General features: G+C 54.7%; 54 protein-coding genes (1 of these 54 cut by a window edge). 24 read left to right on the top strand and 30 right to left on the bottom strand.

What is annotated here, in order from left to right; translation table 11 throughout:
* The 6 genes from B2T33_RS01175 to B2T33_RS01150 all read left to right on the top strand — a co-directional run.
* Window positions 1-539: the 3' portion of a zf-HC2 domain-containing protein gene (locus B2T33_RS01175; RefSeq protein ID WP_197146919.1), read on the top strand. It extends 247 nt beyond the left edge of the window; 539 of the gene's 786 nt are visible here — the last part of the coding sequence; its start codon lies beyond the left edge, outside the window; its stop codon occupies window positions 537-539.
* A 119-nt stretch (window positions 540-658) separates the two neighbouring features.
* The gene (locus tag B2T33_RS01170) at window positions 659-1,648 is read left to right on the top strand and encodes a hypothetical protein (protein WP_286790945.1); all 990 of its coding nucleotides are present in this window, start codon (window positions 659-661) and stop codon (window positions 1,646-1,648) included.
* A 265-nt stretch (window positions 1,649-1,913) separates the two neighbouring features.
* Window positions 1,914-2,894 carry a helix-turn-helix transcriptional regulator gene (locus B2T33_RS01165; RefSeq protein WP_286790944.1) on the top strand — a complete coding sequence of 327 codons (981 nt, stop codon included), beginning with the start codon at window positions 1,914-1,916 and terminating at the stop codon, window positions 2,892-2,894.
* Between the two features lie 426 nt (window positions 2,895-3,320).
* Window positions 3,321-5,873: a tectonin domain-containing protein gene (locus B2T33_RS01160; protein WP_197146916.1), complete on the top strand. Its 2,553-nt coding sequence runs from the start codon at window positions 3,321-3,323 to the stop codon at window positions 5,871-5,873.
* A gap of 107 nt (window positions 5,874-5,980) precedes the next feature.
* Window positions 5,981-7,897: a hypothetical protein gene (locus B2T33_RS01155; RefSeq protein ID WP_286790943.1), complete on the top strand. Its 1,917-nt coding sequence runs from the start codon at window positions 5,981-5,983 to the stop codon at window positions 7,895-7,897.
* A gap of 37 nt (window positions 7,898-7,934) precedes the next feature.
* Window positions 7,935-10,535, top strand: a complete 2,601-nt coding sequence (locus B2T33_RS01150; RefSeq protein ID WP_286790942.1) for a tectonin domain-containing protein — start codon at window positions 7,935-7,937, stop codon at window positions 10,533-10,535.
* A 113-nt stretch (window positions 10,536-10,648) separates the two neighbouring features.
* Here B2T33_RS01150 and B2T33_RS01145 read toward each other — a convergent pair whose 3' ends face one another.
* The 7 genes from B2T33_RS01145 to B2T33_RS01115 all read right to left on the bottom strand — a co-directional run bounded on the left by B2T33_RS01145 (window position 10,649) and on the right by B2T33_RS01115 (window position 17,573).
* Window positions 10,649-11,512, bottom strand: coding sequence for a pirin family protein (locus B2T33_RS01145; RefSeq protein WP_286790941.1), 864 nt, complete (start codon window positions 11,510-11,512; stop codon window positions 10,649-10,651).
* A 176-nt stretch (window positions 11,513-11,688) separates the two neighbouring features.
* On the bottom strand, window positions 11,689-12,291 hold the full coding sequence (gene wrbA, locus B2T33_RS01140) for an NAD(P)H:quinone oxidoreductase (RefSeq protein ID WP_064782315.1): 603 nt from the start codon (window positions 12,289-12,291) through the stop codon (window positions 11,689-11,691).
* 133 nt (window positions 12,292-12,424) lie between these two features.
* Complete coding sequence (glpQ, locus tag B2T33_RS01135; protein ID WP_286790940.1) at window positions 12,425-13,495, bottom strand: glycerophosphodiester phosphodiesterase; 1,071 nt, start codon at window positions 13,493-13,495, stop codon at window positions 12,425-12,427.
* A gap of 125 nt (window positions 13,496-13,620) precedes the next feature.
* Window positions 13,621-14,808, bottom strand: coding sequence for a vWA domain-containing protein (locus B2T33_RS01130; protein WP_286790939.1), 1,188 nt, complete (start codon window positions 14,806-14,808; stop codon window positions 13,621-13,623).
* A gap of 5 nt (window positions 14,809-14,813) precedes the next feature.
* Window positions 14,814-15,662, bottom strand: a complete 849-nt coding sequence (locus tag B2T33_RS01125) for an AAA family ATPase (RefSeq protein ID WP_286790938.1) — start codon at window positions 15,660-15,662, stop codon at window positions 14,814-14,816.
* Between the two features lie 82 nt (window positions 15,663-15,744).
* On the bottom strand, window positions 15,745-16,740 hold the full coding sequence (locus B2T33_RS01120; protein ID WP_286790937.1) for a helix-turn-helix transcriptional regulator: 996 nt from the start codon (window positions 16,738-16,740) through the stop codon (window positions 15,745-15,747).
* A gap of 209 nt (window positions 16,741-16,949) precedes the next feature.
* Window positions 16,950-17,573: a TetR/AcrR family transcriptional regulator gene (locus B2T33_RS01115; protein WP_286790936.1), complete on the bottom strand. Its 624-nt coding sequence runs from the start codon at window positions 17,571-17,573 to the stop codon at window positions 16,950-16,952.
* Window positions 17,574-17,714: 141 nt separating this feature from the next.
* Between B2T33_RS01115 and B2T33_RS01110 the strand changes: the two genes are divergently transcribed.
* The 8 genes from B2T33_RS01110 to B2T33_RS01070 all read left to right on the top strand — a co-directional run bounded on the left by B2T33_RS01110 (window position 17,715) and on the right by B2T33_RS01070 (window position 26,556).
* On the top strand, window positions 17,715-18,803 hold the full coding sequence (locus tag B2T33_RS01110) for an ABC transporter substrate-binding protein (RefSeq protein WP_286790935.1): 1,089 nt from the start codon (window positions 17,715-17,717) through the stop codon (window positions 18,801-18,803).
* Window positions 18,804-18,964: 161 nt separating this feature from the next.
* A complete protein-coding gene (locus B2T33_RS01105; RefSeq protein ID WP_286790934.1) occupies window positions 18,965-19,828 on the top strand; it encodes an ABC transporter permease in 864 nt (287 codons plus the stop codon).
* Between the two features lies 1 nt (window position 19,829).
* Entirely contained in the window at window positions 19,830-20,621 is a 792-nt protein-coding gene (locus B2T33_RS01100) for an ABC transporter permease (protein ID WP_062955517.1), read from the top strand.
* Entirely contained in the window at window positions 20,618-21,730 is a 1,113-nt protein-coding gene (locus B2T33_RS20360) for an ABC transporter ATP-binding protein (protein ID WP_349678217.1), read from the top strand. The genes B2T33_RS01100 and B2T33_RS20360 overlap by 4 nt, the downstream gene beginning before the upstream one ends.
* Complete coding sequence (locus B2T33_RS01085) at window positions 21,727-22,458, top strand: MBL fold metallo-hydrolase (protein ID WP_286790933.1); 732 nt, start codon at window positions 21,727-21,729, stop codon at window positions 22,456-22,458. The genes B2T33_RS20360 and B2T33_RS01085 overlap by 4 nt, the downstream gene beginning before the upstream one ends.
* 65 nt (window positions 22,459-22,523) lie before the next feature.
* On the top strand, window positions 22,524-23,948 hold the full coding sequence (locus tag B2T33_RS01080) for an aldehyde dehydrogenase family protein (protein ID WP_286790932.1): 1,425 nt from the start codon (window positions 22,524-22,526) through the stop codon (window positions 23,946-23,948).
* Window positions 23,949-24,151: 203 nt separating this feature from the next.
* The gene (locus B2T33_RS01075) at window positions 24,152-24,994 is read left to right on the top strand and encodes a tetratricopeptide repeat protein (protein ID WP_286790931.1); all 843 of its coding nucleotides are present in this window, start codon (window positions 24,152-24,154) and stop codon (window positions 24,992-24,994) included.
* Window positions 24,995-25,182: 188 nt separating this feature from the next.
* Complete coding sequence (locus B2T33_RS01070; protein WP_286790930.1) at window positions 25,183-26,556, top strand: DUF2254 domain-containing protein; 1,374 nt, start codon at window positions 25,183-25,185, stop codon at window positions 26,554-26,556.
* An 85-nt stretch (window positions 26,557-26,641) separates the two neighbouring features.
* Here B2T33_RS01070 and alaS read toward each other — a convergent pair whose 3' ends face one another.
* The 6 genes from alaS to B2T33_RS01040 all read right to left on the bottom strand — a co-directional run bounded on the left by alaS (window position 26,642) and on the right by B2T33_RS01040 (window position 31,992).
* Window positions 26,642-29,296, bottom strand: a complete 2,655-nt coding sequence (gene alaS / locus B2T33_RS01065; RefSeq protein WP_197146900.1) for an alanine--tRNA ligase — start codon at window positions 29,294-29,296, stop codon at window positions 26,642-26,644.
* Window positions 29,297-29,476: 180 nt separating this feature from the next.
* Window positions 29,477-30,016: a GNAT family N-acetyltransferase gene (locus tag B2T33_RS01060; RefSeq protein ID WP_197146899.1), complete on the bottom strand. Its 540-nt coding sequence runs from the start codon at window positions 30,014-30,016 to the stop codon at window positions 29,477-29,479.
* Entirely contained in the window at window positions 30,003-30,137 is a 135-nt protein-coding gene (locus B2T33_RS01055) for an entericidin A/B family lipoprotein (RefSeq protein ID WP_286790929.1), read from the bottom strand. The genes B2T33_RS01060 and B2T33_RS01055 overlap by 14 nt, the downstream gene beginning before the upstream one ends.
* A gap of 215 nt (window positions 30,138-30,352) precedes the next feature.
* Window positions 30,353-30,529, bottom strand: a complete 177-nt coding sequence (locus B2T33_RS01050; RefSeq protein ID WP_008890359.1) for a DUF1328 domain-containing protein — start codon at window positions 30,527-30,529, stop codon at window positions 30,353-30,355.
* A gap of 53 nt (window positions 30,530-30,582) precedes the next feature.
* Window positions 30,583-30,723 (bottom strand): entericidin A/B family lipoprotein, encoded by a 141-nt coding sequence (locus B2T33_RS01045; RefSeq protein WP_008890360.1) that lies wholly within the window; start codon window positions 30,721-30,723, stop codon window positions 30,583-30,585.
* A 216-nt stretch (window positions 30,724-30,939) separates the two neighbouring features.
* The gene (locus B2T33_RS01040; RefSeq protein WP_286790928.1) at window positions 30,940-31,992 is read right to left on the bottom strand and encodes an alpha/beta hydrolase family protein; all 1,053 of its coding nucleotides are present in this window, start codon (window positions 31,990-31,992) and stop codon (window positions 30,940-30,942) included.
* A gap of 133 nt (window positions 31,993-32,125) precedes the next feature.
* Here B2T33_RS01040 and B2T33_RS01035 point away from each other — a divergent pair, with 133 nt between their 5' ends.
* Window positions 32,126-33,127 carry a helix-turn-helix domain-containing protein gene (locus B2T33_RS01035; RefSeq protein WP_197146897.1) on the top strand — a complete coding sequence of 334 codons (1,002 nt, stop codon included), beginning with the start codon at window positions 32,126-32,128 and terminating at the stop codon, window positions 33,125-33,127.
* 103 nt (window positions 33,128-33,230) lie between these two features.
* Here the strand turns inward: B2T33_RS01035 and recA are convergent, their stop codons facing one another.
* Window positions 33,231-34,304 carry a recombinase RecA gene (recA, locus tag B2T33_RS01030; protein WP_040823385.1) on the bottom strand — a complete coding sequence of 358 codons (1,074 nt, stop codon included), beginning with the start codon at window positions 34,302-34,304 and terminating at the stop codon, window positions 33,231-33,233.
* A gap of 285 nt (window positions 34,305-34,589) precedes the next feature.
* A complete protein-coding gene (nikR, locus tag B2T33_RS01025) occupies window positions 34,590-35,069 on the bottom strand; it encodes a nickel-responsive transcriptional regulator NikR (RefSeq protein WP_197146896.1) in 480 nt (159 codons plus the stop codon).
* Between the two features lie 105 nt (window positions 35,070-35,174).
* Between nikR and B2T33_RS01020 the strand changes: the two genes are divergently transcribed.
* Window positions 35,175-35,963, top strand: a complete 789-nt coding sequence (locus B2T33_RS01020; RefSeq protein ID WP_197146895.1) for a DUF4198 domain-containing protein — start codon at window positions 35,175-35,177, stop codon at window positions 35,961-35,963.
* A gap of 2 nt (window positions 35,964-35,965) precedes the next feature.
* The gene (locus tag B2T33_RS01015; RefSeq protein ID WP_286790927.1) at window positions 35,966-36,514 is read left to right on the top strand and encodes a hypothetical protein; all 549 of its coding nucleotides are present in this window, start codon (window positions 35,966-35,968) and stop codon (window positions 36,512-36,514) included.
* On the opposite strand, the gene B2T33_RS01010 is transcribed toward B2T33_RS01015, so the two are convergent.
* From B2T33_RS01010 to B2T33_RS00990, 5 genes are all read right to left on the bottom strand, one after another.
* Window positions 36,515-37,414: a DMT family transporter gene (locus B2T33_RS01010; protein WP_197146893.1), complete on the bottom strand. Its 900-nt coding sequence runs from the start codon at window positions 37,412-37,414 to the stop codon at window positions 36,515-36,517.
* A 201-nt stretch (window positions 37,415-37,615) separates the two neighbouring features.
* Window positions 37,616-38,341 carry a substrate-binding periplasmic protein gene (locus tag B2T33_RS01005; protein ID WP_197146892.1) on the bottom strand — a complete coding sequence of 242 codons (726 nt, stop codon included), beginning with the start codon at window positions 38,339-38,341 and terminating at the stop codon, window positions 37,616-37,618.
* Window positions 38,342-38,667: 326 nt separating this feature from the next.
* Window positions 38,668-39,348: a substrate-binding periplasmic protein gene (locus B2T33_RS01000; protein ID WP_286790926.1), complete on the bottom strand. Its 681-nt coding sequence runs from the start codon at window positions 39,346-39,348 to the stop codon at window positions 38,668-38,670.
* A gap of 264 nt (window positions 39,349-39,612) precedes the next feature.
* Window positions 39,613-40,152, bottom strand: coding sequence for a hypothetical protein (locus B2T33_RS00995; protein WP_286790925.1), 540 nt, complete (start codon window positions 40,150-40,152; stop codon window positions 39,613-39,615).
* A 347-nt stretch (window positions 40,153-40,499) separates the two neighbouring features.
* Window positions 40,500-41,093, bottom strand: a complete 594-nt coding sequence (locus tag B2T33_RS00990; protein WP_286790924.1) for a hypothetical protein — start codon at window positions 41,091-41,093, stop codon at window positions 40,500-40,502.
* A 526-nt stretch (window positions 41,094-41,619) separates the two neighbouring features.
* On the opposite strand from B2T33_RS00990, the gene B2T33_RS00985 reads away from it, so the two are divergent.
* Window positions 41,620-42,519 carry a DMT family transporter gene (locus B2T33_RS00985; protein ID WP_197146888.1) on the top strand — a complete coding sequence of 300 codons (900 nt, stop codon included), beginning with the start codon at window positions 41,620-41,622 and terminating at the stop codon, window positions 42,517-42,519.
* Window positions 42,520-42,604: 85 nt separating this feature from the next.
* Complete coding sequence (locus B2T33_RS00980; protein WP_286790923.1) at window positions 42,605-43,642, top strand: sodium:calcium antiporter; 1,038 nt, start codon at window positions 42,605-42,607, stop codon at window positions 43,640-43,642.
* Between the two features lie 36 nt (window positions 43,643-43,678).
* Here the strand turns inward: B2T33_RS00980 and B2T33_RS00975 are convergent, their stop codons facing one another.
* From B2T33_RS00975 to flgB, 8 genes are all read right to left on the bottom strand, one after another.
* Window positions 43,679-46,297 carry a hybrid sensor histidine kinase/response regulator gene (locus B2T33_RS00975; protein ID WP_286790922.1) on the bottom strand — a complete coding sequence of 873 codons (2,619 nt, stop codon included), beginning with the start codon at window positions 46,295-46,297 and terminating at the stop codon, window positions 43,679-43,681.
* Between the two features lie 225 nt (window positions 46,298-46,522).
* Entirely contained in the window at window positions 46,523-48,526 is a 2,004-nt protein-coding gene (locus B2T33_RS00970; protein ID WP_286790921.1) for a methyl-accepting chemotaxis protein, read from the bottom strand.
* A gap of 211 nt (window positions 48,527-48,737) precedes the next feature.
* Window positions 48,738-49,808 (bottom strand): flagellar biosynthesis protein FlhB, encoded by a 1,071-nt coding sequence (gene flhB / locus B2T33_RS00965; RefSeq protein WP_286790920.1) that lies wholly within the window; start codon window positions 49,806-49,808, stop codon window positions 48,738-48,740.
* A gap of 50 nt (window positions 49,809-49,858) precedes the next feature.
* Complete coding sequence (gene fliR, locus B2T33_RS00960; protein WP_008890378.1) at window positions 49,859-50,623, bottom strand: flagellar biosynthetic protein FliR; 765 nt, start codon at window positions 50,621-50,623, stop codon at window positions 49,859-49,861.
* Between the two features lie 51 nt (window positions 50,624-50,674).
* Entirely contained in the window at window positions 50,675-50,944 is a 270-nt protein-coding gene (gene fliQ, locus B2T33_RS00955; RefSeq protein ID WP_063087530.1) for a flagellar biosynthesis protein FliQ, read from the bottom strand.
* 184 nt (window positions 50,945-51,128) lie between these two features.
* Window positions 51,129-51,455, bottom strand: a complete 327-nt coding sequence (gene fliE / locus B2T33_RS00950) for a flagellar hook-basal body complex protein FliE (protein WP_008890380.1) — start codon at window positions 51,453-51,455, stop codon at window positions 51,129-51,131.
* Window positions 51,456-51,500: 45 nt separating this feature from the next.
* Window positions 51,501-51,908 (bottom strand): flagellar basal body rod protein FlgC, encoded by a 408-nt coding sequence (gene flgC, locus B2T33_RS00945; protein ID WP_008890381.1) that lies wholly within the window; start codon window positions 51,906-51,908, stop codon window positions 51,501-51,503.
* Between the two features lie 23 nt (window positions 51,909-51,931).
* The gene (flgB, locus tag B2T33_RS00940; RefSeq protein ID WP_008890382.1) at window positions 51,932-52,333 is read right to left on the bottom strand and encodes a flagellar basal body rod protein FlgB; all 402 of its coding nucleotides are present in this window, start codon (window positions 52,331-52,333) and stop codon (window positions 51,932-51,934) included.
* A 285-nt stretch (window positions 52,334-52,618) separates the two neighbouring features.
* Between flgB and csrA the strand changes: the two genes are divergently transcribed.
* The 5 genes from csrA (at window position 52,619) to fliP (ending at window position 55,258) form a co-directional block, all read left to right on the top strand.
* Complete coding sequence (csrA, locus tag B2T33_RS00935) at window positions 52,619-52,885, top strand: carbon storage regulator CsrA (RefSeq protein WP_286790919.1); 267 nt, start codon at window positions 52,619-52,621, stop codon at window positions 52,883-52,885.
* 232 nt (window positions 52,886-53,117) lie between these two features.
* Window positions 53,118-53,534 carry an EscU/YscU/HrcU family type III secretion system export apparatus switch protein gene (locus tag B2T33_RS00930; RefSeq protein ID WP_197146883.1) on the top strand — a complete coding sequence of 139 codons (417 nt, stop codon included), beginning with the start codon at window positions 53,118-53,120 and terminating at the stop codon, window positions 53,532-53,534.
* On the top strand, window positions 53,531-53,866 hold the full coding sequence (locus tag B2T33_RS00925) for a flagellar protein FliT (RefSeq protein WP_008890385.1): 336 nt from the start codon (window positions 53,531-53,533) through the stop codon (window positions 53,864-53,866). The genes B2T33_RS00930 and B2T33_RS00925 overlap by 4 nt, the downstream gene beginning before the upstream one ends.
* 184 nt (window positions 53,867-54,050) lie before the next feature.
* Window positions 54,051-54,437: a FliO/MopB family protein gene (locus B2T33_RS00920; RefSeq protein WP_197146882.1), complete on the top strand. Its 387-nt coding sequence runs from the start codon at window positions 54,051-54,053 to the stop codon at window positions 54,435-54,437.
* The gene (gene fliP / locus B2T33_RS00915) at window positions 54,434-55,258 is read left to right on the top strand and encodes a flagellar type III secretion system pore protein FliP (RefSeq protein ID WP_197146881.1); all 825 of its coding nucleotides are present in this window, start codon (window positions 54,434-54,436) and stop codon (window positions 55,256-55,258) included. The genes B2T33_RS00920 and fliP overlap by 4 nt, the downstream gene beginning before the upstream one ends.
* 50 nt (window positions 55,259-55,308) lie before the next feature.
* Here the strand turns inward: fliP and B2T33_RS00910 are convergent, their stop codons facing one another.
* Together B2T33_RS00910 and B2T33_RS00905 are read right to left on the bottom strand one after the other, a co-directional pair.
* Window positions 55,309-56,577: an NAD(P)/FAD-dependent oxidoreductase gene (locus tag B2T33_RS00910; protein ID WP_197146880.1), complete on the bottom strand. Its 1,269-nt coding sequence runs from the start codon at window positions 56,575-56,577 to the stop codon at window positions 55,309-55,311.
* Window positions 56,578-56,825: 248 nt separating this feature from the next.
* Window positions 56,826-57,671, bottom strand: an 846-nt coding sequence (locus B2T33_RS00905) for a tetratricopeptide repeat protein (protein ID WP_286790918.1), incomplete at its 5' end; no start/stop codon positions are given.

Raw genomic sequence — 57,671 nt, 5'->3', positions numbered from 1 at the left:
CGGCAAAACACTTCGTTAGCAAAAGCGACGTCGATGCGCGCCCGCGCACCGTTGCAAACAACAATACGCCGATCTGGACCGGTATTGGTGCGGCGGCCGCGGTCCTGCTGGCGTTTGTTGGCGGCAACTGGTTTAACGAAAACACCCGTGATGCGGCTGTTGGCACCCTGGTATCTAACGATGCACAAATGTTTTCCTATTCGCCCGTCAACAACCCTTTGCTTGATGAACAAATCAGCAAGACGCTGGAAGAAACGCTGAGCGGCGATATTCGCCAGGTCTCGCTGGGGGCAACGGAAAACAGTGGCGGCACCATCAAGATCGAACCGCTCAGAACCTTCCGTCAGGGGACGCGTTTCTGCCGGGAATATCACGTCACGTTCCCGACAGACCGCGTTGAAAGTGGCCCCGACGGGTTCTTTGGTCGGGCTTGCCGCACAGAGGATGGCCAGTGGGAAACAGTTTACCGACTGATCCCGGGCGTCGACCTGCCAGACCTTGGCAGCTCTGACGACACACTGCCCAAACAAAAGCTTTGAGTAAATCGACAGCGATGAGGGGCTCCTCGTCGCTGTCGGTGTTTTTTCAACCGTAACAACCAAGCAATAAGAACCAGGACGTTAACGACCTGACAAAATGAATAAGCAGGATCAGAACAATGAATTTGCCGAACTACCAGCGCCCGTTTTTGGCGCTTTCTTGCGTTTTAAGCCTTTCATTGCTCGGAGCGTGCCAAACGCTTGAAAGTTTCGAAGATTCATTAAACAGCCTCAATGACGGTCTGGGCGAATATGCCGAAAAGACCGAGAATACCGGCCCGGCCCTTCCGCCCGCATCCTTGCCTGAATTTGGCATTGGCGATGCCTTTGTCTATGACGGTGGACGCGCCATTTATGTCGCCGATATCAAGGGGGATCGGATCGTCTGGAATGGTGGCGGTGACTATCTTTTCGAAATGACCCGCGATTTCACCGGCCCGATCCTTGACTGGTCCTACACCGATGAAGAGGATCAGAAACGATCCGGTTCTACGACGCTCAAGGCTGGCTCGGAAGATATCTGGCCGTTGGAATATGGCGACCACGTTCGTATTTCAACCCGGTCATCCAATACCGATCCCGTCACCGGGAAAGTAAACGAATATGACCAGTGGCTGACCTGCACGGTACCCGCAACTGAAACGGTCGAGGTGCCCGCAGGTACGTTTGACACCTATGTTATCGAGTGTTCACGCTATTACAAACAGTGGTGGATGCAGACGACCAAATGGTGGTACGCGCCGGAGATCGGCTTTTATGTCAAACGTGACCGTTCATGGAATTCCGGCGAAGATCACAGCGAAGAACTGGTGACATATGGCCCTGCCCCGGCAAAAATTGCAAAATCCGCACAGGACCTTTTGGCAAAAACAGTTCAGCAGTCGCTTGAAACCAATAATTCCGGCGATGCGAAGACAGCATCCATCGGTGCGCTTGATATCGCGGTGACCCCGCTCAAAACCGTGCAGACGGACAAAGGCATCTGGTGCAGGACCTATCGCCAGGAACTCACCGCACGCAACCGCACCAGCAGCCAAATCAAATCAGCCTGTCGCACGAATGATGGCTGGGTACTTGAAGATGATGTACCGGATCTGGCCACGCAATGACCTGAACAGGCTGGCTGGATAAAAGTCAAAACTGCGAACCCGGAATTCCCCCGCCCATATTTTGGCGGGGGATTTTTTTACTTGCTGATTTTTTTCCCGAACGATCGCCAAGGCCCACTGCCCCCGATATCTCAATCAGCAATAGATTATCCTACGACGAGCGCGTATCATCTGTTTGTCTTCATTTGCCGGGAACAGACGCCCACAGGGCTCCATGATCCGCCGAATGGACAATTTTCCGGGTATGCACGTCGGGGGGACGGCAATGACCTATCTGCAAAATCACACGATACTATCTTCGGGCGACCTTGATGAGGTCCGGGAGTCGATCAAAAACCTTGCGTCACGACACGATCTGGATGTCAAAGGGCACAACGCAGAGTTTAACGCCCGCGTCGCCGCCGTGGAGTGTGATGACATCAGTCTGATGCATGTCGCATTCGGAAATTCAAGACTGACGGTCGAATCCTCCGAAGAGGATGACGATGGCCTGCTGTTATATATTGTCACGTCTGGTGCGGGTGTTGCGCAGCATTGCGGGCAAGAACTGGAATTCTTCCCCAATGCCGGGTTCATGCGCGATTTGGCCGCACCGGTCAGCGCCACAGAAGATAACTTTAGCGCCTTTGTCCTTCGTTTATCGAAAGACAAACTCAAAAACTACACACGTTCGGTGGTTGGCGAAGATGTTGAATTAAATGGATTGCGGTTCGACCCTGTGATTGATCCCACCACACCAGGCTGGAACGTTTTCTGCAATACAGTCCACTATGTCGCCGAGGAGCTCGACGGGCCTTTGCGTGAATTGCATAACCCGATCGTCACGACCCAGATGAAAGACATCCTGGTCGCACAATGTCTGAGCCTGTTGCCCAACAGTTATCAGGACATTGTGAATGGCCGCACCGTCACCGAAGTTGTGCCCTATTACATTAAACGTGCACGTGATTACATTCACGCCCATGCCTACAAGAAACTGGGACTTGCCGATATTTCGGCTGCGGCCGGATGCGGCTATCGCGGGCTGCAAAAAGGTTTCATGGACGCCTTTGGCATCACGCCGATGGCTTATTTACGTGTTGTGCGTTTGAAACGCGTCCGGGCCATTTTGATGGCGGAACCATACGGAAAAACGGTCTCTGAAATCGCAAGGCAATGGGGCTTCACCCATATGGGCCGATTTGCGCAGGACTATCATCGGGAATTCGGCGAACTTCCATCTGAGACAATCCGCAAACACGGCTGATATTCGCCTCCGGTATCCGAAAAGCGCCCTCAGTATCCAGTAAGCGCAGCAAACGTACCACACCATCCAATTACATGTATCCTTATCGTCGTCGCTGCTCAATTCTCCGTGCGGGGAATGGGCCGTCATGCCTTTGTTTTCAGACATGATGGAGAGTGGGGGAACACTCTGATAACAGGACAGTCCTGAAATTGGTCAGGACTGTCCACCCAACGACAATCAAAGCGTTGGCCTTGCTCTAAAGAGACTTGGTGTGTCGCTGATTGATCGGCTGCAAGGCAAGCGGTTACGATTTTTATACTTCTTCTCATCCCCAACGCAGTCCACGCGGCACACCTCGTGGGATGTGCGCAGTGAACCTGCCTGCTGAATGGCAGGTGGGCGGAAAATTTACATAACAAGCGTTGTTTGGTTGAGGAAAGATCGATGGGAAGCCGTATTAAGTCTGGCTACATACTCTGGCGGGCGTTGATCGTCCTGATTGCAGGGTTCATCAGTATTCTGGCAAGCACTTCAGAGGTAAAGGCGCAGCAGACGCAAGCTGCCTTCACAGAAGGTGGCCATGCCATTTGTGGCGCAATGGATTTGCGCACAAACACCCTTTTGGGGGCTTGCGGCTTTGCATCGGCAACCAAAACAGGCAAGGCGGTTGGTGAATGCCCACGGGGGTCCTTCTTCGACATCGGCACCTGGTCCTGTTTCTCATGTCCAAGCGGTTACAACCGAACCGGTTTTGCGGTGGACACGCAAAAGGCATGTTCAAAGCAGATTTCAGCAGAATATAAACGCGCAACCCGCGTCGGCGCACACAAATCCTGCCCTTCTGGCTCGTTCAAAGATCTTCGTAATGGCGGTGAATGTTGGTCATGCCCAGCCGGATTTGACCGCACCTTGTCAGCCGTGAATGAATGGGATGCTTGCGGTAAAATCTTTGAATCGGCACGTCGGGCAGAATTCATTGATCGGGTTTGCCCAGAAGGTTCGTTCCCGGATCTGAATGGCAGTTGTTATACCTGTCCTGACGGATATCGCCGTACGGCGGCTGCGGTCAGCGCGCACAATGCCTGTTTCCGCAATGAAAGCCTGGTGGCTGCAGAAAAAATAACTGCGCTGACCTGTAAAGCTGGCGAATATTTCGACTTCATCGACGGCGGGACATGCTGGTCATGCCCGGTGAATTCGGTCCGGTCGGTTTATGGCGTTAAGACCAGTCAGGCTTGTGAATACCTTACCATGCGTTGGGAACCCGCAAGACGTACACCCAATGGGTTGTTCGGTCTGCCTGGCGCCCATGAGATCGTTGCCGAGGTAATTAAGGACCGTACGCTTATCGATGAAAGCATCAGCAATTACATCGCAGCTGCCGGACTCAATAAAGCCAAAGCAGACGAGCTAAAAACCGAAGCTTGGAACCTGATCCTGACGGAACCCGAGGAATCGGCGATCCTGAAGGCGGCCGTTTATATGCATGTTTTCAACGTGATCAAAAGAGGGGCAAAGACCAAAGCTGAACGCGATTTATTGAATTATTTGGCTGTATACGTTCAGCAGTCCCGGCTTTTGGTCGCGAAAGAAATGCAAGGCGTCTGGCAAAGCTGGGAACGCGGCTTGAAGGTAGCGCGTCCGGGCAGGTCAACCGGCTTGAATCCCAATGATATTGGTGTTCGTCCGCCACAAATGGAAGACCAGGTAGGCGATATCATGTTGCTTGCGCCGGGCGCTGCGGTTGTCGTCGCATATGTAGGGCTTGGGAGCGCAACGCTTGTATCAACGTCCGTCGCCAAAGCGGTGGGAACGGTTGGCCAAGCAATTTTTCCCCACTTGGTGCAGGGGATGAAAGAAACAATGAGAATAACGGTAACGACGACTAGTATTGGCACCACCTCTATGGCCTTTATGGCGCCGACAATGATTATTTTGTCCGCAAGCTCGATTGTAGCCAGCATCGGAACCGATATCGCTCTGGATCAGATCAAACAAGAGTCCATCATCACTGACGCCCTCGCGAACTCAAAAAAGCCCGTAAACTTATCCCGCCTTCTACTGACTGATAACGGGCGGACCGAGGTGTTGATGAACTGGGGGCTCATGACCCAGGAGACCATCAAGCCGAACACACAGACCTGGGCACAATTGATGCCGGCTGAGAAGGCAACGGGTGCCGGCGATCACAGCGTGACGTTGGACAACGGCAATGTTGTTGTCGGCAACTTCGAAATCGATACTGTCATTGATGGCGGCCAAAATAACACTAGAAATGACACGATCACGTTAAGCCAGATTGAATCGACCGGTACAGTCGGCGCTGCTGGTCGTGCAACGAATTGGGACTTGATCCCGGGAGACGCCACCGATGTTGCGATCGGCACGGATGGAACCACCTATGTCATCGGTGTAAGCAAAGCTGGCGGTGGCTATGAAATCTTCAAGCGCGCCAAGACAGCAAAAAGATGGATCAAAATGGCCGGTGCGGCAGTCCGTATCGCTGTTTCAGATAAAGACGCATGGGTCGTCAATGATGCGGGCCTGATATTTGCCCAATCAGGAACAAAATGGCGGCAAATCCCCGGCCCGGCGGCACAAGATATTGGCGCCAGTGCCAACGGGGTTTGGATTACCGCCGTTGACAACACCATCCATGTCCGGAATGGGAACCGCTGGCAAAAACTTCCGGGAACGGCAAAACGTATCGACATTGATCAGAATGGTCGACCGTGGGTCGTAAACAAAAATGGCGATATCTTTGTCCATGACAACAACAAGAAGTGGCAAAAGCTTCCGGGCGCGGCCGTTGATATCGCGGTCGATATCCCGGGTGCGGCGTTGATCATTGGCACGGACGGCAAAACCTACCTGTTTAATGGCGCCAAGCAAGACTGGGATCCGATTGCAGACGAGCCGGACTCTAGTGCGATTGGTGCTGGCGATGGTCAGGTATGGCGGCTGACCAAAAACAATAAAATCTATCAAATGCAGTAGCCCGTCACGGGTTGGGGCTCATCGGGGCCCCAACCCGCCCGCACGCCGAATTTATGCACCTAGCGTGCACAAGGAACATCAGGAATAGGTATTTGATGCGGTTGTTTATGACGTCTCTTCGCAGCACGGTTGCGGTTTATGCCTTGGTAACTTTGGCAGGGTGCCAAACACTGTCTTTGAACAACACACCAACCAAAACGGACAATCAGTTTGTTGTTAATTCCGGGGTCGAGGCGGATGCTGTTTCGGAACTGGTGAACGCAAGTAATCTGGCCCTCGAAGCCCAGGAAATGGATGAAGCATCACGCTTGATCAATCTGGCCTTGAAGCTTGATGTTACCAATCCGGATTTGCAGTTTCTCAATGGCTTGACCTACCACCTGATGGGGGTGCAGGGCGACGCCAGCAAGTTTGATCTGGCAGAGCAAGGCTACAAACAGGCGCTTAAATTCGATCCGGGCAACCTGTCGGCCAGTTACCAGTTGGGCCTTTTGTATATGGACCAACGGCGCTATGGCCTTGCGCAGGCCTATTTTGCCGCGGTCGCCCTTCATCGCGGCGACGACCCGGCGGTACTGTATAGTCTGGCTTCGGCGTCATACTACGCGCGTGATCCCCTAACGGCGGAAGCCGCGTTAAAACGTTTGATGGATGTGGCACCCGAGGCCAAACAACAGCCCGAAGTGCTCAAAGCTGCGGCATTGTCTTTGGCAGCAATGGATGACCGTACAGGCGCGTCGGCATTTTTGGCAGCCTATCGCAAGGCGGTTCTGGGACCGGAAAACATCGAATATCTCGAACGCCGTGTCCAAGGGTGGCAGTCGTTTTATGACAGCGACGCCAAGGTCATGCTGGCGCAATATGGAAATGATCCCTATGGCAGCAGTGATCCTTATGGCTCGGCAAATCCATACGGCGCCCAAGATCCTTACGGTTCCAGCAATCCTTACGGCGCAGCCGCAGCCCCGGATCCCTATGCCGCTCAGCAGCAGGATCCATATGGTGCGGCAAACCCTGCACAACAGGGCTTTGCAGATACCGGCATGGTGGTCGTGGATGTGGTCCTGATCGGCACACAGGAAGATGTCCGTAATTCGCGCGGCATCAACCTGTTGAACGGATTGCAGTTGCAGTTTGGGGATCCGCTCAGCGGAACGTCCGGATTTGGCTATGAGTCCACACGGACCAAGGATTATCTGAACACCGGGCTTGAACAAAGTACGCAAACAATTACCCGCGCAATCAGTATTCCTGCGGTGACGTACTCGCTCAATATTGCCAACTCCGCCGATGCCGACAATCAGGTCCTGGCCAAACCGAGCTTGGTGGCCCAGACCGGGCAGACGTCGGAATTCTTTTCGGGTACTGAAATTTTGGCTGCTGCCGTTTCCGGCGGCAATGGCGACAGCGTTTCGGTACAAAAAGAGGTTGGCGTCAAACTGGCTGTCACGCCGGAAATACTGCCAGACGACATGATCCGCTTGCACGTGGTTGCAGAACGTACCTTCCTGACCGACCCGTCCAATTCGGTTGTGTTTGAATTTCGTCTCGATACCACCAAAACCAATGTCAATTCGACGGTCACCATGAAGTTTGGCGAGACGCTTGTTTTGGGTGGCCTCAGCGAACGCGAAACATCCAAATCAGCCGATGGCGTACCGGGTTTGATGGATATACCGATTGTCAATTTGTTGTTCTCACAGCGCATTGAACGCCAGTTCGAACGATCTGTATTGATCCTGATGACCCCACGCCGTCCGCTTTATGCCCGTCGGGCTCAGGAAGACCGTGACGTCATGATCGAAGAAATGTCGGATCTTGAACGAGACATTGAACGCTTGGAAAACCGTCACAAGGATTGGTTTACGCCGCGCGCAACCTTCAGCGAAGTCATTGAAAAGCTTCAGGGGCGCGAATTCTTCGAAGAGTTCAGGAATGGAGATGTGAAAATTCAGTCTTGGCAGAACGACGAAAATGGCCAGCAACATATCGCGATGGTGCGTGACCGGTTGCTTGGTCTATAGCTTTTTGTATTCGGAGACTGCGATGCGAAGTCGTCCAATGACACCGCTCATCATGCGGTTCTGTCTGGTTTTGTACTGTGTTGCCTTTACGACAGTTCATCCGATCACCCGCGCACATGCGCAAGACAGCGCCCCATCATCAAACTGGACCCGTTTGCCCGGCACGGCTGTTGACATCTCGATCAACAGTGACGGGCAGGCCTATGCCGTTGCCCCGGATGGCACACCGTGGCGCTGGGACGCGATAGAACAGCGTTGGCGCAAAATGTCGGGCAATTTTGTTCGCATTTCCGCAGCCGAGGGAAATCGCCCCTGGGCAATCAGCGCCGACGGCGTGGTCTATCGCTATAACGGGCTCTGGTGGGAAAACAAGGACACCGACGTTGCCGATGTTGCGGCCGATACGCAGGGCAATGTCTTCATTGCCAAAGTCAGTGGCGAAATCAAAAAATGGTACCCCTTGCGCAGTGAATGGCGGCCAATCGACGGCAGTGCGTATCGCATAGCACTCGACAGGACGGGAAATCCATGGGCGGTGGCGCGTGATGGTGGCATTCGGTCCTATGACGGTAAGACCTGGACCACCATGCCCGGTCGTGCCCTCGACATTGCCATTGCCGGTAACGGTACGGTTGTAATTGTCGATGCCGAAGGTCAAATCAGGACCTGGAATGAAACAGGGCGCAGTTGGCGTATTGTCGCCGGTGTCACTGGTGCGACAGCCACCGCCGCCACACCCGATGGTGGACCGTGGGCGGTTGTCGCCGGTGGTGGCATCATGGCAACGACATTGCTAGTTGCACCAGAAAAAATCAAAACCGAAGAAGGCCGTGCACCGGAAATTCGCGCGCCCGATGCCGTCGCCCCTGTTGATAGTGCGCCTGCGGCAATTGCCCCGGATGTCACAGCCCCGCCTCTGCCCCCAGCAGCAGCTGTTGCACCTCCCGCAGCACAAGCAGCACCATCAACGGCACCAGTCGCGGTAGCAACTGGCGCCTCCGCGTCACCCGTGACACCAAGTACAGATGCAAGTACGCAAGGCACCAGCCGAACCGTGGCCCCGTCAACCGGAGACGATCCCGGTCTTGATCCGACGACCGTAACGACGACCGAGGACATTACCTTTACCAACACCCGCGAAAGTGCCACGGCTCTGGCAATCGGTCGGGATGGAAGTGTGTTTGCTTTGAACGCGGCCGGAAGTGTTTTCCGCTGGTCCAACAGCCGCAAAAGCTTTGAAGATTTTCCGGGAACACTGGTGCGTTTGGCCGTTGATGCAAATGGCGACCCTTGGGGCATTTCCACCTTGGGCCGGGTATTCCGTCATACCGGAAAACTGTGGAAGCAAATACCGGGTGCAACCGGCTCAGACATTGCGATTGGCGGGGATGGATCGGTTGTCATTGCCGATGCCAGCGGAAGCCTATCCAAGATTAATGAGGCCATGACACGGTTTGATCGCATTCCCGGTCAGGGCATCTTGGTTGCAGTCGCCCCGGACGGAACCCCATGGACAATTCGGTCTGACAACCTGGTGCAGCGGTGCGAACAATCACCGTGCGAGGTTTTATCGCAAAAGGCCAAAAGCATCTCGATCGGTCCGGATGGCAGCGTTTATGTCGTTTCCGCCAATCAATTCCTGATGCGTTTGGGTGCGGATGGCAAAACCTTTGAAGTCGTTCAAACGCCGGGTCATAGCCCGGAAAGCGTCGCGGTCGGCCCCAATGGCTTTCCCTGGGTTGTTACAACTGACACTGTTGTGCTTGCATCAAAGTTCTTTGAGCGTGACGAACAGAATGACCGTCTTGTTGCGGCCTCAACCGTCGGAGATACCACCGGCAGTGGTGATACCGCGGCTGTTGTGGATGTTGCATCCCCAAGCGCCTTTAAGTTTTCAAAGAACATAACTTTTGAAACATTCACCGCGGACCTCAACACGATTGATGAAATCGCCGTCGGACAAGATGATGGTTTCTACCTGTATGGCGCACCCTTAAATCAGGGAGCAAACCAGTTCCAGAAGTTCAACACCAAGACCAAGAAGCTCGAACAAATCTCTCTGTCCTTTAACCAGAATGTCGAGAAGTTTGATGTTGCGACTGATGGCAGCATCTGGACAAACGGAAACAGTTCGAACTCGATCTATAAGCTGTCATCAACGGGCACGATCCAGCGGACCTATTCGGTAACGTCGGGCAACATTCAAAATATATCGATTGGTCCGGATGGCAAGGTTTATGCCGTCATCAGCGGCAAGCTTTATCACCTTAAACCCGGAACCAATGCCTTTGCCAAGTTCAGCAATGATGACGTGCGCAAGGTGGCTATTGGCCGTGCAGGTGATTTGTGGATCGCGGACAACAATAACATTGTTCAGCAATACACCGGCACAAGGTTTGAAAACCGTCCGTTGGGTCAAAGTGTAACCGTCGAAGACATAGGTGCCGGGACGGATGGCAGTGTCTATGTCACCGTATTCGAAAACAGTGCATACGCTTTGAAAAAATGGAATGCGACAAACGGTTCGTTTGACAAGGTTAACAACGTAACTGCCAACTTGGTCGATGTGTTGTCAGATGGCCGTCCCTGGATCACGAATACCAGTTCCGGTACCGACGTTAAACGCGCCAAGGACTAGGTTTCATTCGCTTCACATTCATCACGAAATGAAATGAAAAACGCCCTGACCATTCATGTGGCTCAGGGCGTTTTGACAGATCGTCCAGATCATATTGTGTCAGGTCTCTGGCGTCAGGACGCAGCCTTGCGGACAAAATTGCCACGCTGGTAATCGTCAAACGCCTGCATCAGTTCCTGTTTGCTGCTCATGACAAACGGGCCATAGCGCACCACCTGTTCGTGGATCGGACGTGCGGCAATCACCAGCATCCGGCCACCCTCGGCACCGCCTATAAGGGTCACACCATCACCGTCTTTCAAGATCGCCAGATGATGGGTCGGGACATCTTTGCCGCCAACAACCGCATCGCCGATAAAGACATACACCACCGCTGTGTGCCCTTCGGGCAGCGGGACGGTGATTTCCGCACCGGCATCAAGTTTGGCATCAACAAAGACCGGGTCGGTCGAAATCCCGTTGATCGGGCCGGTTGCGCCATGCATCGATCCGGCCAGGAGGCGCAACTGCGCCCCATCCACCGGGGAAATTTCCGGCAGTTCATCGGGCTCCATATTCTGGTAGCGCGGATCGATCATCTTGTCCTTGGCCGGCAGGTTGATCCAAAGCTGGAAACCCTGCAAAAGACCGTTTTCCTGCTCTGGCGTTTCGGAATGCACAATCCCGCTACCAGCGGTCATCCACTGTCCACCGCCCGAACGTAAAATGCCCTCGTTGCCCATGCTGTCCTGATGGCGCATCGCCCCTTCGACCATATAGGTCACGGTTTCAAAGCCGCGATGGGGATGTTCCGGGAAGCCTGCGATATATTCGTCCGGGTTATCGGTCGAAAGTGAATCAAGCATCAGGAACGGGTCAAGCATATCAAGCTGCGGCGTCCCAATGGACCGTCGCAGCGACACGCCCGCACCATCGGATGTATCCATCGCGCGCAAGACACGTTCAACACCGCGTGCATTTTTCACAGACTCAGACATTTCAAAACTCCTCTGCCTGTCGGCATTCTTGCCAGACAACATTTCATACCCCGCATGGTCGCACAAAACTGTCGCCAAACAAGGCCCAATCAGGCACCTGTTTGTTTATCAAATCGCAACAAAAAAGGCAGCGCAGGAACCCTGCACTGCCTTGATCAGATCAGACGACTTGAAAATCAGCCTGCAAGTTTGGCGGCAAGTTCTGCCACGTGCTTGCCCTGGAATTTGGCGATATCAAGCTCGTTCTGGGAGGGTGTACGCGAACCATCGGCACCCGCAAGCGTACCGGCACCATAAGGCGAACCACCGGTGATTTCGTCCATATTGGTCAGGCCAGCACAGCTGTAAGGCACACCGACAATCACCATACCCTGGTGAAGCAAGGTGGTATGGGTCGAGGTGATGGTGGTTTCATGGCCACCATGTTGGGTGCCGGTCGAGGTGAAGACAGAACCGATCTTGCCGATCAATTTGCCTTCGGCCCAAAGACCACCGGTCTGGTCAAGGAAGGTGCGCATCTGGCCTGGCATGTTGCCAAAGCGGGTCGGCACACCAAAGATGATCGCGTCATATTCCGGAAGATCGGAAACCTCGGCAACCGGGGCCGCCTGATCAAGCTTGGCACCCGCGCCCTTTGCGACGTCTTCGGGCATGGTTTCAGGAACACGTTTGACATCAACATGTGTCCCGGAAACACCGCGTGCGCCTTCTGCAACGGCGTTGGCCATGGTTTCGATATGACCATACATCGAATAATAAAGTACCAGTACTTTCGCCACGTCATCCTCCTTGGTTGAATTTCGTCGGCTTGCATAGTGACTTAAGAATGCACCCCTGATAACGGCCAGCTTGGAAACAGTCTGTTCATTATCGGATGCGAACCCGATCAGGCATCAGGACTAAGCATCGGGATTAAGCATCGGGATTCCGGGCCAGATACTGCACGACCTGATCGGGGAAATCGGTGAAAATGCCATCAATTCCGGCATCATCAAAAATCGCCTTCAGCGCGATCTGCATATCCCCCGCCCATTTCGGCAACTGATCGGCGCGCAGGGTATAGGGATGAACCTTCAATTGCGCGCGCTGGGCGGCAATCAGGGTTGGTGTCATGATCGCCGTGCCGTTTTCGCTCAGCCCTTCAATAACTTGCGGCAACCACGGCCCGATACCATCAACAACACTGGCCATCTCGGTGATGCCGTCGTCAGATTTCAGATAATCGTAATCGGTTCCCTCTGGCGCGCCCCAGCGGTTTTCACCGATAAGCTGCACCAGCTTGCCCTGATAGTTAAGCTCTTGGCGGATACGCTTGGTTTCAGACCAGTCAAAGCATTGCACAAAGGCATTTGAGTCAGGATTGTTATACCCCCACTTCTCCATTACCGCGATCACGGTTTTGGCAATGTCCTGGCCTTCAGCACGATGAAACGCCGGATCCTTGATTTCCGGATAGATACCAACATTGCGCCCGGTGGAGTGGTTCAGTCCACGGATCAGTTTAATTTCTTCTTCAAGGGTCGGGATCTTGAAGATGGCAAACTCAGCCGGAAAGCGATCCGCATAGACCTGTTTGCCGGTATCGGCCTTGAACCGTTCGGTGACATTAAGTGTTTTAAGTTCGGCAAGGGTGAAATCAATCGCGTAATACCGTCCATCTTCGCGTTTACGATCCGGGAATTTTTCCGTAACGTCGGTGGTGGTATCAATGTGGATATCGTGCAGGACGACCGGAACGCCGTCCTTGGACAGAACAACATCCTGTTCGATGAAATCCGCCCCCATGCCATAGGCCAATGCCTTGGCTGGCAGGGTATGTTCAGGCAAATATCCCGATGCCCCGCGATGGGCAATCACCACCATTTCCTGATCAAGTGCCTGCGCATCGGCCGAATTGATCGCACCTGTAACAGGCATCAATGTGGCTGCGGCAAGCCCGCCAATCGCCAGCAAGGTCGACTTGATCATTTTGCGTATCAGCATCCCGGGTATCCTTATCCAGTGTCCTTTTGTGATCAAGGACTATAGGCGCGGATTGGCAGCACAAAAACGCGTCACCGCGTCTTGGGTGCAATCTTCATGAAACTGTTACACCAAAGAACGCGGGCCTAGCGGTTAAGTTCCCCGGTCATGCGATCAAGCCCGTCAAGGGTCAGCGGAAACATCCGACCTTCCATCAGCTTGTGCATGATCTGGATCGATTGATGGTGACGCCACCAGTTTTCCGGTTGCGGATTGATCCATGCGGCATGTTCAAAATGATCGAGCAATCGCTGCATCCACACAGCCCCCGCCTCGGCATTCCAGTATTCCACCGCCCCGCCCGGATAGGTGATTTCATAGGGGCTCATGGTTGCATCGCCGACAATCACCAGCTTGTAATCCGCGCCATAGGTATTGATCACATCCCACGTCGATACCTGTTCGTTCCAGCGCCGCGCATTATCTTTCCAAAGCCCTTCATAGGGGCAATTGTGGAAGTAGTAATATTCAAGATGCTTGAATTCGGTTTTCACCGCCGAAAACAGTTCTTCACAGACCTTGATGTGATCATCCATTGATCCACCAACATCAAACAGCATCAAAACCTTGACCGCGTTGTGGCGTTCCGGGCGCATCTGAACATCAAGCCAGCCTTGGCGCGCAGTTGAGGTAATCGTGCCCGGCAGATCAAGCTCGTCTGCCGCCCCTGTCCGCGCCCATTTACGCAAACGACGCAGCGCAACCTTGATGTTGCGCGTGCCGATTTCGACACTGTCATCAAGGTTCTTGAATTCGCGCTTGTCCCAGACCTTGACCGCCCGGCGATGACGGGATTTATCCTGCCCGATCCGCACCCCTTCGGGGTTATAGCCATAAGCGCCAAACGGCGATGTCCCGGCCGTACCGATCCATTTATTGCCGCCCTGATGACGGCCCTTTTGTTCTTCCAGACGCTGTTTTAGCGTCTCCATCAGTTTTTCCCATCCGCCAAGCGCCTCGATCTCGGCCTTTTCTTCCTCTGTCAGGAATTTCTCGGCTAGCTTTTTCAGCCACTCTTCGGGGATTTCTGTTTTCTCGACCTCGTCCATGCCCTCGGCAAGGTCAATCACACCTTTGAAGTGCTCGGAAAACACGCGATCAAACTTATCAAGATGGCGTTCATCCTTCACCAGCGCGGACCGCGCTAGATAATAGAAATCCTCCACCGAATAGCCCGCCAAGCCCTTGTCCACCGCCTCAAGCAATGTCAGGTATTCGCGCAGACTGACCGGAACGCGCGCATCTTTCAGCTTATAGAAAAAGCCGGTGAACATCGGGATTAACGCCCTTCACGCCGTGCCATGAAGGCTAGGCGTTCAAACAGATGCACGTCCTGCTCGTTTTTCAAAAGCGCCCCGTGCATCGGCGGCACGGCGGTTTTGGCGTCCTTGGCCCGAAGCGCCTCGGGCGGCAGGTCTTCGGCCATCAAAAGCTTCAACCAATCCAGAAGTTCGGAGGTTGACGGCTTTTTCTTCAAGCCTGAAACCTCGCGCATGTCATAGAAAAGGTTCAATGCCTCGGCGACCAGACGTTTCTGGATGCCGGGGTAATGCACCTCGATGATTTCGGCCATGGTGTCTGCATCGGGGAAGCGGATGTAATGGAAGAAACAACGCCGCAGGAACGCGTCTGGCAGTTCCTTTTCATTGTTTGAGGTGATGATCACAATCGGGCGGTTGGTAGCCTTGACCATCTGCTGGGTCTCGTAAACGAAGAACTCCATGCGGTCGAGTTCCTGAAGCAGGTCATTGGGAAACTCGATATCGGCCTTGTCGATCTCGTCAATCAGAAGGACGGGCGCGTCGCCATCTGCCTCAAACGCCTCCCAGAGCTTGCCCTTGACGATGTAATTGCCGATGTCGTGGACACGCTCGTCGCCCAACTGACTGTCGCGCAGGCGCGAAACCGCATCATATTCATAAAGGCCCTGCTGGGCGCGCGTTGTCGATTTGATCGACCAGGTGATCAGTTTCTTGCCAAGCGACTTGGCGATTTCTTCGGCCAACACCGTCTTGCCGGTGCCCGGCTCACCCTTGACCAGAAGCGGTCGCTGCAACGTGATCGCGGCATTGACCGCCACCATCAGATCTTCGGTCGCGACGTAATTTTCCGTACCCTGAAACTTCATTTTTGCCCTGCAACACAAGTTGACGTTTGCGTTAACCTAGGGCGTCCAAACGATTTGGGCAAGGGCACAAACCCCGCATAGCTTATGTGCCATTGCGCTTGAGTGCCTGAGCCGGACTTTCGCCATACCAGTCGCGATAGGACCGCGAAAAGTTGCTGACATGGTTAAAGCCAACCGCTGCTGCGACCTGCTTGACGGTGAAATCACGCGATGCCAGCAATTCCCGGGCCCGCTCCATCCGCCTGGAGCGGATAAAGTCCGCACAGCTTTTGCCCGTCTCGTGCTTGAACAGGCTGTTAAGGCGGCTTTCGGTCATGCCGCCCGCATCTGCCAACTGGGCAACCGAAACCGCGGCCGCCAGATCGCCAGTGATTTTGGCCATCGTGTCTTCGATCACCGTCTTTTCAAGAACGCTTGGTTCCGGCGTCTTTTCGCCATCGTGATGCAGCACGCAATAGGCATCAATCATCTCGGCCAGAAACAGGGTTGATAAACCTTCAAGCTTGAACTTGCGTCCAACACCGGTCGCTTGGGCGGAGAACATCGCACTGACGATGCTTCTGATCTTGTTGTTAAGCCCAAGCGCCCCGACTTCAATCACGCTTTGATCATCGGACAGATAGGGATCAAGTGCTGCTGGCAGATCATCGCCAAACTTGGCACGCAGCGCATCAAGCCCGATGGTAACCCCGGCATGGCGGATCACTTGTCCACCGGGCAGAAAATAGCGCGTCCCGGGCCGGTCGACGCGCATCATCAATCCAATCTCGGGCGACATGGTGTGTTTGCTGCCATCCGGGCAATCAAAATCAAGGTCGCCCAGAATATTGACAGATCCGGCAAGCCAGCCCGGCGGCAAAGCGTTTTGAACATCAAATCTGGAATCCTCGCGGACATTCAATTCCGCACGGTGCAAACAGATGCCGTTATCGAAATCGATCCGTTCCAGACGCCCTGTCACACCGGGCAATTCAAACATTTCACCATCGGCAAGCCTGAGCTCACCGATACCGTCTGCGCTGTCCCGATCCGAAAACATGTCAAACGCGTCATCCGCGCTCTGACCGGTCTCCTGCATACTCTGCCCGTTCCACTATTTTTGCCTGACTGTCGATGCGATCACCCGCCGACGCAATCAACAGCATTTTGTCTTTGATATCATGGAATCAATGGGTTGTCTGTGACAGCGAGCACCTCAAGTCGAACTTAACATGGGTCTAAAAGCGTCTTGTTAAACGAATGATCGGTGTGATCAGGACGTTGTTTTCTGAACCAGACTGGTAAGCTTCAGGCAGCTTCACCAGACATCAGCAATGCCAGCGGGGCATTCTGCCGTGCCACGCTGGCCTTCAGGCCATCGACGTCCATTTCCTCGTCTTTGACAAACTCGATGAACATCATGTTGACGTTGTTAAAGACAAGCTCGCCTGTGGCATCGCAATCGACATCCTTGCGCACGACACCGCGATCCTGCAAGGCGCGAATCAGATCGCAAACCTGTTTGGACAGGCGATGATCAAGCGCTGTATAGCGTTGGGAAAACGGTGTTTCGGGTTGCGCAATCGAGAGTGACATCGCCGTGCGCCACATCTCCTTGGACAGATATGTCAGGGAGTGGTCGTAATATTTCCCGATCAATTCAAACAAGGCCGTGGCGACATCTTCATGCTCGCGCGCGATGATGGCATCCCCTGCTGTCAGCACTTCCTCGACCTCCATCGAGACCGTGGCCATCAGCATATCGCCCTTGTTTTTGAAGTAGTTATAGAACGTCCCGACAGACACACCGGCCATGTCGGCGATGTCTTCGATGCGCGCACTGTCATATCCGACTTTGCGGAACAGGGTCGTCGCCGCCTCCAGAATACGGCGGTTTTTATCGGCTTTCTTTTGGGCGCGCAGTCCTGACATCGTCACTCCGGAAAAACTGAACGGGTTCAAAATTAACATTGACTCAAAAAATGAACGCGTTCAATATTTTTTCAACGGTGCTAGATAAGCGCCGAAAACCCAATTCAAGGGAGGCCTCAACTATGAAATCAGGGAGAGCCTATGTCTCGTCACGTCTCTACGGGGAAGACCCGCAACAAGTTTCTGAGTAGCACTGCGACCTTTATTCTGGGCGCTGTTGCCATGGCGCAAACCGCACAAGCAACCGAAGAATTGAATGCTTTGGTCTGGTGCGACCATACCGATCCGGCCTTGATCGAGCCGTTTGAGAAAGAGTACGACGTCAAAGTCAATCTCAAGGAATATGAAGGCACCGGTGCCGGTCTTTCGATCATTGAACAATCCCGTCCCGGTGACTGGGATGTGTTTGTGATCGACGGGGTTGATGTACACCGCGCGGTTGAGATGGGCGTTCTGGCCGAAATCCCCGCCGACGCCCTGCCGACATCCGATATCTTTCCCGAAGTCGTGATGGCCGAGAACAATGTCGTGGATGGCAAGACCTATGCCGTCACCGAAAAGTTCGGCTACAACACCATTTCGTTCGACAAGACCAAGGTTGATCCCAAGGACATGGAAGACATGTCGGTGATCTGGTCGGACAAATATGCCGGACGTATTGCCGTTTATGACTATTACCTGCCGGTGATCGGCCTTGTGGGGCTTGGTCTTGGTATTGATACGGCTGATCTTGGCGCGGACGATATGCCCGCGATCAAGGAAAAGCTGTTTGCGATGAAAAAGGTCTCCAAACAGGTTGGTGAAGTGGTTTCTTCCCAGACTGCGCTTGCCACCGGGGAAGTCGATATCCTTGTTGGTGGTGGTGAATGGATCACGGCCGTGTTGTCCGAAGAAAAGCCGAACCTTGACTGGATCATCCCCAAACAGGGTGGCCTGCGCTGGGCACAGTCAATCGGGGTGATGAAGGATTCTGAAAAGCCTGACCTTGCGCTTAAGTTCGTTCAATACATCATGAGCCCCGAAGGCCAGGCGCGTCTTGCGACCTCGTCTTGTTATTGGGGAATGCCAGCCAACGCCAAGGCGGGCGAAAACCTGACCGATGCCCAGAAAGCAGCCCTTCGCTGGGATGATCAGGAAGGCTACCTGAAGAACTCGCAGCTTTACCCGATCCCGGATACCGATCTCGATGCCGAGATGCAGGATGCCTGGGTCGAGATGCTCCAGCAGTAAGCAATCCCTTGTCTACTGCCACCGACCGATGTCCCGCTTTTTGCGGGGCATCGGTGCCAAACTTGCGGTAAGCTGACCCCAACGGCGCCGACCATCCCAAGCGAGTTATAAGCAACCATCCCCCCCACCCAGGCGAGCTGGTTTGCGAAAAGGATACCGTTATGGCCACTGCCAGCCTTGAAACACGCGAAATTCGCCGCGCATGGGGCTTTGTAACCCCGGCCCTGCTTTGGACCGTCGCGTTTTTCGTTATTCCATTTGTCGTCATGGCCGCGATCAGCCTTGCGACCCGCAAGGGGCGCGAAATCGTCATGGCGTGGAATTTCGACAATTACATCGAGTTCTTTGAAAAGGCCCATTTGCTTAAGGGGCTTTTTGTCTCGCTTGAAATCACCTTCACGGTCACGATCATTTCCGTGATCCTTGCCTATCCGCTGGCCTGGATCATTGCCGAACGCGTCCCGCAGAAATGGCAGCGTATGGCGCTGATCATGGCGATCCTGCCCTTCTGGACAAGCTATGTGGTGCGGTCCTATTCCTGGCTTCTGGTGCTGGCGCAAAACGGGGTGATCAATAACACTCTGGTCTATTTGGGGGTGATTTCCGAACCGCTTGAACTGGCCAGCACGCGAAGTGCGACGGTCATCGGGTTTGTGCATTTCTTTGTCATGCTGTTGACGCTCACGATCTATGCCAATCTGGTGCAGATGCCGCCCAACTATCGCAGGGCGGCGGCCGATCTTGGTGCAAACGGGTTTCAGGTGTTCTGGCATGTTGTGTTGCCGCTCACATTGCCGGGAATCATGGTCGGTGCGTTCCTGACCTTTGTGCTGTGTATCGGTGATTACATCACCCCGCAGATCTTGGGCGGCAATAACGAACTCGCCCTGCCACAAGTCATCATGCTGCAACTGGGGCGCCGGGCTGATTTCCCGATGGCTGCCACCCTTTCGATCATTCTGATGGTAGTGGTAACGATGGCCTATATTGCCTGTGCCCGCTGGCTTAAGATGGAGAGAACATAAAATGATCTCTTCACGCTTTTCCAAACTCCTGTCGTGGTCCTATCTGGCGGCACTTTATGGCTTCATCTTTTTGCCCGTGGCGGTCCTTGTGTTGTTTTCATTTCAGGATGGCCGCCTGCCGGTTCCGCCCTTTAACGGCGCGACCCTTAAATGGTATGGCGAGGTCTTTTCTGACAGTCGTCTGATGTCGGCCCTGACCAACTCCCTGATGGTTGCCATCGGCTCGGCGACGGTTGCCTGTGTTCTTGGTTTCTGTGCGGCCTATGGGCTGGCCCGATTTGTTCTACCGGCATCGCGCTTGCAACGCGGCCTTCTGATTGCACCGATGACGGTCAGTTACCTGATCATTGCGCTGGGCTTGCTGACCACCTTTAACTGGCTGGGTGTTTCGCTGTCGCTCTGGACGGTCGGCATCGGGCATGTGGTGATCAATTTGCCGCTGTGCTTTGCGATTATTTATGCCTCCATGGGGGACCATCAGAAAAACATTGAACGGGCCGCCCGCGATCTGGGTGCCGCCGAATGGCAGGTGATGACGCAGGTCTCCGCCCCGATGTTGATGCCCTCCATCCTTGCGGCCTTTTTCCTGTCAGTGACGTTTAGCTGGGATGAATTCATCATCGCATTCTTGCTGTCGCGCTTTGACGTCACCCTGCCGGTTGAAATCTGGAGCATGTTGCGTTCGGGCCTGAACCCGAAAACCAACGCGGTTGGGAGTGTTGTCTTCCTGGTATCGGTTGCGCTGCTGCTTATTCTTGAATTGATTGTCTTTAGAAGGACGGCAAAGAAATGACCGCCCCTGTCTCCATTCGCAACGCCACCAAGATTTTTGGTGACTTTACCGCCCTTGACGATATCAGCCTCGAAATCGCGGCGGGGGAATATATCGTCCTGCTGGGCCCATCGGGCTGCGGCAAGACCACCTTGCTGTCTCTGCTCGGCGGGTTCCTGTCGCCCTCCAGTGGCACGATTGAAATCAATGGCAAGGATATGGGCGATGTAGCGCCCGCCAAACGCCCGACCACCACGATGTTTCAGGATTATGCCCTGTTCCCGCATATGAGCCTGCGCGACAATGTCGCCTTTGGCCTTAAGATGCGCAAGGTCGGCAAATCCGAACGCCATGCCAAGGCCGAAGAACTGCTTGATATGGTCGGGCTAAAAACATCGGCCAACAAGAAACCTCATGAGCTTTCGGGCGGTCAGCGCCAGCGCGTTGCCCTTGCCCGCGCGCTGGCGGTTGAGCCTGATGTGCTGTTGCTGGACGAACCGTTGGGTGCGCTTGACCTCAAGCTCCGTCGTCAGATGCAGGACGAACTTAAAGCCATTCAGAAACGGGTTGGCACCACCTTTGTCCACGTTACCCACGATCAGGAAGAGGCCATGGCGATTGCTGATCGGATTGTGGTGATGAATGCCGGCCGGATCGAAGATGTCGGCAGCCCCGAAAACATCTATATGCAGCCCAAGACGATTTTCACCGCGAGCTTCATGGGCGAAGTCAATTTCATCCCTGGCACGTTTGAAAGCGCAACCGACAGCACCATTTCCGTCAAGACACCGCTTGGTACTGTTGAACTGCCTGAATTCGAATGCAGGGGCTTTGCCCCCGGCGCATCGGTCACCCTTGCCATTCGCCCGGAACACTTCCGTGCCAGCACCGGAACCGGTCCGCGCATCACGCTCGGCAAGGCCAAGGTCGAAGATGGATCGTTCTTTGGCACCCATCATCGCGCCCATCTAAGCCCGCTTGATTACCCCAACATGACGATCACCGCCCACATGCCGCAATCGGCCATCATCGAACCGGGGGCATGGGTTGAACTGACCCTTGATCCGACCTCGGTTGTGGTGTTGCATGGCCATCCGCCCCGCCCCACGCCAGAAAGTGCTGCCCTATGACGATTGACCGCGCCAAACCCGAAGACTGGTACAGCCTGAAAACCGTCGGCGATGACGTCACCTATATCGGCGAACCGTTTATCGAGGAATTTTACCGCTGCAACATCTGGCATGTGCGCGGGCGTGACGGCGACATGCTGGTCGATAGTGGCATGGGCGTTGTGTCCCTGACCGAATGGGTGCCGCTTGTCACCGAACGCAGCGTTCAGGCGGTTGCCAGCCACACCCATTTTGATCATATCGGCTGCCACCACGAATTTGAAAACCGGGTGTGCCATCGGTGCGAAGCCGATCTTCTGGCCGCGCCCACGCGCAAGAATACGCTTGCCGATCCCTATGTGACCGACGAGATTTTCACAAAGCTCCCGCCGCTTCCCTATGCCTCGACAACCTACGCGGTCATGGCCGCACCGGCGACCCGAATTGTCGAAGATGGCGATGTGATTGACCTTGGCGACCGCCATTTCGAGGTCATCCATACACCGGGTCATTCGCCGGGCGGTATTGCGCTTTGGGAAAAGGCGACCGGCATCCTGTTTTCAGGCGACATTGTTTATGATGGACCTTTGATCGAAGACACTTATCATGCAAATGCAGCTGACTATGTTCGATCAATGGAACGGCTTTATGATTTGCCGGTCCGGGTCGTGCATGGCGGGCATTTCGCCAGTTACGGGGCCGAACGCCACCGGGAAATAATAAAAAGCTGGCTGAGGGAACGAACCTGAAACCGCGCCACTCGTGCCGGGGCTATCGCCTTGGCCCAACACAGAGAAACTCAGGAAGGCTTCCAATGGATAACGCAGGCAAATTTTACATCAACGGCAAATGGGTTGATCCGATTTCCTCGGAAAAGATGGACGTGATCAACCCGGCCACCGAAGAAGTCATCACCCAAATCACCCTGGCCAGCGAAGAAGACGTCGACCTTGCCGTCGCCGCGGCCAAGCGCGCCTTTGAAAGCTATAGCCAGACGACCGTCGAACAGCGCCTTGGCTGGCTTGAAAACCTGCTTGCGATCTATAAGCGCCGCTATGGTGAAGTTGCCGATACCATCACCATGGAACTCGGCGCGCCGACCACCATGTCGCACGAACAGCAGGCTGCGGCCGGCACGGCACATCTCGAAGATTTCATTGTTGCGCTTAAAAAGCTTAAAACCGAAGAAACGCTTTATAACGGCGAACATCTTCTGCGCGAACCCATCGGGGTTTGCGGCCTGATCACGCCATGGAACTGGCCGATCAACCAGATCGTGCTCAAGGTCATCCCGGCCCTTGCCACGAGCTGCACCTGTGTGCTGAAGCCATCTGAATTTACCCCGCTCAATGCGATGCTCTATGCCGAAATGATCCACGAAGCGGGCTTCCCGGCAGGCGCGTTTAACATGGTTCAGGGGGCCGGTCCGGTCGCCGGTGCAACCCTTTCGCGTCATCCTGACATCACCATGATGTCCTTTACCGGATCGACCCGTGCGGGCAAGGCGATCACCAAGGATGCCTTGGAAAACATCAAGCGCGTCACGCTTGAGCTTGGCGGCAAATCGCCCAACATCGTGTTTGATGATGTCGATATCGAAGACCGCATCGCCTGGAGTGTGAACGCCGTTTTCAACAACTCCGGCCAGACCTGCGATGCACCGACCCGCATGCTGGTGCAACGCTCGATCTATGATGACGCGGTCAAGGTTGCCAAACGCGTTGGCGAACAGGCATCCGTCGGCGATCCGACCAAGGAAGGCAGCCATATCGGCCCGCTGGTCAGCCACATCCAGTTTGACCGGGTTCAGACCTTTATTCAGGCTGGCATTGACGAAGGTGCCACCCTTCTTGTTGGCGGTGCGGGCAAGCCCGACGACACTAACGAGGGATACTTCGTCAAACCGACCATCTTTGCCGATGTGAACAACAATATGCGCATCGCACGCGAGGAAATCTTTGGCCCGGTGGTCTCGATGATCCCGTTTGACACCGAAGAAGAAGCCATCGAGATCGCCAACGACACGCCATACGGTTTGGCCGCCTATATCCAGACCCCGGATGCCAAAAAGGCCGACCGCGTCGCCCGCAAACTGCGTGCTGGCATGGTTTTGCTGAATGGTTCTTCCCCGATGGCGGGCAGCCCGTTTGGCGGCTACAAGCAATCGGGCAATGGCCGCGAAGGTGGCCTGTTTGGCCTTGAAGACTTCATGGAAATCAAGATGATCCATAAGCTTTAAGCCACGCATATAATGATCACACAAAGGCCCCGGCACACTCCGGGGCCTTTGTCTTTTGGGGCTCACAACGGCAACAGGTCTGGCGTCATGAATTCGTTATGACATAGGGCTGGTAATGATCGGTTTGGGCATTATAATCCCATCGTTAATCGATAAATTCAGCGGTCCGGTCAACGGATTGCGATTGGATTGGGAGACCTCCTATGAATGCAATGTCCTTTTCTGATATGGGGCTTGCCGCCTTGAAGCAGCGACAGTATGACGCCGCAATCAACATGCTGCGCCAGGCACTTGGCGAAGATATGGATAATCTGGATGCCCGTTTCGGGCTGGCGCGTGCGCTTCATGAAAAAGGTTCGATCATCGAAGCAATCGGTGAGTATCGCACGGTGCTGCAATCTGATGGGGGTCATGAAGACTGCCTGCATCACATTGCACGCGCATTGCTTGAAAACGGTGACGCACGTAGCGCACTTAACCACATTGATATCGTGCTGCGCGCCAAACTGACCGATCCGGAAATGCTGACCTTGCGCGGGCAGGCATTGATCGCGCTGGAACGCTACGACGCCGCCCTTTCGGCCCTGCAAACTGCCGCCCACCACAGTCCGGGATCAGAAAGCATCCACCGGCTGATCGCAACGTGCCACCGCGCCAACGAAGATTTTGAAGGCGAACGGCGTGCGGTTGAACAGCTGCTTCGGATCAATCCGTCCTCGCTTGCTGCATCAAACGATTTGGGTGTGATCAATCTGCGTGAAGGCCATCTGATCGCAGCCTTTGAGGCGTTTGAACAAATCCTGTCCCAGGATGCCAACCATCCGCAGGCAACGCTTAATCGCGCCATCGCCCTGACCGTTATGGGCGGGATGGATCATGACGCGATCTGGAACCGGGTGATGGAAGTCTGTGACGAGATCGATGACCTTGACGACATCCGGGCGGCAGCGGATGAACTGGCCAAGCTGCCCGACACCGCGCGCAAGGGCACACCAGAGGCAGAGGCCCTGATCGGCAAAGCAGCCATCGAACAAGTCGATATCTGATACGGTTGCCCTGCCTTTCTGCGCGCGGTTCGTCATTGCTTGCGCATTTTGAATTCCCCTTTGCCGACCGCAAAACAGATCAGGCGGGAACTGCATGCGCTGATCGGCGTTTAATCATATGATGTCCATGCGTTTTCCCCGGATCCGGGTCACGCGACAATCTTTGACCCGAAAGGGGTTTTTGCATCATGGTTCAACGCCTGATCCGCGTTTGGGAATTTCTGACCTATAGCCTGTGGGTATCGCCTTTGCTTTTTGCACTGGGCGGTGCGGCCTTTGCGGTGGGCATTATGGCAGCCCCCCAGGATATCCTGCGCGACATGTTTCCCAGCCTGTTGCCCGGGTTCAATGAAATCCAGGCGGTGCGCGGGTTGCTTGAAACCCTGTTGGCCACGCTGGTCACCCTGACGACCTTTGCCCTGTCGATCACAATGGTGGTTCTGACCCTTGCCGCCGGGTCACTTGGACCACGCATGATCCGCAACTTCATGGGGGATAACAAAACCCAGAACGCACTGGGCACTTTTGTTGGCAGCATCCTGTTTTTGATCACCTCGCTTATGCTGATGGGCGAAAAACCGGACTCTGCCCCGGTGCCGCATCTGGCTGTAACGGTTGGTATCGCGCTGTTTGTCATCAGCGTTTTTGTCCTGATCCTGTTTGTCCACCACCTTGGTCGCTCGATCGTTGCCGACGAGGTCATTCAGCGTGTTGGCAAAAACCTTGAAGAAACCATTCAATCGGCCAGCAGTACCCTGACCGATCCGATCAAGGCCGCCGAACGCGCCCAGACAACCCTGCCCGACCCGCAAGACATCCCCCGCGATCAGGCCATTTGCGTTGCGTCTTCGGGATATGTGCAGGGCGTCGATTATGAAAAAATCTGTGAAATCGCCAAACAGACCGATACGCGTATCTCGCTTGTGATCCGTGCCGGGCAGCACGTGCTGATCGGTGATATCGTCGGACGCATCGTCCCCTTAAACGATGACGTCTCCAAACAGGCACAAGACAATATCGATCAATGCCATGCCGATATTCTTGAGGCAATCATGATCGGATCGCATCGCACGGCCATGCTGGATGTCGAATTTGCCTTACGCCAACTGGTGGAAGTTGCTTTGCGCGCCCTGTCACCGGGCATCAACGACCCGTTCACGGCCATTGCCGCAATCTATCGTCTTGGGGACGCCCTTCCACATGCCATGCAGTTCCGCTATCCGGTTGGCATCTGGCGCGATGATGACGATGAAGTTCGCCTCCATGCCCTGATGTCTGATTTTGGCGGCATGCTTGGGGCGGCCTATGACCAGATCCGCCAGTCTGCGACGGCAAAGCCGGATGTGTTGCTGCCGATGGCTGAAATCCTTGAAAGCCTGATGCGACTGGCCGAGACCGATCATCAACGCGAAGTGCTGCGCACCCATGCCCGCATGATCGCCAATGCCGCCGAACGCGACATCCCCGAAGAAAACGACCGTAAAACCGTCGTTCGTGCCGCCACGCGGGTTTTGCATCATCAGAAACCGGTCAAAAATTCTGCGTCCGAAGACGACGCATAACAAAAGCAACCGAAATCATCAGACAAAAGAAAAGGGCCCCGTTTGGGGCCCTTTTAATTCATCAGACTTTTTGGCGGGTGATCGCTTAGCCAGCGATATGTGCCTCGATCGCGGCCAGTGCGGCATCCGCCTGCGCAGGATCAGAACCGCCGCCCTGTGCCATATCCGGACGGCCACCGCCGCCCTTGCCACCGAGCTTTTCAACACCGATGCGCACAAGATCGACGGCGCTGTATTTATCCGTCAGGTCCGCGGTCAGGCCGACAACGATGGAGGCCTTGCCACCGTCACCCGACACAAGGGCAACGATGCCTGAACCCATCTGATCGCGGAGTTCGTCGACCATGCCTTTGAGTTCCTTGGCCGGAATGCCGTCAAGCGACCGCAGCGCCATTTTGACGCCATTGACGTCCTTGAACGCATCGCCACCAGAAGCCGCACCCGAACCAGCCGTTGCCAGCTTCTTGCGCAGGTCGGAAACTTCGCGTTCCAGACGACGACGTTCTTCCTGCAGCGCCTTGACGCGGGCCGGGACGTCTTCGGGAACGGCCTTAAGATCAGCCGCAACCGTGGTCAGAACGTTTTCACGCGCCGACATGTATTTGGCGGCATCGGCCCCGGTCAGGGCCTCGATACGGCGGACACCGCTTGAAACTGCGCCCTCGGACACGATCTTGAACATGCCGATATCACCGGTGCGCTTCACATGCGTACCGCCGCAAAGCTCAAGCGAATAGGCATGTTCATTGGCAACCGGCAGGCCCATCGACACAACGCGGACTTCATCGCCGTATTTTTCGCCAAACAGCGCCATCGCGCCCAGTTCAATCGCCTCGTCCGGGGTCATCAGACGGGTGGTGACTTCACTGTTTTCGCGGATCAGGCTGTTGACATCGGCTTCGATTACTGCGGCTTCCTCGGCCGTGACGGCCTTGGGATGCGAGATATCGAAACGCAGACGATCAGCCGCGACCAGGGATCCCTTCTGGGTCACGTGATCACCAAGATGCTTGCGCAAAACCGCATGCAGAAGGTGGGTGGCCGAGTGATTGGCACGCAAGCTTGAACGGCGGGTATGATCGACGCGGAATTCCGCGGCATCGCCCACCTTGACGTCGCCCTCGGTCACCTTGCCGAGATGCACATGCAAGCTTCCCAGCTTTTTCTGGGTGTCGGTGATTTCAATGATCGCACCATGTTCGGTTTTGATCACACCGGCATCGCCCTGCTGACCACCGGACTCACCAAAGAAGGTGGTCTGGTTGGCAAGAACGGCAACTTCGTCGCCCTTCGATGCGGATTTGACTTCGGCACCGTCCTTGATCAGCGCGGTAACCACGCCCTCGGCGGTTTCGGTTTCATACCCCAGGAATTCGGTCGCGCCATCACGGTCATTGATGTCAAACCAGACTTCCTCGGTCGCAGCTTCGCCCGAACCGGACCAGGCAGCACGTGCCTTGGCTTTCTGTTCTTCCATGGCGGTGGTAAAGCCGGCTTCATCGATGCCGATTTTGCGTTCTTTAAGCGCATCAGCCGTCAGATCAAGCGGGAAGCCATAAGTGTCATAAAGCTTGAACGCCACGTCACCCGAAAGGGTCGCACCGGCATCCATACCATCGGTCGCGTCATCAAGCATCTTGAGACCGCGATCCAGCATGGTTTTAAAGCCCTGCTCTTCTAGTTTAAGGGTTTCTTCGATCAGGGCCTGCGCACGGACCAGTTCCGGGAAGGCACCGCCCATCTTGCTTACCAGAGCGGGGACCAGCTTATACATCGTCGGGTCCTGGGTTCCGACCATATGCAGGTGGCGCATCGCGCGGCGCATGATACGGCGCAGAACGTTGCCGCGACCGGCATTGGACGGCAGAACACCATCGGCAATCAGGAAGCTGGTTGAACGCAGATGGTCGGCAACCACGCGGTGCGACACATTATGTGAACCATCCGGATCGGTGTTGGTGGCATCGGCCGATGCTTCGACCAGCGCACGCATCAAATCGATGTCATAGTTGTCGTGCTTGCCCTGAAGCACAGCGGCAATACGTTCGAGACCCATGCCGGTATCGATCGACGGTTTTGGCAGATCAACACGATCACCATTTGCCATCTGTTCGTACTGCATGAAGACGAGGTTCCAGATTTCAATGAAACGGTCGCCGTCTTCTTCCGCACTGCCAGGAGGGCCACCCCAGATGTGATCGCCATGATCAAAGAAGATTTCCGAGCACGGACCACACGGGCCGGTATCGCCCATCGACCAGAAGTTATCCGAGGTCGGGATACGGATGATGCGATCATCAGTCAGACCGGCGATCTTTTTCCAAAGACCATGTGCCTCGTCATCGGTGTGATAGACCGTGACCAGCAGCTTGTCTTTCGGAAGGCCATATTCCTTGGTGATCAGGTTCCAGGCGAATTCAATCGCGTTTTCCTTGAAATAGTCGCCGAACGAAAAGTTGCCGAGCATTTCAAAGAAGGTGTGATGGCGTGCGGTATGACCGACATTTTCAAGGTCGTTATGCTTGCCCCCGGCGCGCACGCATTTCTGCGAGGTCGCGGCACGCGAATAATCGCGGTGTTCCTGGCCGGTGAAAACGTTCTTGAACTGAACCATCCCGGCGTTGGTGAACATCAGGGTAGGGTCATTGCGCGGCACCAGCGGGCTGGACGAAACGACTTCGTGGCCGTTCTTGCGGAAGAACTCCAGAAACGTGGTGCGGATATCGTTGACGGTCTGCATATCTCTCCAACCCGGAAAACGCGGAACAACTGCGCGCGCCATACTGGCGAACGGACTGCCCTATTTAGCGGCTCGGCCCTGCCCTGTCCAGTCAGGCGAAAGGAGTCCGGGGGATTTGCCGCAAGTTTTGCCCAATTCGGCGATTTGGGGCAGGTTAATCGGGCCAAACCCAGCCAAAATTCAGCCGGTTTTCAGCAATAATGTGAATCGATCCCGGTTCATTTCCTTGACAAACCCGGCGGCCTCAAACCCAAGCCCCAGCAACAATTTGCGCGACGCCGAATTTTGCGGATGGGCAAAGGCGGTCAGACACGAAATCGGTGTCTTTCTCCGCCCATAGTCAAGCGCCGCAGTCGCCAGTTCCCGACCAATCCCCTGCCCCCAGGCGTTCGGCGCCAGGTAATAGCCAAGCTCCGGCCCCCAACCGGGATCAAACGGATCAGTATACAGCCCGCCCCATCCAATGATGTCGCCAGACGTGCGCAGCCTTACGACCCATGGTGCAAATCCATCGCGGCGCCGGAACCATTCATGGACCAGTACGCGCTTGCGACACGCCGCAAAGCTTTCATCACACTGGGTGAACCGCATGGCATCACGATCGCCAAGGAAGGCATAAAGGTCGGGGATGTCGACCAATCTGGCCGCCGAAAGGTCGAGGCGGTCTGTTTGAAGACGGTTTGTCTGAAGATGGGCCGTTCGTGGACTAGTCGTTTGCACTGTCCTGGATCGACTTGCCGAGTTTTTCCATATCGCGACCAAATCCTTCGGCGGTTTCGCAGGCACCAAGCGCAAGGCCAAAGCCAATAACCATCAGGACGGCCAGAAGACGTTTTGTCATCGTTTCCATCTTTGCAGGATGCTCCATTCAAGTCCGGATAACAGGCATGTCGCCTGTTTTGTTGTTTATCGCGATATTCTGGCCTCGGGGCATCCGCCTTGCAACCGTTATCGCGCACAAGGGCCGTTTGCCGCACTAAACGCAGAAAAGGACGCCGAAATGGCGTCCTTTCTATAGGCATGTATGCTTCGTGCAGTCTTGCAACTGTCTGGTCATCAGACCGGCGGGCGACGGCCACGCAACGCGTTGACGACGAGCGATACGACAAACAGCACGAGGAAAACAAAGAACAAGATCTTTGCGATCCCGACGAATGTCCCTGCAAGTCCGCCAAAGCCAAGAACGGCGGCGATCAGTGCCAGAACCAAACAGAATATTGCCCAACCTAGCATGGGATTCTCCCACTATTGTTGCTTTAAGATAATGAATAACGATCCGTTACAGATCAGGAAGCGCCGTCCTGGATTGCTTCACCGGCATCTTCGACGTCTTCGCCAAAGCCTTCGGCGGTTTCACAGGCAGCCAGGCCAAGGCCCATACCCGAAATCATCAGAATCGCGAGAAACTTTTTCATTGTATTCGACATGTTCATTCTCCTGGTTGATCGTGTCAAAGCTCACAGGAATTCAAACGGCAACAACTCATAATTGTTCCCGGCATTGTTCTTCCCGGTCAAATTTCCCGGCGCGAACAGCACAACAATCGATTGATTCTAAAGGATATTTCCTCAATCGTGATCATTTTGGGGCACGTCAAGTGAAGGAGATCACGGTGGACCTCCTTCACATCAATACCTGCGAAATCAGGATGCCTTTGCATCAAGCGCCAGATATTCACTGATTTCATCAATGATCTGGCGATGGATCAGGGCGCGGTCCGTGCCAGGGGGATCGGTGCAGATCGGATCGCTACCTTCTTCTTTCAGGATTTCGGCGGCGTTTGGCTGACATTCGTCAAGAAATGTCAGGTGATGTGCAGGCGCAAAATTTGCCGAAGACGCATTCTTGATGCGCGCAACAAGATTGCTGCCAGTCGGACCAAAATCGGCAGCCGCCCATTTTTCTTCTTCGCCAAGGCCAATGAAAAGCACAGGAGATTTCACCGCTGCAAGGCTTTGCTCCGTCGCGGCGAACCCCATGCCCGGTTCAATCGCAATACTACGTGTAATCCGGTCATCCCGGCTGGGAACGTCGAAATCATTGGGCATATGATCAAGATCGACGCCTCCTTTGCGCAAAAAGTCGCAATCCTGTGCGGCATCGCCAAATCGGTCGCAATATTGCGCAAAAAGCGTTTGATCAAACCTTACCCCGATAAGGTTTAGGACCGTCGTTCCGCCCAAAGAGAAGCCAATTGCAGAGATATTTTGGCGATCAATGAAGGGGGCAAAGGACGGATTTGACAAAACCTGATCAAGGGTCGCCTGAATATCAGCCGCGCGTTCGCCAATAAATGGTGTCCGGCGGGGTGAAGAGTCCCCTGATGTCGTACCGGGATGGTTTAGCGCAACAACAATTGCCCCGCGCAAGGCCAGTTGCGAAGACAACCAGCCAAGTCCATCCATATTCCCGCCCGAGCCAGGTGACAGAAGGACCAGCGGGTGCCTGCCCGGTTCAATTGCCGCACCGATATAGGCGCTTGTTCCCTTCCAGATGATATTGTTGCCGACAGGTGCCTTATAAATCACGGTGTCTGCGGGATACCAGACTGAGGCCGCGACTGGCATGGAACGATGGGCAGCGCGCACATCAAAACGATCATACCCGGCATAATCGGTTTGCTGTTCCGCCAGTACAGGCGATGTTTTCAGGCCTGCGAACAGACACAGGGCAAAGGCGAGATATATCGGTTTCATCACAAGGATCCTTGTCCTAAGTTGGAGTACAGAAGAAGTTCTGCCCAAAACAGGATGGCCTTGCGTCCTCGAACGGGTTTGTGGACGTCTCAAAACCGGTTTTGATACCCCTTAGGCGGAAAATTGCGATCAGATGCTTGTTCTACCTGTTCCGATGATTGTGGCGCTGGTTTTAGGGTTCTTGTTTGTCCGCGCCCTTGTCGGCCAGAAAACGCCCAAGATGCTGATGGCACTTCTACTGGCTGCCGCCGCGCAAAGTTTTTTGGTCGGGCTTGTTCAATATTACGGCATCGACGGGCTGAGATGGCTTCAGCCGATCACGGCTTCTGCCATTCCGGTCATAGCGTGGATGGCATTTGTTGAGGCAAGCCTTCGCGCCCGTTTACAACGCGGGGACCTGCTGCATTTTTCGATGCCGGCACTTGTCGCGCTCTGTGTCTTCTTTTTGCCTGTCGTGATTGATGCTGTCTTGTGCAGCCTTTTTGTCGGATATGGATTGGCAATTTTGGTGATGCTTCATCGCCAACGGGGTGATTTTGCACATATGCGTCTGACATCGGGACAGATCCCCGCACTGGTCTGGCGTTTTATCGCCATTGCACTGATCATATCAGCCATCAGCGACCTGCTGATATTGCTGGCCAAGATTGACGGGAACGATGAGATTGCCGGTGTAGTTCTCAGCGTCACCTCGTCAATCGCGCTACTGACAATTGGCTTTCTCAGCCTGTCGCCAGACATTGCGATTGATGTCGCATTGAAGGACCCGGTCGATGATAGCCAGGCCGCACTGAGTTCTGAGCAATGTCGGGCCATCATGAACGAACTCAACGCGTTACAGACACAGGAACGGTTGTATCTTGATCCGGATCTGACCCTTGCCCGAATTTCCCGACGCATGGGACGTCCGCTCAAACAGATTTCAATGGCGATCAACACCACGACCGGTGAAAACGTGTCGCGCTATATCAATAAATACCGGATTGAGCATGCCTGCCGCATGCTTGACGCGGGGGAAAATGTGACCAACACGATGCTTGAAAGCGGCTTTAACACCAAATCCAACTTCAATCGTGAATTCCTGCGGATTACAGGCAAAACGCCAAGCCAATGGCAACAACAAGGCTCCACCTAGCCCCCTCAGCCGGCAAAGACAACCTGGCAGCGTGAGCAGTAAAGAAAAAGGCGGCACCCATTGTGGCGCCGCCTTTTGCAATCAGTTGGAATGATCAATCAGATCAATCGTCGTTGACCGGTTCGTCTTCGCTCATATTGGTCATGGCTTCGGCGATCAGACCGGCACTCTCGCGAATGCTGTTTTCGATCTCCTTGGTCATTTCCGGATTCTCGCGCAGGAAGCTCTTGGCGTTCTCGCGGCCCTGACCGATACGGGTCGAGTTGTAGGAGAACCAGGAACCGGATTTCTCGACGATACCGGCCTTGACGCCAAGATCAAGGATTTCACCCATCTTGGAAATGCCTTCGCCATACATGATGTCGAATTCAACCTGCTTGAACGGCGGGGCCATCTTGTTTTTGACGACCTTCACACGCGTCTGGTTACCAACGACTTCGTCGCGGTCCTTGATCTGACCGATACGACGGATATCAAGGCGGACAGAGGCATAGAATTTAAGCGCGTTACCACCGGTTGTGGTTTCCGGGCTGCCGAACATCACACCAATCTTCATACGGATCTGGTTGATGAAGATGACCATGCAGTTCGAACGCGAAACAGAACTGGTCAGTTTACGCAGTGCTTGGCTCATCAGGCGGGCCTGCAGACCAACGTGCGTATCGCCCATCTCACCTTCAAGTTCGGCGCGCGGGACAAGGGCAGCAACCGAATCGACGACCAGAACATCAATCGCGCCAGAACGCACCAGCGTGTCAGCGATTTCAAGGGCCTGTTCACCGGCATCGGGCTGGGAAATCAGGAGTTCGTCGGTATTCACACCAAGCTTGCGGGCATATCCCGGGTCAAGCGCGTGTTCGGCATCGACAAACGCACAGGTCCCGCCAAGCTTCTGGGCTTCGGCAACCGTGTGCAACGCCAGCGTGGTTTTACCCGAACTTTCCGGACCATAGATTTCGACGATACGGCCACGCGGCAGACCGCCAATGCCCAGTCCGATATCAAGACCGAGCGAACCGGTTGAAATAGCTGAGATATCAACGGCGCTTTCCCGCTGACCCAGCTTCATAATCGAACCTTTGCCAAATGCCCGTTCGATCTGCCCAAGGGCGGCTTCGAGTGCCTTCTGCTTATCCATAGTATCCTTATCCACCAAATGCAGCGCGGTCTGAATCATTGCTCGAACTCTCTTATTCCACAGGGCCGGGTTGGATGCAACGCAGGCGGTTCCCCGGACCTATAATGCGGAACGCCACCGCTAGACTGTTTTGCCTGTTGCCGCAGCCTGCCACTGCGTTCTTATCGACAAAACAACTGAGAACATAATGCGAACATTCTCACAAAAATTCGGATGTTGCAAGTTTGTTCTCATGGCTTCGATTAGAACTTTCAGAGAACAGATGCTTCAACCGCCCGCCCAACAACAGCGGGGCGTGGGGTCAGTGACGGTTTGGCAATACGATCAGGTGGTGATTTTAAGATGTTCGTGCTTAGGCGCATGTCCATCGTGATCATCGCCATGATGATGGCTTTCGACATGCAATTCACCCGGCACGGTGTAAAGCTGCCCGTGGCGCACGCCCGGCTGTGCCAGAACCTTGTCGGCAAAGGCGCGGATTTCAGAAAGCCGCCCGCGCAGTGTCACACTTTCAAGGCAGGTATCATGATCAATATGGAAGTGCACCGTGGAAACCGTCAGATTGTGATGTTCGTGCTGAGTGCTCATCAGGCGTGATGCCAGCATGCGTTCCTCGTGATCATAGACATAGTTCAGAACCGCAATCCCGACCCCGTCGGCATTGTCTTCAAGCTTGGTGTTCTGAAGCTTTTCACGGATCAGATCGCGAAATCCCTCTGACCGGTTGGTATAGCCGCGGTGATCAAGAAACGCGTCAAACGCCTCCATCAGATCGTCTTCAATCGATACGGTCACGCGGGTCATTTTGACTACCTCTCACAATCAACGGCTTGACGAGTATGATCTTTTTTGAAAAGTTCATACCCGCACATGGTTCTTCCATAAAAACAATTTCCCAAAGGAACGCAAATGTTTCAACCAAAGTTCGCAGCAAGCATGGTGATTGGTGCCGCAACGCTTCTGATCGGTCTGTCGGCAAACGCGCATGAATTCATCGCAAGCCAATCGCCTGAGACGGCGAAGCCGGGCGAGAATGCGACACTTATCCTTGATTCGACCCATCAGTTTGGCCTTCCGGAAGAAGCAGAAGGCGTAAATGATGTGCGCGCCACGCTGATCACCGCCAATGGCACGAACGACATTGCGATTTCCCAAAATGACACCGCGCCCAATCTGATCGGCACGTTTGAAGTGCCCGATACGGCGGCTTGGATTTCCGGCCATCGTCTGGGTGTTGTCTGGTCGCAAACCCCCGATGGCTGGCAGGCCGGCGGTGCCGATGAACATCCCGATGCCATCGCATCGACCCGCTATGAAAAGTTTGCCAAGCTTCTGGTGGGTGTCGAAGGCTCAGCCGATTTTGTTACCAAACCACTTGGTGATGCACTTGAAATCGTGCCGCTCAGCGATCCGCGTGACACCAAGGTCGGCGAGGATGCCGAGTTCCAGATCCTTTTGAACGGTCACCCGTTGACGACATCGGTTCTGGCAACCTATGCCGGATTTACCGAAACACCGTCCTCCTGGGCCTATGCGACAGAGACACTGAGCACCGAGGCCGGCAGTGGCATTGCCAAGATCCGGGTTTCGGCCCCCGGTTTGTGGATTGTGCGTATCGCGGCCGATATGCCCGATGCCGAGGAAGGCGTTGGCAACCACAACATCCGCGCGACGCTATCATTCGCCGTAGATAAATGATGATGGCACGGACCGGCTTTTATCGCCTTTTGGTTCTGATGGCCCTGCTGATTGCGGGGCCATTGGCCGTCCCTGCCCCCGCCCATGCCCATGGTGCTGGTTGGCAGGTCGAAGATAGTGCCAATACAAAGACCTATGGTTTTCGATATACCGACGGATCCCCGATGGCCTTTGCCGAGGTGGTTGTCACAACCAAGGACGGCAAGGTCTGGCAAAAGGCGCGCACGGACCGGGTCGGTCAGTTCTCCCTTGGGCTTGGCGGCACACCAGCACCAGATGCGCCAAGTGAACTCCACATCAAGGTGGCCGATGGCATGGGGCATGTTGTGCAATTGGCCTATCAGCCGACGAACACCGCCAACGCCACAGTCACACCGGGGGGCGGCCAGACGGCAACTGCGTCGTCGACAACGGCCATCCAAGGCACGCCCGCGCTGTTTGATTTGCCGATTTGGGCAAGCATCCTGTTTGGCTGCAGCATCCTCGCGAACCTGTTTGGCGGGCTTATGCTTTGGCAGCGTCGCCAGATGGCTCGAAAACAGTCGAACTGATCAGGGCATGAACAGCAAGGTCACACCGCCAAAGGCAAGGCAGGTTCCGATTACCGCCTGAATGCCAACCGGCTTGCGCAGGATCAGGCCTTCATAAACGATCAGAATAACCGGCGGCAGCGCCATCAGGGTTGAGGCAATCCCGACATTGGCGTTTTGAACCGCCAGCATTGAAAGCCACACACCGATTGCGGGCCCGATAAGCGCGCCCAGCAACAGCCATTTGCCAACATCCGGCGCGATACAGGCCGTAACAGTCCGCCGCACCCGGCCAAGGATGATCGCCAATCCCCACATGGCGATCACGGCGACCAGTGTTCTGATCCAGGTGGCGGAAAGTGCTGAATAGCCATCAATCAGGGCATATTTCGCCGTGATCAGATTTGCGACCTGACCGACCGCGCCGCCAAAACCAAACAGAATGCCAATGGCATAATTGCGTCCCTCAAGCCCGATCGGGCGGCCCTTTTTGCCAAGAATGACAATCAACACCCCCCCCACCCCACAGGCGATCCCGGTGATTTCAATCGGGCGCAGCGTTTCATCAAACAGGACCCAGGCCAGAACCGCGCCCATGATCGGAACGGTCGACATCAACAACATCGAAAGCCGCGCACCGATCAGAACAAAAGCCTGAAATAGCATGGCATCGCCAATCACCAGGCCCAAAACCGATGAAAGCGACAACCAGCCAAGCTGTTCCCACGTCACGGCATTCGGCCATGGCTGGCCCTGAAGGATCCAATGCAAAATGGTCAGACAAAAAATCGAACAGGCCAGACGCCCGCGATTAACCGTCTGCGCCCCCGCCTTCCCGCCGATATTGGAAAAGATCATGCTGGAACTCGCCCAACAGAGCGCAGCAGTAAAGGCAGCAGCCTCGCCAAAAAGGGAAATCATGGGGGCGCGTTTCCGAAAGGGTTTGGTTATTCAACCGTGATGCCGGTTGTGTTGGCGGGTCGTAGTGGGGCAACCCTGCCTGTCATAAACCGTAAATATTCGGACGTTGGCAATTGCTTTTATTGCATGACGGTTTGACGGCTCACGCGCCGACGCCAGATGGACAGCTTCGATAGATTTTGGGCTCGCGAGGTCGGTTGATCAGGACTTGGTTTCCGGGCCTGTCAAATCAAGAGCCGCGCGGAAGATATCGGTGCCGCGATTGAATTGCGGCAACAGGGCTTCGTATTCCTTGCGCAGCCAGCTATAGGTCGTAAGGGTTTCCAGTTCGATGGTGCGATAGCCTTCCGGCACGCCTTCGGTCTGTTTAAGCGAGAAATCGTCAATCAACAGGCCATCTAGCCTCCCAAGATTGAGCATGCGCAACATCATCCCGGCACCCCCGGGTACGGTGACGATATCAGCAAGACCGAGCAGTTCCTGTTTGCCGTGGTCGTCGCCCAGCCAAACGCCGATTTCCTTGTTTTTTAGATCATTGAGTGATTTCACGGTGTCGTCAGCCGTGATCAAAAGGCTTTTGGGACGTCCAACAACCACCGCCCCGGAAACAAGCGGCACACCAGCCGATTGTCGAATGGTTTCGCCGCTGGCAAAGACACCATCGATTTCGCCCCGTTTAAGAGAGACAGCGGTGCGTTTGTTTGGCAACCAGACCGGCTGCACACATAACCCGGCCTCTGCCATCGCGGCACGGTACCGCTCGGCAGAGCGAACATGATCGGCCATTTCCGGCAAGGCGATCTTGAGACAGACTTCTTCGTCTGCCTTTGCCGAGGGCAGCAATTCAAATGACAGGAAAAGTGCTGCCAGAAAAATGACAGCGAACATACACGACCGAACGATCGCATTGGGCTTGCGAAGCGCCATAGTATCACCCCCAAGGCAACATCTTCCCGGTGATAGCGGGACATGTTGCGAGCCTACCTGATCTGCCCGCCGTCATTGATTGCGGTCGGGTCATTTTCATTGTTCTTTGGTTTCGGCTTTTGCCGTTAGGGAAAACTATACGTGCAATCCAAAAGCGCGTGCAAGCACCTGTTTGCCAATCGTCTAAGGCAAACGTATAGGTCGCAGTGCAGCATTACGCGCCAGAATCAGAGCCAAGCTGACGGGGCGCCAAAGCCGTTTTGATCGCGCATTGCAAACACACAACTGTAAAGGCGGGAGCGCCTTTGGCCCACATGTGATGCGGCTCAGGAGGGGTCCTTGCGCAAGGCCGCTATCTTTTCCCGGAAGCGGACGGTGCCATTATCAAATTTCGCCATCTGTTCGGCATGTTCGGCCCGAAGGAAGCTATAGACGGCGAGATTGGCAACAGGGATCGCAACGAACCCTTCCGGCGCACCACCCTGGCTGCGCAATGAATAGTCATTGAGCAAAATGCCATCCAGACGCCCTTTCACAAGCATCTCCATCATCAACTCCGGTCCACCGGCGACGGGCACAACATGTTCATAATGTTCAAGAAGCTTTTCTGACCAGCCTGTTCCCAACCAGACACCGATCTGCTCGGACGTAAGCTCTGACAGGGTTTTGGGCCCATCCTTTTTAACGACAAACATACCATCGGGTTTCCCCAAAATGACACTGCCGCGGATCACAGGCGTTTCGGTCGTCTTCCCGTATGTTTCAAGCATGGCAAAGACGCCATCAATCTGTTCATGGCGCATTGCCATGAACGTTCGCGCATGGGGCATCAAAACAGGTTCGACACAAAGACCGGCATCATTCATTGCCGCCTGATAAATATCGTGTCCGGTATCGCCAATTGTGGCTTCGGGGATGGCAATGCGCAGGCATGGTTGCTTTGCCTTTGCACCGGGCAACAATTCAAATGACAGGAAAAGTACTGCCAGAAAAATGATAGCAAACATGCACGACCGAACGATCGCATTGGGCTTGCGAAGCGCCATAATATCACCCCCAAAGCAACATCTTCCCAGTGATAGCGGGACATGTTGAGAGCCTACCTGATCTGCCCGCCGTCATTGTTCGCGGTCGGGTCATTTTCATTGCTCTTTGGTTTCGGCTTTTGCCGTTAGGGAAAACTATAAGTGCAATCCAAAATCAAGCGCAAGCGCCTGTTTGCCAATCGTCCAAGGCAAACGTATAAGTCGCAGTGCAGCAACAAATGGCGGTCAGGAAGGTTTTTTGGCCCAGGCAACTATTCTTTCCTGATATTTGGCCGTGCCTGAGTCAAACATAGTGATAAGCTCAGCATGCTCTGCGCGAAGCCAACTGTAAACCGCAAGCTTTTTCACGGGAATAGACACGAAACCGTTTGGCACACCACCCCGGAGATCAAGAGAAAAAGCATTCACTAGCATGCCATCAAGACGCCCTGTAACAAGCATCTTTTTCATCATTTCAGGCCCCCCCGGCACGCGAACAACGTGGTCATAGCGTTCAAGAAGTTTTTCCGACCATGACGCCCCGAGCCAAACACCGATCTCTTCGATGGTCAGTTCGGACACTGCTTTGGGTCCGTCGCGTTTGACAACCAATACACCATCGGGGTTGCCGACAAGGACGTTGCCACGCACAACCGGTGTACCGACGCTTTGTTCGAATTCTTCAAGCATCGCAAATACGCCGTCGACCTGATTGTAGCGTAAGGCCATGAATGCGCGCGCGTTCGGCATTCGTACTGGATCAACACACAGGCCGACATCGTCCATAACCGCGCGATAAACGTCCGGCCCGACCGGGCCAATGGCCGTTTCGGGCAGTGCAATACGAAGGCATGGCTGCTGTGCCTTCGCGCTTGGAAACAGGGTAAAGGAAAGGAAAAGAGCTGCAATACAAATCGTTGCAAGCACACAGGACCTGACGTACCTGTGAAATTGAAAACGCACCATTTCAGACTCCCACGGCACCGAACGGTTGTTGAGTGACCGTATCCCGGGAAATTCTCCTTGCAGTTGGCCTACAAGTGTAATTTTTTCGGAGCGTTATGGCCCACTGCTGCAGACGATATCTTCAAACCTGCCAATTGGCTAGGACAAGTTATTTGTTTTCTGTAGTTTCAATTCGGAGGCGCCGCCTTATCGCAACATGATATCGTAATACCAAGTTTTGCCAGAAAGGCGCGCGTGGCGCGGTCAAATTGCGGTTTGATATCGGCAAACTCGGCTTTCAGCCAGCTATGCACATCAAAATGATCAATCTCAATCGCCTTGTATCCTTCGGGCACACCGCCCGCAAGACCAAGCGAATAAGCATCCGCCAGCATGGCATCAATGCGCCCTTCGGCCAGCATTTCCTTTAACATCGCCGTACCGCGCGGTACCCTGATCACGTTGGCGTATTGCTCAACAAGCTTGGTGCACCAGGTCGCGCCAAGCGGTACGCCAAGGACCTCTGTGGTGAGATCTGAAATACCATTGACGGGACCGTCGCGCACAACAAGATATCCAGCCAATCGACCAAGCAGCACATCACCGGAAATCAATGGCACACTAACAAGTTCCGGCAGATCTTCACGCGATGCAAAAACCCCTTCAAGTTGCCCGGAATTCAGTGCTGCCACCGCACGTGTTTGCGGCATGGCTTCGGGATGAACGCACAGGCCAACGTCTGCCATCGCCTTGCGATAGAGCTCGATTTTTTGCTGATCCACGTAGATTTCCGGCATTGCAATACGAATACATTTCTCATCTGCACTGGCAGCGGGCAAAAGCCGGAAAGAAAGCAATAGGGCAATGAAACATATCACTGCAAAAACACAGTTTCGGGCAAACCTGTGGCTTGAATAGCGGGCCATACATACTCCCAAGAGGCTTTGGTCTATTTTCTTTTTTGTTCGCCGAGGTTCCGCAATTTTGGAATGCTCTGGAACTTGTTTGTTCTGGCGTTTGCACCGCAACAGACCAAACGATACGTCTTATTGTATGATGTGACCAGCGCCGAATGCGCATATCCTTCATAGCATCGATACATCTTGTCCCGAGTGCGACATGCTGCACCCCCCGATGTTTTGGAATTACAAGCATTCCGCGCTTGACCGATGAAAAAATGGCGCGCACCATCTGCGCGCGGCTGGCCCGAAAATCGGGAAAGCAGCGCCACCAAGCCACCAAAGTTTTTAACCGTGCCGCCCTGCATCCCCCTTGGATGCACGACGCCCCATATTCCGGACACCCTCTATGAAACCAGGGGATATCGCCCGCTACCTGTTCCTTGCCATCGTGTGGGGACTGTCATTCCTCGTTGTTGTTAAAATTGTCGAGGCTTTTGGCTGGGTCGGTGCCGTCACCTTCCGCGCCCTGATTGCCGCCGGATCGCTTTACTTTCTTGCCCGACTGTTTCGCCGCAAACTTGATTTTTCTGCTGGTTGGCGCCCCTTTGCCATTGTCGGTGCCACCACGGTTGCCGTGCAACTGATCGGCCTTTCCTATGCTGCACCGCGGATCGGGACTGCGATGGCCGCCATTTTTGTCGCAGCCATTCCATTGTTTTCCATGATCATCAGCCAACTCTGGGGCCTTGAACGCACGACGAGACAGGGCTTTGCCGGCTTGGTGCTTGGCATCAGTGGCATTGTGTTGCTGGTCGGGTTCCCCGCCGTCCCGGTCACGTTCGAATTTGCTCTTGGCTGTGTGGCATCAATCCTTGCCGCCCTGTGTGCGGCCTTTGGCAGCAATTATGCCAGCCGTCATCTGCGCAACAGTGGCAACTGGGAAACCACCATCGGCGCGTTTCTGTTTGGCGGATTGATGACCTTTCCGCTGATCTTTGCCGTGCCATTGGAACGCACACCGGTTGCCATGGATTACCTGTATCTGGTCATTGCCGCAGTTTTGATGAGTGTGTGCACCTATATCGCCTATTTCCGACTGGTCGCCTCCATTGGGCCGACCCGCGCGATCAGTGTTGAGTTTCTGGTCACCGTGATTGCCGTCTTTATCGGAGCGACAGTTTTGGGTGAAAAACTTTCCGCCATGCAGTTCATTGGCGGGGTCACAATCATGGTGGGCTGCGCGTTGGTGTTAAACCTTGTGCCTGCGTGGATGCGTCCGCGTCCGAGCGTCCCTGAAATTCCGTAAGCCACGCGCACCACATCCGCCAAGGAACAAGCTGGCCTGTGAGAAGTTAGACTAGATAGTCCTCTCTGATCACGGAAAGCAGCGCATGCCCTTTGACCTTGGCCAGCAGTCGCTCGGCATAATTGTGATGACCTTTGCGGTCTGCACACTGATTATCGGTTTTGCCGGGACCCGACTTGCAGGGATTGCCATCAAACTGGCCGAGCGCACCGGCATGGGGCAAATCATTGCAGGCGCACTGTTTGTCGGCATGTCGACCAGCCTGCCGGGCAGTGTCCTGTCGGTGACGACCGCATGGCAGGGCCATACCGACCTTGCGATTGGCAACGCCCTTGGCGGGATCGCCGCCCAGACAACCTTTCTGGCAATTGCCGATCTGGTTTATCGCAAGGGCAATCTCGAACATGCCGCCGCAAGTGCTACCGGCCTTGCGCAAACCACCCTTCTTTTAAGCATGCTGTCCGTGCCGCTTCTGGCCTATGCCGGGCCGGAATGGATCATTTTTCATATTCACCCGGCATCGATCCTGCTGTTTATCATTTATGCGTTTGGTCTGAACCTTTTGTCGGAAATCCGCGATGAACCGATGTGGCATCCCAAGAAAACCGACCTGACCGAAGAAGACGCCAAACATGACGAAGCCGACACCCACCCGGAAAGCTCCGTTCGGCTATGGGTTGAATTTCTTGCCTTCGCGCTTCTGACCGCCATTGCCGGTCACGTCATCGGGCAGGCCGGCCTTGCAATCGTTGCGGTTACCGGGATCAGCGAGACCGCCGTCGGCACCTTCCTGACTGCGATTTCAACATCCTTCCCGGAATTTGTTTCGGCCATTGCCGCTGTGCGGATGGGGGCGGTCAATCTGGCAGTTGGCGACATTATCGGCGGCAATGCTTTTGATGTGCTGTTTTTGGCCGCATCCGACTTTGCCTATCGCGAGGGGTCGATCTACGCCGCCTTTACCGATCAACACATCTTCACCATTGCGCTGGTCATCCTGATGAGCGGGGTGTTGCTGTTAGGCATGCTCAACCGCGAACGCCGCGGCATTGGCAATATCGGCTGGGAAAGCTTCGCGATGCTGGCACTTTATGGTGGATCAATATTCTATCTGGCGGGCTAGATTCTATGTGGCGGGCTGGCCCGTGGCGTAAACGCCTCAAAGCACTTCCTTGACCTTGGTCGCAAGGTCTTTGAGCGAAAACGGCTTGGGCAGGAAGTGCACACCGTTTTCTTCATCCAGCTCGTCGCGATAGGTATCCTCGGCATAGCCAGAGATGAAGATGACTTTCAGTTCTGGCTTTTTCTCGCGCAGCATGCGGATCAGGGTCGGGCCATCAATGCCGGGCATAACAACGTCCGAAATCACCAGATCAATGACCTTGTCGGTGTTGTTTAGCACCTCAAGCGCGTTGTCGCCGTTATTGGCCTCAAGCACGTCATAGCCCTTGCTGCGAAGGGCGCGGGCACCAAAGGTCCGCACCGCGTCCTCATCCTCGACCAGCAAGATTGCGCCGGTGCCGGTCAAATCGCGCGACGGGGTTTCTTCAACAACGGCCTGGGTTTCGGCAAGTTCGGCCTCGGATGCCTCATAGCGCGGCAGATAGATGGTAAAGGTCGTGCCTTTGCCCTCTTCGCTGTTGACCGCGATAAAGCCGCCAGTCTGTTTGACGATGCCATAGACGGTCGAAAGACCAAGACCCGTCCCCTCGCCGCGCTGCTTGGTCGAGAAGAAGGGCTCGAAAATGCGGGTCAGGTTATCCTTGGGAATGCCGATGCCGGTATCTGTCACCTTGATGCCGATATAATCGCCCGGCGGGATGACCTCGGTGCCGGTTGCGGTCGGCTCGTCGATAATTTCGGTGCTGGTCTGAACCGTAAGCGTCCCGCCCTCGCCCGCCATGGCATCACGCGCATTGACCACAAGATTGATAATCACCTGATCAAGCTGCCCCGGGTCGACCTTGACCAACCCGATGTCGCGACCGTGGCTGACCTTAAGATCGATCTTCTCGCCGATCAGGCGGCGCAGAAGGTTGGACATTTCCGCCAGTGCATCGGTGATATTGATGATTTTCGGCTGCAACGTCTGACGGCGCGAGAACGCCAAAAGCTGCCGGACAAGGTTGGCAGCACGGTTGGCATTCTGTTTGATTTGCATGATGTCGGCAAAGCTCGGGTCACCCGGCCCGTGACGCGACAGCAACAGATCACAGAAGCCGATCATCGCGGTCAGAAGATTGTTGAAGTCATGCGCCACCCCACCGGCAAGCTGACCAACAGCCTGCATTTTCTGGGACTGGGCAAATTGTTCCTCAAGGTTCTTCTGTTCGGTCGTATCAAGGAAGTTCAGCAGCAACGCACCGGCTTCGCCCGAACGGCCTGCCACACGTTGCAGATAAATCTGGGCGGCAACCCCGCGTGATCCGGAAAGGCGGGCTTCGATCTGCCCCCCTTTGCCCATGCCCATAACGGCCTTGGACAGGTATCTTGCCACTTCGTCACGGTCTTCGGGGACGATCAGCTCCAGGATCGAACGACCAACAACCTTGTGATGCATCTGACCGGCGGTATCGATAAAGGCGCGGTTGGCATCCGTAACTGTGCCGGACATATCGGCCAGAACGATCGAAAGCGGGCTTTCATCAAAGAACCAGCGCACCCGACGTTCGGTTTCGGCCAGCGCATGTTCCCATTCGTGGGCCGGCATCGGATCGGGGAAGATCACAGCCTGACTGCGTACAGGCCCGGTGCCCGGCGCGTTGATTGAATGTGTCACGAAACAGCGAATGGGTTCGCCCCCGGCGACCTTGAATTTGACCTCGCCATTAACGCCGTCGCCAACGATCAGATCCGCAAGTTCGACCGACCCGTTGTTGAAATCTTCGGGCTCTCCGCCAAGCCAGCTTGCCAGACGACGGTTGAGGTAAAGAATGCGGCCTTCTTCATCCAGACCACACACACCGACCGGCAGGCGTTCGATCATCTGATCGGCTTGCTCAAACCCACCTTGCGCCTCGGCGATCGGAAGGTTTGCCGCCATCTCGGCGGCCGTCGGGCCCGCGAGGGCAAAGCGTGTTTCGGTATCTTCGGCAGGCAACAACAAGGACGATCCGCCATCGGCCATCACAGCGCTGTCGACACCGTCAACCGTCCACAGCATCTTGCCCGCACGCGCATCGGCCGCGGTGACAGAAATGCGAAGACAGACACCATTGGCGGCGTTGCTCGTATCAGGGGTGATGTCACCCTCTTTGTCAGCCTCTTCACCGTTTTTGGTTTCTTCGGGGGTTTCGCCCTCCAAAGGGGCACTATCGGCTTGATACTTTTCAGAACGCGACAGATCGACAAACATCTGTCCGCCCTCGCCACGCATCGCACGGGTGCGCAATTCGGCCAGTTCGTCACTGCCAATGCCAAGAAAGGACAGGCGCGCCTCAAGCGCGGACAACATGTCCGATCCGGCTTCAATGCCGAGCTTGGATGAAAAGGCCGTGTTGGCGTAAAGCGTACGGCCATAGGCATCAATCAGCGCAACGCCAATATCGGATTTGGCGAAGCCGGAAATCAGCGGGCCAAGCCCATCATGCCCGCCATTGCGAAGCTTTGCAGACAGCGACAATGACGCAACCGCGACCACCGCAACACCGGTGACCATCGCACCGATGATCCACATCAGACGCGCGTCAAGCCCCGCCTTTGCCAATACGTCCATCAGGACGAAGACAAACGCAACGAATGCGACACTTACAGCAAGGATAAGCCCCCGAAACAGCACGCGACCGCCTTTAACGACAATAACTTAACAAAATAGTCTATACTTTTAGCTGCTTATCGCCCGACTGGCTACCGGCAAGTTTGTCGTCCATCACACAGCCCGGCAATCACCCCAAACCGAACGCAACGCCCGCAAAATATGCAAAAGGCAGGAACCAAGAATGGTCCTGCCTTTCGAAGATTACAATTCCGCGGTTTCAGTTCACGATTTTGCTGTGACCAATACCTAGCGGCTCAAACGCTTAACCTGCGCTTCATCGAGTTTGATGCCGTCGAATTCAACGCTAACTCCCTCGTCGCTTACATTGCGTACAATGGCCCTTACAGGTTTGTTCAAACCAGGAAGTTCAACTTCGACCTTGGTGCCCGAAGCAATTCTCTCATTGCACGAGAGCTTCGCCCCGCGTTCGGAGATGTTTTCAAGCCGCGCCTTCGATGCCTTACCGCCAAAGCTGATAGCCACATCCTTCGAAGCGCGATGACGGGTCGAAGAGCGACGATCAACATCAGAGGTCGAAGTCCGGACAACTTCGACGAGCACATTACGAAGATCTCGCACAGCATGTGCGACCTTCTCGGAAAGAGCACCAACCTCGGCGGCAAGTCGCCCCGTGCCCGATGCTTCTTCGGACACCTCATTGATCCGACTCGAAACTTCACGGGATGCATCAGCGGTTTCGTTTACATTACGTGCGATTTCAGATGTTGCAGCACTCTGTTCTTCAACGGCAGCCGCAATCGCGGTCGAAACTTCATCCATTTCGTGAATTTTCTCGGCGATGGTTGCCACTGCGGTAACGGCGGAATCCGTCACCGCCTGAATTTCCGCAATTTGACGGGTAATTTCATCGGTCGAACGGCTGGTCTGGGTTGCCAAATTCTTGACTTCCTGCGCAACCACCGCGAAGCCCTTGCCTGCATCACCGGCACGGGCGGCCTCGATGGTGGCATTCAAGGCAAGAAGGTTGGTCTGCTCGGCAATGCCGGAGATCAACTCCACTACCTCGCCAATACCACGCACGCTGTCTGCCAGCTGCGAGACAGTTGCTTCTGTCGTACGGCTGGCCTCAACAGCGTCTTCACTGACCCGGTTGGCACGTGAAATCTGACCATTGATTTCGCCCAGCGAAGAGTTCAGTTCTTCACCGGCACCGGCAACCGCTTCTACCGTCGCCAGTGCCTGTTCAGAGGCCGCAGCAACGGTCTGGGAATTGCCCTGAACAAGGTCGGCGGAGCTAGACATGCGATGGGCCGCCTCTGCCAGTTCGCCGGTTTGTCCCGAAATGATTTCAACTACGCGGCGGGTTTCATTTTCAACCCGCTCGGCCATTTCCATTAGAGACTGGCGGCGCTGCTTTTCGGATTCCAAGCGATCAGCTTCTTGCTGTTCGCGCATTTTCAGGTTGTTCAAACCGGTTTCGCGGAACACATGCATAACCCGAACCAGATCGCCGACTTCGTCACTACGCTTGGTTTCAGTGAGTTTGACGTCATATTTGCCATCAGCCAGTTGCGCCAGCGTGGTCACGCTCTCGGCGACCGGTGCTGAAATGCGGCGATGCATGACCCATGCAATCAATGCACAAACAATGATTGATGCAATGGTCACTGCCGTTGTAAGAACGAAAACAAACTCAACATTGCGTTCAAGGCCATGAAGCTTGTCGACCAGGGCTTGTTCGATTGAGATACTATAGGTATCGGTGTACTCAACAGCAACTTCAAGCGCCGCAGCAAGGTTTGCCGCAGCATCATCAAAGTTGCCCATCATCTTGTTGCCAACTTCAGGACCACCGTTGATATAGCCCTGCGCCATTTCCTTGCCAGCGGCATAATAAGCCGGAAACGCTGCCTCGACCTTTTCAAGGGATGCTAGCAACTCATCCTGCCCAAGCTTTTCAGCCAGAGCTTTTGCTTTTGCCAAGTTTTCTGCCAATGCCTGTGCAGCGATTTCGGCCTCGTCAAAACCGTCATTGAGGCCATCAAGCCCACGCGTTGCCGAAATATCGGTCAACCATTGCTGAACCTGAACGACATTATAGCGCGCGCCCTCAATCGCCTTAATCAAGCTCGGTACATCCAAACTGACAACCACACCAATTTCGGCAGCTTCATGAGTCGCACGACGGCTCTCGCCATTCACGATACCTATACCAAAAGCCACCGCGATCAGCATGACGACGATAATCGCGTTCGACAGGGCTATCTGCCCGGCAATCCTCAATTTCATAAAGACATTCCCGTTAGAAAAGGCACATATTTTTGCAATGGACTAGGCGTACATAACCGCCCGTATAGTATCAAAAACACGCAATGGGAACCACTAATTTGCTTCTACCACCTATGCGGCAATCACCGATCGCCGCAAATCATTGCAAGCAAAACGTACTATAGTATTACAGAAAGTAATTTTTATAGATCAGACGGACCTAAGAAGCTTACTATCCAAGCTTCTTGCCACGTTGACGGAAAACGAACGAGATGATTTCGGCGACGGCTTTGTAATGTTCAGGCGGAATTTCCTGATCAATCTCAACGGTCGCAAACAAGGCACGGGCGACCGGCGGGTTTTCCATGATGGTGATGTCGTGTTCCTCGGCGACTTCGCGGATCTTGAGGGCGACATTGTCCTGGCCCTTGGCGATGCACATCGGGGCGCCCATTGTATCGATGTCATATTGCAGGGCCACGGCAAAGTGCGTCGGGTTGGTGATGACGACGTCGGCCTTGGGCACGTTTGACATCATGCGCTGCTGGGCGCGCTCCATCCTGATCTGACGGACCTTCGCCTTGATCTCCGGGCTACCTTCCGTCTGCTTGAATTCGTCCTTGATCTCCTGCTTCGACATTTTCATTTTCTCGTTGAACTCGTACTTCTGATAGGCGAAGTCGAGCCCGGCAATCACGGCGGTCAAAGAGACCGTCGCGATCAGCAGAATAATGATCATGTCATAAAGACGTTCAAGCGTCAGACCGAGCGACTGCTGTGGATACAGCTCCACATCGAAAAGTTCGGGCATAATTACCAGTGTCAGCACGACAGCGACTAGGATGATCTTGCTGACATTTTTGGCGAACTCGACCAGACTTTTCATCGAAAAGAGGTTTTTAAGTCCGCTCAGTGGATTGAGCTTGTCTGGCTTTGGCTCGATGCGTTCGAGCGCAACAACAATCCCGTTTTGAATGATATGCCCGGCGGCGGCAAAAAACATCAACAGGACAAACGGAATACCCAGCACCCAGAGCATGCCCAAAATGACGCTCTGAAACAGGTCAGGGAATCCCGCCTGCGAGACATCAAATGTGTGAGGATGCGCAAGAAAACCGACGGCCAGATCACGCACCTCGGCTGCCATAGTCGGGCCCAGCATGGTCATGACAAGACCACCGCCGAACAAGATCATGAAGTTACCGACTTCCTTGGAAACCGCCACCTGACCTTTTTTTCGCGCGTCCTCAAGCTTTTTACTTGTGGGGTCTTCTGTCTTTTGGCTGTCGTCTTCTTCTGCCATCGGCACACCCATGCTTGGCAATACCGGGCAAACATCTGCCCGCCACGGCCTTACGGACTAAGAAACGCCTCAAGCCCGTTCTCGAAATATGCAAGATAAACCATCATCATGGATGGCAGGGCCAAGGTCAACAAAAGCAGTGCGATCGCGATCTGGACCGGCATCGCAACAAAGAACACCGGCAATTGCGGCATCAGCTTGTTGAGCAGACCCAACGCAATCTGCAAACAGATTGCGACCACCAGAAACGGTGCCGACATCTGCATTGCAATCGCGAAGCTGTCATTCAGCGCCCTTGCAAAAAACTCGCTCATATCACCAACCGGCAAAACACCGCCCGGCGGAAACAGGGTATAGCTTTCAAACACCGCCTGGATCATCAGGTGATCCATCCCGGTGGCAAACAACAACACCAACCCGACCTGCATCAGGAAATTACCCGTCACAGCACTTTGCGCGCCGGACAACGGATCGGCGGTAAAGGCGTTCGCCATCGATGACAGATAGGCAATAATCGACCCGGCAGTCTGGATTCCGGCCATCATCACCTGGGCAAACAGGGCAAAGAACAATCCGACCGTCACTTCATATCCGATACCCACCAGAAGCGACGGCGCATCAGCGGGCTGTGGCGGGAAAAGCGGCCCGGCCAACGGCGAAATGACAACCGCCACCCAAAAGGCAAACAACAGGCGCGCGCGTGCCGGGACTGAACGCGCCCCTATACCCGGCATAAAGGCAAAGGCCGCCCCCACCCTGGCGAAAGTCATCAGGACGACGTAAACATTCAGCGTAAGAAGTTCTTGAAGATCCATGTCGTCTTCGACTGCCTTACTCATCCCCGCTGGCGGGCGGCGGGTTTATCGCTAATTCGGTAGCCCGATAAAGTGGTCAACCATTCGGCCCATAAATTCAACCATCTCGGTCATCATCCACGGCAGCAAAACCAGAAGCGCGATGAAGATCACCAGAATTTTGGGCACGAAGGTCAGTGTCATTTCCTGAATCTGTGTCAGGGCCTGAAACAGGGCGATGATCAGGCCAACCCCAAGCGCAATCAGCATCAACGGCGTGGTGACTTTCAGCAGTGTCCACACCGCGTCATAGGCCACGTCCATGATTTCAGCTTGATCCATCGGGTCTTCCTGTTTCGCCGTCTTGTCATGTGGGCCGCTTGGCGCCCTTATCCTTCATACAGGATTTATCACGGGTTTTGCCATGATTTCCTGACATATCAAACGCTTCCTTGCGGATTTCCCAGAAACACAAAAACCGCACGAAAGATCGCGCGGTTTTATCAAGGGCGTCTGAAAATGCCGATCAAACCGGCATGTTGAGAATGCTCTGATAGGCTTCAACGGCCTTGTCACGAACCGAGACAACGGTACGCAGGGTAACTTCGGCGGCGGACACCGCAGTCACCACCTCGTGCAATTCGGCATCGCCGGTGATGGCCTTCTGGGTCATCTGTTCGCTGACTTTCATGGTATCGCGGGCATCATATGCCGCCCCCTTGACCATGTCGGCAAAACTTTCCCCCGGGTTCACGGACTGGCCCGAACCAGTTACGGTTTCCGTAACGGTGTTGGTCTTGCCGGCGGCCGCATTGCGGTAGGCAGAAATAGCATCGTTGAAGCTTGCGACCATGGGTATCAATCCTTAAGCGTGTTCTTGTCCCGTTATATCGACTGCCTATTGCAGGATATCAAGGGTCTTGAGCAACATACTGCGCGATGACTGGATCACATTGAGGTTGGCCTCGTATGAACGCTGTGCTTCACGCATATCCATCATTTCGACCAGCGTTTCAACGTTCGGGGTCTGAACATAGCCCTGATCGTTTGCGGCCGGATGGCTTGGTTCGTACTTCATACCAAAATCAGAGCGATCAGGCATCACCTTATTGACCTTGACCATCTCGACACCGACTTCGCGGTCCATGACGTTTTTGAACGTCAGAAGCTTTCGGCGATACGGCTCCTGCCCCGGTGCCGTTGCAAGGCTGTCTGCGTTGGCAACGTTTTCAGCCGCAACACGAAGACGGGTACCCTGTGCGCGCATACCGGCAGCCGAGATTTTAAAAGCCTTGTAAAGTTCCATGGTTCTTACTCTCTAACGACAGGTTAAATGCGGCCAAGGGCCGAAATGAACATTGATTTCTGTTTGGCATACAGACGGGTCATGGTCTGATAATCGACCTGGTTTTCGTTCATCTTGACCATCTGTTCTTCAAGGATCACGGCGTTTTTGCCCGGTGCGACTTCATAGTTCTTGCGCACTTCCTCGTCCTTGAAGTTCTGCGGTTTGTTAAGACCCTGACTATGGCCCGGCGTGGTCGCCTGCATCGCAAGGATGAACTGACGGTCGCGGCCGATATTCTTCGGGTCGAATTCCTTAAGATCGTTGGCGCGGTAGTTCGGCGTATCGGAGTTGGCAATATTCTGCGCGATGACTTCCTGACGCTGTGTCAGCCAGTCCATCTTCTCTTTGAGGTTGGCGAACATGCCAAGTTTGCCGATATCCATTTCCTGCTCCTTGTCTGCGCGTCTTGCAGTATTGAGTGCGCGGGTAAAGCCGAAGTTAACATCACGCCCTGATCGGACCCGGATCGTTCGAAGGGCCGTTTTTGCCGCCCCGATAAATCCTGCCAACACAAATGCACGTAGCGTGCCAAACATAAAAACAGCGTTGAATTTGCCCGCATTTCGTTCTAATCACTGCGGGTACTAGACCCCGAGTATGAAACCGGGCATATTGAGCTCATCTGACGAATTATATTTGTCATCTATCTATCGAAACCGGGACATTGCATGCTCTATCTCACACGAAAAGTTGGCGACTCCGTTGTCATTGATGACAATATTGAAGTCACTGTCGTTGAGGTGCGCGGCAAGACCGTAAAGCTCGGCTTCACCTTCCCCGAAGATGTGCAGGTTCTGCGTCGCGAACTTTATGATCGCATTCAGGAAGAAAACCGTTCGGCAGCGGTTAGCGAAGATCTTATTCGCCACCTCGGCACTGTCGGATCATCCGACAAGACCGCGTCCGAGAAAAAGAGCGATACCAGCGACGATTAGGCACTATGCCGCGGCCCCGTCTATCGCTTAAATCCCCACCCCACTGACATCCCGCATACAGAACATCTCAGCCCGATGATTATCGACTGTGTCATCTGAGGGTCGTTTGCCTGACGACACATCGCAGTTGTCGGCGACAACGATTTGTTGACCATCTTGGGTCTATGGTCGACGCTATCGAGGTTGATCGCCGCAGACTGGCACGGCAAACCGTCCTGAGTTAAAGAACCGAATGAGCGGGAAAAAGCCCACCTATGACATTACCGACACCCCGGCAAGCAGGACGGAAAATCTTGCCGCACCGGGTGCGCATGACCAAAAAGCGGTCGCGCTACGGTATCGGCATGGGAAGGATAATGCCCCGACATTAAGTGCCAAGGGCGAAGGCAGCGTTGCGGAACAGATATTGCAAGTCGCCTTTGCCAACGGCATCAAGGTCCGCAAGGACAGTGATCTGACCGAAATTCTGATGGCTGTAGATGTTGAAAGCGAAATCCCGCTCGAAGCCTTTGCAGCCGTCGCCGAGATTTTGAACTATATATACCGGATCAATCGCATCTATGGCGGTTCGTCGCGCAGCCAGTCCGATCCCGAAGATCAGATCATGGCCACACCAAATAATGACGTAAACGGGGAAGGCCCATCATGAGCCCAGAACAGTACAAGCCCGATCAGTTCAAGAACGACCTGAAGCGCGTCCTGTCATTGATCCGCACCGGACAGCGATACCTTGAAGACGGCAAGGTGGTTGAACTGGCAGCGCTTGAAAGCCGCATTGCCGATCTGTGCGAGAAAGCCCGCACCATGGCCCCGGACCAGCGCCAGGACGTTGCGCCGTTGCTTGCTGCACTGAGCGAGGAACTGGCAGAGTTCGAAACCCGCATGCAGCAGGAATATAGCGACATCCAGCGCCAGCTGCGCGGCATCAGCAACACCGCACAGGCAACAAATGCCTATGCGCAGGCCGCCCGCACGAAATAGGTCCTGCCCACTAAGGTGCTGATTTAAAACCGGCCCTCGAAACAGACCTTCGGGGGCAGCGCATGTGGATGCTGCCTTGCCTGACCTTGCACGGCACGGTAAACAGAAACACGAAGACAGGTGATCGTTTCAAGATCAACCTGCCAACTGAGCGTCACAGGTCGTCGACGGGGAAAACTGCCTGATGGAACTAAGCGCCTATTTCCGGTTTGTGGCCGCCCTGCTTTTTGTGCTGGGGATTATTGGCGTGTTTGCCCTTCTGGCACGACGGTTTGTACCCGGTGCGCGCAACATCAACCGCCGTGGTGTGAAAAGACGCCTGTCCGTTGTTGAAGTCGTCCCGGTCGATACCAAACGCCGTCTGGTTCTGCTCAAACGTGATGACACTGAACATCTTGTCATGCTCGGCCCGAATGGCGACACTGTGATCGAACGTAATATCGGCACACAATTCAGCGAAATCCTTGGCAATCAGAGCCTTGCCGATGAAATCCCCGCATCTTCAGATAGCACGATCACGGCCGACAGCCCAAAAGACACCGATCAGACTGACAGGAATGCGCCTGCATGAACCGTGACACCCCATCACCATCGGCACGCACCCAGGATGTAAAACCGGCCAAAACTGGTTGGCGCGCGCCACGCTGGTTAACGCTTTGCGCAATCTGGTCGCTGATCCCGCTGATCGCCATCATGGCAGGCGGTGACACCGTTCACGCGCAATCATTCAACTTTGATCTTGGCGATGGCCCCGGGGTGACATCATCGGGACGTCTGATCCAGTTGATCGGCCTGATCACGGTTCTGTCCATTGCGCCGGCCATCCTGATGATGGTGACGTCCTTTACCCGTATTATCGTGGTTCTCAGCCTGCTTCGAACCGCCCTTGGCATTCAGCAATCGCCGCCAAACCAGGTTCTGATCAGTCTGGCCATGTTCCTGACCCTGTTTATCATGATGCCGACCTTGGAACGCGTCTGGGACGAGGGGCTGGAGCCGATGATCAATGGCAACATTGATGAATTCGAAGGGTTCGAGCGGTCCGTCAAACCGGTTCATGATTTCATGATGACCCAGGTCCGCGAACGTGATCTTCAGCTGTTCGTTAATCTGGCCGGGATCGAGGAAATCACATCCCCTGATGACATCCCGCTGCGCTCGCTGATCCCGGCCTTCATGATCAGTGAATTGCGCCGTGCGTTTGAGATCGGCTTCTTGCTGTTTATTCCGTTTTTGATCATCGACATGGTTGTCGCCAGTATCCTGATGTCGATGGGGATGATGATGCTGCCGCCGGTCATCATTTCCCTGCCGTTCAAACTGATCTTCTTTGTGATGGTGGATGGCTGGTATCTGATTGCCGGATCACTGGTCGAGAGTTTCGGCGGATAGGCCGACGGGCCAAAAACGTTGCATCCCAGACAACAGAAAAACAGCCTATCTCAGCTTTCGAGGTAATCGCGCAGGCGATAATACCAGATCGCAATCGTCGCATAGGCACGGTGCATGTCATGGGCAATCAACGGGCTGATGTCACTGAACCGCAGGGGCAACGGCGTATCGGGCGCCAACAGGTTATCGGCAATTGCCTTGCCCAGTGACGTCGACAAAGCCACCCCGCGCCCGTTATAGCCAACCGCCATCGTCATATTGTCCAGCGGGCGATGAATATGCGGCAAATGGTCATAAGTCATGGCAAGGCGGCCCGCCCAGCAAAACTCAATCGGAACCGACTTCGTCCAAGGATAATAGGCATGCAGTTCCGAGACGATCCCATTAAATGCCACGCGACTGACGGGATCAGCAAAGGATCCCCGCCCACCGATCATCAGGCGTCCGCCCGGACCAATGCGGAAATAATTACCAATCCGGCGGCTGTCGGAAACGGGCGTTTTGGTTGGTAGCACGGTCGCAAGCTGTTCTTCACTGAGTGGTACTGTTGCCACCTGAAAGCTGTTTACCGGGATCAGACTTCTGCGCAATTTCGGAAATAGGTCGCCGGAATAGGCGTTTGTTGCAACCACCAGATGGTCGCTTGTTATTGATGCCGCGCCATTCTCAATCTCGGCATGCCATTTCCCGGAAATGCTTTTAACGCGCTTTACCGGTGCCGGTGCAAATACCTGACAACCTGCTGCTTGGGCTGCCCGCGTCAGACCGCGAATGTATTTCAACGGATGAAGTTGGCCTGCCCGGTTATCGAGCCATCCACCGACAAGGCGCTGGCATCCTGTAAGGGACTGAATTTCGGCGGTATCGAGCATTTTGACATCCGCCCCGCGCGTCTGCCATTCGCGCATGCGGGTTTCCAACCAGCCAAGGTGATCGCGCTTGACCGAACCCTGTATCCAGCCACTTGGCGTGGCATCACAGTCGATGTCGTTTTCCTTGATCAGGTTGAATGTCGTCTCGGAGGTTTTCCCGGCAAACGCGGTTGAGAATTCGCCATAAAGCCGGTCTATGTTGTCCGGATCGTGTTTAAGCCCCGGGATCACCTGCCCGCCATTGCGCCCGGACGCACCAAAACCCGGTCGGATGGTATCCACAACAATCACCGACGCACCGCCCTTGGCAAGCTGAAGCGCGCAGGACATCCCGGTGAAGCCGCCACCGATAACCAAGACATCGCAGGCGTAGTCGCCTTCGGGCTTTTGTGTTTCGGGGGCGTTATTCGCGGTCGCTTCCCAGACCGATGTCAGATCATCTTGCATTTGGACCTCGGTCACCGGGCGTTGTGGGCCTTGCGGTGGAACCTGAAAATGAATTGGGTTAACGAACTGATTTTAAAACCATAACTCAAATCCAGATGGCATCAATGGATTAGTTTTCCTGTATCCAGCGCCATGGGTAACAACACCATCGCTCCAACCCGACCGGTAAATAAAAAAGCCGCCTGCAGCGCAGGACGGCTTTTGGTCTTCCCTAGACTTGGGCTTTGGCGCCCAACGGATATCCGGTCCTAACCTTGGCGGCGGCCGGATTTGAAAACATCCTGTTCAAGCGGCTTGAGGCCAAAGCTGCCGCGACGCGGACCGGGATTTTCCGCCACGTATTTTTCGGCAACCTTGCGTTCGTCCTCGCTCATACGGGCGTGGATTGCCCCCATTTCGCGCTGCGCCTGACTGCCTTCGGTCGGTGCCGACATTTTCAGCCAGTAATAGGCCAGAATATTGTCCTGTTCGACGCCACTGCCAATCGCATAAAGGCGTCCAAGTGCTGCCTGACCATTTGCCGATCCCTTGCGGGCCGCACGTTCATACCAGGTCGCCGCGCGCACCATATCAACCGGCACACCAAGGCCATGTTCGTACATTACACCGATCAGGTGATAGCCGCCCGGATGGCCAAGCTCGGCCAGATCCATGGCAAGGTCCAGCGCATTGGCGTAATCGGGTTCGCGGTGCGGCACACCGAAAATCTGGATCTGGGTCATCTGATATTTCGCAGATGCATCCCCCTGATTAACCGCATGGCTCAACATCTTCCAGCCACGGTCAAACAGTTTCAGATCCGATGAATGGCAGAAATACATCGCAAGGTTGGCCTGGGCATAGGCATCGCCTTCGCTTGCGGCAAGTTCAAACCAGCTGATGCTTTCGGCGATATTGCGTTCCGCGCCAAGCCCGACACCAAGTGCATAGCCAAGGGCCGATGCGGCCTCGACACTGCCGGCGCGTGCCGCACGCATGTTAAACTCGAACGATTTCGACGGATCGCGACGAACCCCGCGGCCTTCAAGATAAAGGTATGCCAGAACGCTGGCAGCAGACGGGTCATTCAGTTCGCTTGCGCGTTCGAAATAGGA

This window comes from Thalassospira sp. UBA4513, from assembly GCF_002388495.1.
Lineage (GTDB): Bacteria > Pseudomonadota > Alphaproteobacteria > Rhodospirillales > Thalassospiraceae > Thalassospira > Thalassospira tepidiphila.
This window is presented reverse-complemented; position numbering and strand designations above follow the sequence as displayed.

What these genes read in the sequence shown, in the direction of transcription:
- B2T33_RS01170 (WP_286790945.1), top strand. Translation starts at nt 659, where the DNA reads ATGAATTTGCCGAACTACCAGCGCCCGTTTTTGGCGCTTTCTTGCGTT.
- B2T33_RS01165 (WP_286790944.1), top strand. Translation starts at nt 1,914, where the DNA reads ATGACCTATCTGCAAAATCACACGATACTATCTTCGGGCGACCTTGAT.
- B2T33_RS01160 (WP_197146916.1), top strand. Translation starts at nt 3,321, where the DNA reads ATGGGAAGCCGTATTAAGTCTGGCTACATACTCTGGCGGGCGTTGATC.
- B2T33_RS01155 (WP_286790943.1), top strand. Translation starts at nt 5,981, where the DNA reads ATGACGTCTCTTCGCAGCACGGTTGCGGTTTATGCCTTGGTAACTTTG.
- B2T33_RS01150 (WP_286790942.1), top strand. Translation starts at nt 7,935, where the DNA reads ATGACACCGCTCATCATGCGGTTCTGTCTGGTTTTGTACTGTGTTGCC.
- B2T33_RS01145 (WP_286790941.1), bottom strand. Translation starts at nt 11,512, where the DNA reads ATGTCTGAGTCTGTGAAAAATGCACGCGGTGTTGAACGTGTCTTGCGC.
- glpQ (WP_286790940.1), bottom strand. Translation starts at nt 13,495, where the DNA reads ATGCTGATACGCAAAATGATCAAGTCGACCTTGCTGGCGATTGGCGGG.
- B2T33_RS01130 (WP_286790939.1), bottom strand. Translation starts at nt 14,808, where the DNA reads ATGTTCACCGGCTTTTTCTATAAGCTGAAAGATGCGCGCGTTCCGGTC.
- B2T33_RS01125 (WP_286790938.1), bottom strand. Translation starts at nt 15,662, where the DNA reads ATGAAGTTTCAGGGTACGGAAAATTACGTCGCGACCGAAGATCTGATG.
- B2T33_RS01120 (WP_286790937.1), bottom strand. Translation starts at nt 16,740, where the DNA reads ATGCAGGAGACCGGTCAGAGCGCGGATGACGCGTTTGACATGTTTTCG.
- B2T33_RS01115 (WP_286790936.1), bottom strand. Translation starts at nt 17,573, where the DNA reads ATGTCAGGACTGCGCGCCCAAAAGAAAGCCGATAAAAACCGCCGTATT.
- B2T33_RS01110 (WP_286790935.1), top strand. Translation starts at nt 17,715, where the DNA reads ATGTCTCGTCACGTCTCTACGGGGAAGACCCGCAACAAGTTTCTGAGT.
- B2T33_RS01105 (WP_286790934.1), top strand. Translation starts at nt 18,965, where the DNA reads ATGGCCACTGCCAGCCTTGAAACACGCGAAATTCGCCGCGCATGGGGC.
- B2T33_RS01100 (WP_062955517.1), top strand. Translation starts at nt 19,830, where the DNA reads ATGATCTCTTCACGCTTTTCCAAACTCCTGTCGTGGTCCTATCTGGCG.
- B2T33_RS20360 (WP_349678217.1), top strand. Translation starts at nt 20,618, where the DNA reads ATGACCGCCCCTGTCTCCATTCGCAACGCCACCAAGATTTTTGGTGAC.
- B2T33_RS01085 (WP_286790933.1), top strand. Translation starts at nt 21,727, where the DNA reads ATGACGATTGACCGCGCCAAACCCGAAGACTGGTACAGCCTGAAAACC.
- B2T33_RS01080 (WP_286790932.1), top strand. Translation starts at nt 22,524, where the DNA reads ATGGATAACGCAGGCAAATTTTACATCAACGGCAAATGGGTTGATCCG.
- B2T33_RS01075 (WP_286790931.1), top strand. Translation starts at nt 24,152, where the DNA reads ATGAATGCAATGTCCTTTTCTGATATGGGGCTTGCCGCCTTGAAGCAG.
- B2T33_RS01070 (WP_286790930.1), top strand. Translation starts at nt 25,183, where the DNA reads ATGGTTCAACGCCTGATCCGCGTTTGGGAATTTCTGACCTATAGCCTG.
- alaS (WP_197146900.1), bottom strand. Translation starts at nt 29,296, where the DNA reads ATGCAGACCGTCAACGATATCCGCACCACGTTTCTGGAGTTCTTCCGC.
- B2T33_RS01055 (WP_286790929.1), bottom strand. Translation starts at nt 30,137, where the DNA reads ATGACAAAACGTCTTCTGGCCGTCCTGATGGTTATTGGCTTTGGCCTT.
- B2T33_RS01050 (WP_008890359.1), bottom strand. Translation starts at nt 30,529, where the DNA reads ATGCTAGGTTGGGCAATATTCTGTTTGGTTCTGGCACTGATCGCCGCC.
- B2T33_RS01045 (WP_008890360.1), bottom strand. Translation starts at nt 30,723, where the DNA reads ATGTCGAATACAATGAAAAAGTTTCTCGCGATTCTGATGATTTCGGGT.
- B2T33_RS01040 (WP_286790928.1), bottom strand. Translation starts at nt 31,992, where the DNA reads ATGAAACCGATATATCTCGCCTTTGCCCTGTGTCTGTTCGCAGGCCTG.
- B2T33_RS01035 (WP_197146897.1), top strand. Translation starts at nt 32,126, where the DNA reads ATGCTTGTTCTACCTGTTCCGATGATTGTGGCGCTGGTTTTAGGGTTC.
- recA (WP_040823385.1), bottom strand. Translation starts at nt 34,304, where the DNA reads ATGATTCAGACCGCGCTGCATTTGGTGGATAAGGATACTATGGATAAG.
- nikR (WP_197146896.1), bottom strand. Translation starts at nt 35,069, where the DNA reads ATGACCCGCGTGACCGTATCGATTGAAGACGATCTGATGGAGGCGTTT.
- B2T33_RS01020 (WP_197146895.1), top strand. Translation starts at nt 35,175, where the DNA reads ATGTTTCAACCAAAGTTCGCAGCAAGCATGGTGATTGGTGCCGCAACG.
- B2T33_RS01015 (WP_286790927.1), top strand. Translation starts at nt 35,966, where the DNA reads ATGGCACGGACCGGCTTTTATCGCCTTTTGGTTCTGATGGCCCTGCTG.
- B2T33_RS01010 (WP_197146893.1), bottom strand. Translation starts at nt 37,414, where the DNA reads ATGATTTCCCTTTTTGGCGAGGCTGCTGCCTTTACTGCTGCGCTCTGT.
- B2T33_RS01005 (WP_197146892.1), bottom strand. Translation starts at nt 38,341, where the DNA reads ATGGCGCTTCGCAAGCCCAATGCGATCGTTCGGTCGTGTATGTTCGCT.
- B2T33_RS01000 (WP_286790926.1), bottom strand. Translation starts at nt 39,348, where the DNA reads ATGTTTGCTATCATTTTTCTGGCAGTACTTTTCCTGTCATTTGAATTG.
- B2T33_RS00995 (WP_286790925.1), bottom strand. Translation starts at nt 40,152, where the DNA reads ATGGACGATGTCGGCCTGTGTGTTGATCCAGTACGAATGCCGAACGCG.
- B2T33_RS00985 (WP_197146888.1), top strand. Translation starts at nt 41,620, where the DNA reads ATGAAACCAGGGGATATCGCCCGCTACCTGTTCCTTGCCATCGTGTGG.
- B2T33_RS00980 (WP_286790923.1), top strand. Translation starts at nt 42,605, where the DNA reads ATGCCCTTTGACCTTGGCCAGCAGTCGCTCGGCATAATTGTGATGACC.
- B2T33_RS00970 (WP_286790921.1), bottom strand. Translation starts at nt 48,526, where the DNA reads ATGAAATTGAGGATTGCCGGGCAGATAGCCCTGTCGAACGCGATTATC.
- flhB (WP_286790920.1), bottom strand. Translation starts at nt 49,808, where the DNA reads ATGGCAGAAGAAGACGACAGCCAAAAGACAGAAGACCCCACAAGTAAA.
- fliR (WP_008890378.1), bottom strand. Translation starts at nt 50,623, where the DNA reads ATGGATCTTCAAGAACTTCTTACGCTGAATGTTTACGTCGTCCTGATG.
- fliQ (WP_063087530.1), bottom strand. Translation starts at nt 50,944, where the DNA reads ATGGATCAAGCTGAAATCATGGACGTGGCCTATGACGCGGTGTGGACA.
- fliE (WP_008890380.1), bottom strand. Translation starts at nt 51,455, where the DNA reads ATGGTCGCAAGCTTCAACGATGCTATTTCTGCCTACCGCAATGCGGCC.
- flgC (WP_008890381.1), bottom strand. Translation starts at nt 51,908, where the DNA reads ATGGAACTTTACAAGGCTTTTAAAATCTCGGCTGCCGGTATGCGCGCA.
- flgB (WP_008890382.1), bottom strand. Translation starts at nt 52,333, where the DNA reads ATGGATATCGGCAAACTTGGCATGTTCGCCAACCTCAAAGAGAAGATG.
- csrA (WP_286790919.1), top strand. Translation starts at nt 52,619, where the DNA reads ATGCTCTATCTCACACGAAAAGTTGGCGACTCCGTTGTCATTGATGAC.
- B2T33_RS00930 (WP_197146883.1), top strand. Translation starts at nt 53,118, where the DNA reads ATGAGCGGGAAAAAGCCCACCTATGACATTACCGACACCCCGGCAAGC.
- B2T33_RS00925 (WP_008890385.1), top strand. Translation starts at nt 53,531, where the DNA reads ATGAGCCCAGAACAGTACAAGCCCGATCAGTTCAAGAACGACCTGAAG.
- B2T33_RS00920 (WP_197146882.1), top strand. Translation starts at nt 54,051, where the DNA reads ATGGAACTAAGCGCCTATTTCCGGTTTGTGGCCGCCCTGCTTTTTGTG.
- fliP (WP_197146881.1), top strand. Translation starts at nt 54,434, where the DNA reads ATGAACCGTGACACCCCATCACCATCGGCACGCACCCAGGATGTAAAA.
- B2T33_RS00910 (WP_197146880.1), bottom strand. Translation starts at nt 56,577, where the DNA reads ATGCAAGATGATCTGACATCGGTCTGGGAAGCGACCGCGAATAACGCC.